Origin of the sequence: Kitasatospora sp. NPDC087315 (assembly GCF_044744345.1) — a bacterium.
Taxonomy (GTDB): Bacteria; Actinomycetota; Actinomycetes; order Streptomycetales; family Streptomycetaceae; genus Kitasatospora.
This window is the reverse complement of sequence record NZ_JBIUYD010000002.1, coordinates 31,662-88,755: the sequence shown is the minus strand read 5'-3', so window position 1 is coordinate 88,755 and position 57,094 is coordinate 31,662. Positions and strand designations below refer to the sequence as shown.

The window sequence follows — 57,094 nt, the reverse complement described above, 5'->3', positions numbered from 1 at the left end:
GCCGCAGTCGCTGCGGCTGACCCCGGCGGGCGAGCGGCTCGCCGAACACGCGCAGGCGATCGCCGATCTGATGGCCGTCGCCCAGGACGACCTGCGGGCGCATTCGGAGGGCACCGCGGGCGTGCTCAGGCTGGGCTTCTTCGCGTCCGCGGGGCTGGATCTGCTCCCGCGGGCGCTGGCGGCGTTCGCGGTCCGGCACCCACAGGTCGAGCTGGAGCTGATCATGGGGCAGCCGCACGAGCTGATTCCCGATCTGGAGGCGGGCCGGCTGGATGCGGCCGTCGTCTTCGAACACCCGCTGGACCCGTGGTGCCGGCAGGCGGCGGTGGACGTCCAGATGTACTTCGACGAGCCGCAGCTGGTGGTGGTGCCGCTGCGGCACCGGCTCGGGCGGCGCTCGCTGGTGCGGCTGGCCGAGCTGGAGGGCGAGAGCTGGATCGGCACGCACGGCGGCAGCACCGGTGAGCCGGTGCTCGAACGGGCCTGCGCCGCCGAGGGGTTCCGCCCCCGGGTGCGCTGCCGCAGCGACCACTACCAGGTGACGATCAACCTCGCGCGGGCCGGGATGGGCGTCGCGCTGATCCCGGCGCTGGGCGTGGCCGACAGTTCCGGGGTGCACGTCTGCCGGCTCGACCACCCGCGGCTGCACCGGCGGATCGGGGTGGCCACCCGGGCCACCAACCGCAACCCGGTGCTGCGGGCCTTCCTCGTCGAACTGCGCGCGGCCGCCGGGGAGGTCAGGTCACTGCTGGAGCTGCAGTGGTCCTGACCGCCCCGGCGGCCTCAGGCCCTATACCCGTCCGACGCCCAACCCGTCCGACACGCCTAGTTGACGTTCACCGCGCTCCAGGTGGCCGCCACCGCGTTGTACTCGGCGCCGCCCTGGCCGTACAGGTCCGCCGCCGCGCTCAGGGTGGCCGCGCGGGCGCCCGCGTAGTCGGTGGTGGAGGTGAAGTAGACGGTCAGCGCGCGGTACCAGATCTGCGCGGCCTTGTCCCGCCCGATGCCGGCCGGCGTCGAGCCGTCGGCCGTCGGGCTGTTGTAGCCGAAGCCGTTGACGGTCTTCGCGCCGCTGCCCTCGGACAGCAGGTAGAAGAAGTGGTTGGCCACGCCCGACGAGTAGTGCACATCCAGGTTGCCCACGTCCGCCGACCAGTAGTCGGCCGACTGGCCGTCCTTGGAGGGCTGGTCCATGTAGCGCAGCGGGGTGCCGTCGCCGTTGAGGTTGATCAGCTCGCCGATCCAGTAGTTCGGCGGGTTGGAGGGCAGGTCGGCGTACCACTCGACCATCGTGCCCATGATGTCGGAGGTGGCCTCGTTGAGGCCGCCGGACTCGCCCGCGTAGTTGAGGCCGGCGGTGGCGGCGGTGACGCCGTGGGTCATCTCGTGGCCGGCCACGTCGATCTCGGTCAGCGGGTGGCTGTCTCCCGAGCCGTCGCCGTAGGTCATGCAGAAGCAGTTGTCGTCCCAGAACGCGTTGGTGTAGTTGGTGTCGTAGTGCACGCGGCTCGCGGCGCCGACGCCGTCGTCGCGGATGCCGTTGCGGGTGAAGGCGCTCTTGTAGAAGTCCCAGGTGGTCGCCGCGCCGAACTGGGCGTCCACGGCGGCCGATTCGCGGTTGGAGACGGTTCCGTCGCCCCAGCTGTTGGTCGGGTTGGCGAACAGGGAGCCGTTGCCGGCGGTCCCGTTGTTCATGTCGCTGGTGGACTGGCCGCCACGGGTGTCGTCCTGGAGCCGGTACTGGCCGCCGCTCTGGACGGTGTTCAGCTGGACGCTGCCGACGAAGACGCCGTTGCCGGGACCGGAGACGGTCTGCACCTGCTCGTGGCTGGAGAGCACCTGGCCGGTGATCGCGTCGGTGACCAGCAGCTGTCGGCTCGGGGTGCGGTTCGCGCGCACGCCCTCCACGACGGTCCGGTACGCGAGCCGCGGTTTGCCGTCGCTCGCCCACACCACCAGCTCCGGCGTGCCGGTCCGGTGCACCTGGGTCAGCGGGGACTCGTCGGCGTCCCCGGTGATGCCGACGGTGGCCCGTATCGCGCCGGTGGCCTGCGCGGCGGCCTGGTCGACGGGGATCCGCGGGGTGAGGCTCGGCAGGCTGATCCGCGCGGAGACGGCCTTGTCGACCTTCTTCACCGAACCGTCGGCCTTCTGATGGACCACCAGATCGCCACCGAGCACCGGCAGGCCGGCGAAGGTGCGCTCGAAACGGAGGTGGCGGGTGCCGTCGGCGTCCACCACGGCGTCCTTCGCGACCAGCTTCTCCTGGCCGCCCAGCGCGAGGGCCTTGGCCAGCGGTCCGGCCTGGCCGTTCGCCAGCGCGATCATGGCGGCGTGCTGCCGGGCGGCCTGCGCCTGGAGGGCGGGGGCCGGGCCGGCCTGGGCAGTGGCGCTCACCTGGACGACACCGGTGAGCAGGGCGGTGGCGGAGAGCACGGCGACGGTCGCAAGCTTTCGCTTCACGTGCGAGTCCTTCCGGGAAACCGCGTCGGTACGCGGTCGCACCACGTCCCCGGGGCCGGGTCGGCACCTGTGGGGCGGAACGGGCGCTGACGTGCTGCGCCCCGTACGGTCGAGCGGCAGAGCACCGGGGGTGGGGGTGGTGGCTACCGAACGGGACTGGCGAGAAGCATGACAATCCGGCATTTGAAATGACAGGCCCGGCTCAGGCATTGGCCAGGTCTCGCCAGCCGGGGAAGGCCTCCGACGGGGTGACAAAACGGGTCAAACACACCCGCTTTGCCGTGGGTTTCCGTGCGAACCGCACCGCCCCGCCTGCGCTGATATCTGATCTATCGTCAGATATTCGACGATCATGATCGAGCTGGCGCCGTTTTACACGACTGTAGAACTTCCGATACGGAGTCTTGACGTCCGCTTGGCGAGGTCCCGCCACCGGCCGCCCTTGTCCACCGTCAGGACGTCTGCTACACGCGCGGTTCCGGAGCCGGACCGCGGTCGTGGGCGGTCGGCGAGCAACGGTCGTCGCCGGATGCGGCGGTGGTGTTCGGGCAGGGGAGGTCGGCATGGCCGAGATCGAGGTCCCGGGGCCTGAGCCGGAGTGGGAGACGGCTCCGTCGCACCAGGGCGGGAAGCGCAATCCTGCGTTCCGGCAGAGCATGTGGGAGTTCGCCGCCATTGCGGTGATCTTGCGAGGACGTCACCCGTTTGAGTGAGTTCGCAGTCATGCGGCTGTGGTCGATGAAGCCTTGCGAGGACGATCGACCTTGGACCGCCCGATTCTGCTGAATTCCCAACAGGGTTAGGTCAATGATCGACGTCGGCAGGACAGGACGGAGGCCCCGATTGACGACCTCAAAGACCACGCACCGGCGTTCCTTCGGTAGGATCGCGCGCTTGTGTCGCATGGTCGTTGCAGTGGCGATTGCGATGCTCTCGATCGGCGCAGGCAGCGTCGCGCGGTCTGCCCCACTGTCTCCGGCGCCGTCGCAACCGGGTGTTGCGGCGTCGCCTGGCTGCGAGACATTCTTCCCGTCGCCCTACGAGGTGTGCGGCGCGATCCTGGACAAGTACAAGGCGCTGGGTGGCCCACAGAGTTTCCTACTGCTGCCGAAGTCCAACGAAAGGCCGGCGCCGGACGGCGCCGGGGCGTTCTCTGAGTTCGTGGGCGGCAACATCTACTGGTCGCCCTCAACAAGCGCGCACCCTGTCGCTCATGACTTCCTCACCAAGTGGGGACAGTACGGGTACGAGGCCGGGTTCATGCGATACCCCACCACCGACGAGATCGTGCTTGGCGACGGCGTCAGCCGCCGTCAGGAGTTCGAGGGTGCGTCTATCTACTTCAGCTTCGTCACCGGTGCGCACGAGGTGCACGGTCTGATTCGGCAGGCATGGGTTGATCTCGGGGCAGAGACCAGCTTCCTGGGCTTCCCCACTTCCGATGAACAGGACACCCCACCCCAGCACAGCCCCTGGGGCGGCCGCGAGAGTCTGTTCCAGACCGGAGTGGTCACCGCGAACCTCACCAACAACTCCACCCACGTCGGCAACTGGTCGATTTATCCCACGCCGGCTCCGGCAGGGCTGACGCGAACCATGCCGACGGCGGACCGCCTGCCCGCCCTGCGTGCACAGGACCTACCCGAAGCCACGGTTCCGACCGGCCGTGCGGTCAAAGCGGGCGACGGGTGCCCGGAGGGAACGACCGATTACAGCAAGATCAACAAAACCGAATGGAACTGCGAGAGCGTCTCGGAGGACCTGAGCTACTACGAGGTGATGCTTCGCAAGGGTGAGGCGCGCGGAGCGCGTATCGATGACGACAGTGCTGAACCGGCCAAGACGGCGGGATTCGGACGGCTGCACGCGGGCGAGGACCACAACATCGGGCCCCACACGATCCAGCTCATTGCGCGAGACTCGCAGTACTGCTCGCCGCTGGGCTACCAGAATCGATGCTCGTACACGATGGCGTTCCATTTCGACAAGGACTTCATCGACAACATCACCGTAGTCGTCCAGCAGCACGCAGACACCGAAGGCAGGTCACCCGACAGCCATGACCTCGGAGTCGTCACCGCGTACTGCGGGATCGGTAATCCCGCCGACCACCGCAGGGGCTACTGTCGCGATGACATCCCCCCGCCGTTCAACGGCGGCAAGAAGCACTGACACACCCGCAGCCGTCGCCGGGACAAACGGGCTTCAGCACCCTGTGGAAATCTGTGGTGGTGCCCGGAACCGGGGCGTGTACGGCGTTCAAGGCCCGGAACCCTGGAACGCGATCCCTCGAAATATCCCGAAGCGGAGACGAGCTTGCGGGATTCCCTGCCAGCAGGGGTTTGGACCTTTCTCGCCGTATTTGATGCAGAGCGCGAAAACCGTGGTCAACCAACGCTGGAGTTCGACACGGAGGTGCTGACATGGGGGTCCCGGGGGGGTAGCCCGGGCCCCCATGCTATTGGCTCGCTGCCTTGCGGTCTGGGCAAGTCCCTGATTATCCATCAGATGGACCGCCTCGGAGCGCCGGTCACGGCGTCTGCAACAGCACAGCGGCCTATTGCTTGAGCCCGGTGAACCCATGCGGTCACAGCACTGGCCGAGCAACTCCGACGCCGGACCGTGGTCGTGGGCGGTCAGTGAACCGGTGACGAGCCGGCCGGTGGCGCGGTCGTGCCGGACCGCCCGGGTCGTCGCCGGGCGGTCTCCGGCCGACCAGGCGATGACGCCTCCGACGCTCCGGCCGCCGTGCCGTTCGAGGCCGAACCGGCCTTCGCGGGTGCCGTTGACGGACTCGATCAGCCGGCGGACGGACTTTCAGCAACCCCCGCCGGGACGTGGGGCGCCCCGACCCGGCTCACGCCCCGACCCGGCTCACGCCCCGACCCGGCTCACGCCCCGACGCGAGGCCGTACCGGCCGTAGCGCGCAGGCGGCCAGCGCCCGCCCCACCTCGCGGATGGCGTGCACCGCCGCCCGCTCGGTGCTGGGGCCGAGCGCCGTGTCCCAGTGCGCGATCACCGCGTAGGCGATCCGGCGCGCGCCCACGACGACACCCGCGTCCGCCCGTACCCCGGTGTCGGTGCCGGTCTTGTTGGCCACCAGCAGGCGGCCCGGCAGCGGCTCGGGGAAGCAGGGCGCGTACGGGTCGTGGTCGATCAGCGCGGGGACCAGACCGTGGTCGGTGTTGGACCGCATCCAGTCCAGCAGCCGGGCCGAGGCGGCCGGCGAGGCCATCTCGCCGCGCACGGCCAGCGCGACCAGCCGGGCGAGGTCCCCGGCGGTGCCGGTGGCGAACACCGGCGGCACGCCCGGCCCGCGTTCGTCGCGCACCCGGTCGTGCAGGGTGAGCCGGGCCAGCCCCAGCTCCCGGGCCAGCCGCCCGGTGGCGGGCAGGCCGACCAGCCGCAGCAGCGCGTTGGTCGCGGTGTTGTCGCTGACCGAGGCGGTGAGCCAGGCCAGGTCCTCGACCGTCCAGCCGGGGCGGCCGAGCCGCCGCAGCAGCCCGGTGCCGCCCGTCACATCGGTGTCGGTGATCTCCACCGGCCGGCCGGCGTGCAGTTCCCCGGTGTCCAGCCGCCGGGACACCTCGGCGAGCAGCAGCAGCTTGGACGCGCTGGCGACCGGCAGCACGACATCGGCGTCCACGCCGACCGTCCCGTCACCCCCGAAGCCGCCACCACCGTCGTCGAACCCGCCGCCGCAGCCGAACCCTTCGCCGACGGCGTCCACGTCCACGGCGGCGACGGCGAGGGTGAGCGGCAGGGCCGCCGCACTGCGGGCGGCGGCCGCCACCTGGGCGAGACTCATCGGACCCGCACCACCTCTCCGGCCCGCACCGAGGTGGGCCGGCCGTCGCGCACCGCGATCCGCCCGGCCACCACGACCGTGTCCACGCCCTCCGGTGCCAGCAGCGGCCGCTCGAAGGTGGCGGCGTCCCGGACCGCGTCCGGGTCCAGCACCACCAGGTCGGCCACCGCGCCGTCGCGGATCACCCCGCGGCCGGTCAGCCGGAACCGTTCGGCGGGCAGCCCGGTCATCTTGTGCACCGCGAGTTCCAGCGGCAGCAGCCCCTCGTCGCGGCCGTAGTGGCCGAGCACCCGGGCGAAGCTGCCCGCCCAACGGGGGTGCGGGCGGCCGGGTTTGGGCACCCCGTCCGAGCCGATCATGGACAGCGGGCTGGCCAGGACCCGGCGGACGTCGTCCTCGCGCATCGAGTGGCTGATGATGGTCACCTCTCCCTGCGAGTCCAGCAGCAGGTCGCAGACGTACTCCACCGGGTCGATCCCGCGGTCGGCCGCCAGGTCGGCGATCCGGTGGCCCTCGGCCGAGCGGCGCGCCGGGGCGGCGGCCACCGCGATGAGGTCCCAGCCGCCGTTGCCGACGGTGTTCTCCCAGCCCGCCACGCCCTGCGCGATGTCCGTCCGGATCCGCTCGCGCACCTCCGGCCGGCGCAGCCGCTCCAGCAGCGCGGCCACCCCGCCCTCGCTGGTCCACGGCGGCAGCATGGCGTGCAGCACGGTACTGCCCGCGGTGTACGGATAGACGTCGCAGAGCACGTCGATCCCGTCCGCGCGGGCCTGCTCCAGCCGGGGGAGGGTGCGCAGGGTCGCGCCCCAGGCGTGCCGGCCCGCGGTCTTGTGGTGCGACACCTGGAGCGGCGCGCCGGACCGCTCGGCGATCTCCAGCGCCTCCTCCAGGGCCTTCTCCACCTGCGACATCTCGTCCCGCAGATGGGTCACGTACGGCTTGCCGTGCCGCGCGGCGACCCTGGCCAGCGCGACGATCTCCTCGGTGTCGGCGTAGGTGCCCGGCGGGTAGATCAGCCCGGTGGAGAGCCCGGCCGCGCCCTGGGCCAGGGCCCGGTCGAGCAGTTCGCACATGGCGGCCAGCTCCTCGGGCCGGGGCGGGCGGGCGTCGAAGCCCATCACCCCGGCGCGCAGCGTGCCGTGACCGACCAGCGAGGCGATGTGGTTGCGCCGCAGCTCGGGCCGCTGGCCGGCGGCGAAGGCGTCGAAGTCCTCGGCCGGCCGGACCGGCCCGATGCCGAAGGTCACCCGCAGGTGTTCGGCCAGCTCGGGCAGCCGCTGCGGCAGCGCGGGGAAGAGACTGCTGCCGCAGTTGCCACTGATCTCGGTGGTGACGCCCTGGAGCAGCGGGGCCAGCCGCAGCTCCTCGACGGCGTCGTCGTCCGCGGCCGTGTGCGCGCCGACCGGTGCGGCCAGCGCGTCCGAGTGGGTGTGCACATCGATGAAGCCGGGGGTGACGATCCGTCCGGTGGCGTCCACCGTCCGGGCCGCGGCCACGGCGGTGCCCGGCGGCAGGACGGTGACCCGCCCGCCGGAGACCGCGAGGTCGGCCGGACGGGCGGCGGCGCCGGTGCCGTCCACCAGGGTGCCGCCGCGGACCAGCAGTTCCACGTCGGAGATGCCCACGATCGCCCCCATCACAGCACCGTCGAGAGAAAGGCCCGGGTGCGCTCGTGGCGCGGGGCGGTGAACACCTCGTCGGGCCGGCCGGCCTCGACGACCGCGCCCTGGTCCATGAAGAGCACCCGGTCGGCGACCTCGCGGGCGAACCCCATCTCATGGGTGACGACGATCATCGTCATCCCGCTGCGGGCCAGGTCGCGCATCACCCCGAGCACCTCGCCGACGAGTTCGGGGTCGAGGGCGGAGGTGGGCTCGTCGAAGAGCATCACCGTGGGCTCCATGGCCAGCGCGCGGGCGATCGCCACGCGTTGCTGCTGGCCGCCGGAGAGCTGGCCCGGGTAGTGGTCGGCGCGGTCGGCCAGCCCGACCCGGCGCAACAGCTCGCGGGCCTGCTGCTGGGCCTCGGCCCGGTTGCGGCCCTTGACGGCGACCGGGCCCTCCATCACGTTCTGCACGGCGGTACGGTGCGGGAACAGGTGGAACCGCTGGAACACCATGCCGATCCGCTCGCGCTGGCGGCGGATGTCCCGGGGCCGCCGCTCGCGCAGCCTGGCTCCGGCCGGGCTGCCGTGCGGCTCGTAGCCGACCAGCTCGCCGTTGACCGCGATCCGCCCGGCGTCGATCTTCTCCAGGTGGTTGAAGCAGCGCAGCAGGGTGGACTTGCCGGACCCGGAGGGCCCGATCACACAGAGCACCTCCCCGGCGCGGACCTCCAGGTCGATGCCGCACAGCACCTCGGTTTCGCCGAAACGTTTCCGCACGCCGCGTGCCGAGAGAATCAGGTCATCGTCCGTCGCGACCGTCACTGGTCCGCCCCCTTCGTCTTCTCCGCCGTGTTCGCCGCGGCGGGCTTCTTCGCCCTGAGGGCCTTCCCCGGCGCCCCCTGAGCCCTGGTCCGCCCCGGTACGAGGTTCCCCAGCACCCGCCGCCGCAGCGGCCGGGCGGACACCCCGGGGCTGAACCGCCGCTCCACCGCGTGCTGGGCGACGCTGGCGATGGTGGTCAGTACCAGGTACCAGATCGACGCCACCACCAGCAGCGCGATCACCTCGAAGTTGGCGAGGTAGAGGTGCTGGGAGACGGTCATCAGATCGGCGCCGGCGATGACCGAGACCAGCGAGGTGGTCTTCAGCATCGAGATGAACTGGTTGCCGAACGGCGGGATGATCACCCGCATCGCCTGCGGCAGCACCACCCGGAAGAGGATCTTCGGGTTGGACATGCCTAGCGCGGCGGCGGCCTCGCGCTGCCCCGGGTCCACGCTCTGGATGCCGGCCCGGACGATCTCCGACATATAGGCGCCCTCGTTGATCGACAGGCCCAGCAGCGCCGCCACGAACCCGGTGATCAGGGTGTTGGACTGCCAGCTGACCAGCTTGGGTCCGTCGAACGGGATGCCGATGCTGATCTCCGGGAAGAGCAGCGCCAGGTTGAACCAGAAGATCAGCTGCACCAGCAGCGGCGTCCCCCGGAAGAACCAGGTGTACGCGCCGGCCGTCATCCGCAGCACCGGGCTGTCGGACAGCTGCATCACCGCCGCCACCACACCGATCACGATGCCGACCAGCTGCGAGATCAGGGTGAGCTGGACGGTCACCCAGAGCCCCTCCAGGATCACGCTGTCGAACTGGTACTCGGCGATGATGTCCCAGTGCAGGTTGGGGTTGACGATGACCGTGTAGGCCAGCCAGACCGCGATGAACGCGGCGGCCAGCACCGCCAGCCAGCGCCCCGGCCGGGGGCGTCCGGTCACCTGGAGGGTCAGGTCGTCCTCAGCCGGCGCGGCGCCGGAGCCAGGGAGCGCGGCTTCTCTCATATCGGTGCTCATCGCCGTTCTCACTGCCCGGCGGTGTTGACGGTGGCGCGGGTCACGGCGCTGCCGCCGACCTCGTACTGGTCCAGGATCTTCCGGTAGTCACCGGACTCGATCAGCTCCTGGAGCGCGCCCTGCACGGCGTCCCGCAGCCCGCTCTCCTTCTTCGCCACCGCGATGCCCCACGGCGCCGTCCCGTACTGCTCCGGCAGCACCTGGTAGGAGCCGTTCTTCTGGACGAACATCTGCGCCACCGGGTAGTCCACGATGGTGGCCACCGCCCGTCCGCTGTCCAGCTGGAGCAGCCCGGTCGGGGCGTCCTCGCTCTGCGAGATGTTCATCTTGGTGGCGCACTTGGCGTTCTGCTGCTCGCCGATGTCCAGGTTGGAGCTGCCCTTGGCGAGGACCACGGCCTTGCCGCACAGGTCCTCCAGGGACTTGATCCCCTCCGGGTTGTCCTTCTTGGTCATCACGACGCCGCCGGTGCGGAAGTAGTCCACGAAGTCGACGGCCTGGCGGCGCTGCTCGCTGTCGGTCATCGAGGACATCACCAGGTCGAACCGGCCGGCCTGGAGGCCGGGGATCAGCCCGTCGAAGGACGCGTTGGTCATCTCCAGCTTGAGCCCCAGCCGCCCGGCGATCGCCGCGGCCAGGTCCGGGTCCACCCCGGTCAGCTCGGTGGTCCCGGGCTTGTACATCTCCATCGGCGGGTATCCGACGGCGGTGGCCACTCTCAGCACACCGGCCTGCTTGAATTTCGCGGGCAGCGCCTCGGCGCCGCTCTTTCCGGCGGCACCCTGGGCCCCGGCCGGAGCCGGAGCGGTGCCCTGGTCGGAGCGCCCGCAGGCGGTGGCCGCCAGGGCCACCAGAGCCAGCGCGGCCAGACAACGCAGAGGACGGGGGCGGTTCATGGCATCTCCCTCGGGCGGTGACGGTGCGCCGATGCTGGCAGCCCGGTCCCGGTGAACGGAAGATGATGAAGCTATTGCTCTCTGACCAACGAATTTCGTATTGCTCCCCCCCCCCCCGGGGTTCAGGCCTCCACCCCGCCTCCGGGAAAACGCGACGTGCCGGCCGAGAGGCTCGGCCGGCACGTCGCCGGGTACCGCGGTTCGGAGCGGCGGCTCAGGCGCGGGCGCCCTCCGTGGCGTCGGCGGCGTGCGGCGTGTCGCCCGTCCCGCCCTCGGCGGTGAGCTCATGCTTGACGGCGTCCAGCGAGGGGTTCTGCCAGGCGCTCCGCAGGCCCCAGCGGTAGAAGGCCAGCGCGAGCACGGCGACGATCAGCAGGTCCCAGCCCTCGGGCAGGTAGCCGTGTCCGCCGAAGTCCGCGCTGCCGGCCCAGGAGACCCCGGCCATCACGAACAGGTAGGCGATCATCCAGACGCCGGCCTTGAGGTGCGGCTTGAGCTCGGCCCACGGCTTGCGCAGCTCGTACCAGGCCCAGATCGGCAGCCCGGCGGCCATCAGCAGGATCACCTTGCCGGTCAGCGGCCAGCGCGCCCAGTACAGCACCAGCGAGCCGAAGACCATGGCGGTCGGGGCGATCACCGGCATCGCGCGGAGCCTGACCGGGCGGGGCAGCTCGGGGGCGAGCCGGCGCAGCGCCATCACGGCGACCGGGCCGGTGATGTACGAGATCACGGTCGCCACCGAGACGATCTCGGCCAGGGAGCCCCAGCCGCGGAAGACCGCGAGGAAGAGGAAGGCGATGAGGAGGTTGAGCAGCAGCGCCGGGCGCGGGATGCCGGTCTTGGGGTCCACCCGGCCGAAGACGGCCGGCAGGTGGCCGTTCTCCTGCACCCCGTGGATCATGCGCGAGGTGGTGGCGGCGTAGATCATGCCGGTGCCGCTGGGCGAGACGAAGGCGTCCGCGTACAGCAGCAGGGCGAGCCAGTTCAGGCCCCAGGCGATCGAGAGGTCGGCGAGCGGCGAGGTGTAGGCGAGGCCGCCCCAGCCCTGGGAGAGGTCCGCCGTGGGGACGGCACCCAGGAACGCGATCTGGAGCACGACGTAGATCACCAGGGCGATCAGGATGGAGCCGATCACCGCCATGGGCAGCGACTTGCCGGGGTTACGGGCCTCGCCGGCCAGGTTGAGCGGGGACTGGAAGCCGTTGAACGCCCAGACGATGCCGGAGACGGCGACGGCCGTGAACACCGCGCTCCAGCCGTTCGGGGCGAAGCCGCCGTGGTCCTGGAAGTGCGAGGTGTCGAAGTGCGCCAGCAGCAGGGCGCTCGCGGTCAGTGTGGGGACGACCACCTTGAACACGGTGATCGCGGTGTTGGTCTTGGCGAAGAGCGTGATCGCGAACCAGTTGAGCGCGAAGTACCCGACCAGCAGCACGCCGGCCACGGCCACCCCGCTGACGGTGAGCTCCTGTCCGTTGAAGAGCCCCTGGGCCCAGCCGAAGTGCCAGGAGCTCATGTACTGCACGGAGGCGGTGGCCTCGCCGGGGATCACCGAGACGATGGCGATCCAGTTGGCCCAGGCGGCCAGGTAGCCGGCCAGCGAGCCGTGCGAGTACTGGCCGTACCGCACCATGCCGCCGGCCTTGGGGAACATCGACCCCAGTTCGCTGTAGGTGAGCGCGATGGTCAGCGCCACCGCCGCCCCGATCACCCACGCGACGATCGAGGCCGGTCCGGCCAGGCGCGCGGCGCGCTCGGCGCCGAACAGCCAGCCCGAGCCGATGATCGACCCGAGGCCGACGGCCGTGAGGCTGATGGTGCCGAGCGAGCGGCGGTAATGCGTATGGGATGCCGTCCTCGGCGCGGGCGCGCTCAACGTATCGGTCCTCTGTCTCATCAGGTCCGGACAAACGGACACAGCTTATGGTGGGAAATCGGGCGAAATCCTCATATAAAGCTCAAATGGCGCAATTGTTGCCATCTTGTGTCCGCCACCCGGGTGCTTTCGTGGTACGGGCGGGCTGCCGCCGAACGGGCGTGCCACGCACTGCCCTTGGCCGTCGGCGACGGCGTCGGCAGCGGCGTCGACGGCGACGACCGGGCCGGCCGTGAAAACCGGGCCGACTGCCGCGACGACGGCTGTGACAACGGCTGTGACAACGGCCACGGCCACTGCCACGAGGCCGGGAAAACGAAAATTCCCCGCAGGTGCTCTTACGAGCTCCCACGGGGAATCACTCTGTGTCCGAGGGGGGACTTGAACCCCCACGCCCGATAAAGGGCACTAGCACCTCAAGCTAGCGCGTCTGCCATTCCGCCACCCGGACAGGGTGTGTGCTTCGGGGTCTTCCTGCTCGCCCCCTCGGCGACAGAGAGAACATTACCAGGGTTCTGGAGCGCTTCTCACCTGCGTTTCCTCGGTGCGGGCCGATGGGGACGGCAGGGCTGGCTGGGCTGGGAGGGATGGGTCGAGGGCCTGATCGAAAGCGGGGCGAAGCGGTGGTTCGGGTGAACCAAGCGGTCGGGTTGGGGGCGGACGGCGGTCGGTACCGGACGGGAACGGTCCGACCCGGGCAAGTTGTCGACGGAGCCGCGTCCCCGTGGACGGCTCTCCTAGCCTCTGTGAACCGAGGGCGCCATGAGCGGAACGCCTGATTCCCGGCGTCGCGGACGAAGGGCGGCTGGACGTGGAGCAGATCAACGGGGCGGCGAAGGCCGAGCCGAGACGCGGGGAGAACGGGCCCGTCGAGGGGGTGTGGCGGTTCCCGGTGCCGGCGGTGGAGGCGTCGGTGCCCCGGACCAGACACGCGGTGCGCGACCGGCTGCTGGCCCAGGGCATGGCGGGGGTGCGCTACCAGGAGCTGGTGGACGACCTGCTGCTGATCGTCTCGGAGCTGGTCGGCAACGCGGTCACGCACGCCGCGCGGCTCTCGCCGGAGGTCACCACCGAACTGTCGGTCCGGGAGGGCTGGGTGCGGGTCTCGGTCGAGGACGGTGACCCCTACCGGCCGAAGGCCCTGGAGAGCGACACCGGGCGGACCGGCGGGCGCGGGCTGCTGCTGGTGAAGAGCGTGACCCTACAGGCTGGCGGGGTCTGCGACGTGGAACGGACGGGGGAGGGCGGCAAGGTGGTCTGGGCCTCGCTGCCCATCCCCCGGGAGGAGACCGGGTAGCGGTCGGCTACCAGTCGCGGCCGGCGATTTCCCGGATGCCGGGCAGGGCCGCCTCGAAGACGGTCTCGAACCAGACCGAGAACGGGCGCTCGGCCCGCAGCTCGCGCAGTTCCTGCGCGGTCACGAAGGCGAAGTCGTCGACCTCGTCCGGGTCGGGCTCGACCGGGGCGGTGATCAGCCCGACGAACAGGTGGTTCCACTCCCGCTCGATCAGGCCGGAGGTCTCGTCCGGCAGGTCGTAGCGGACGGTGCCGGCCTCGCAGAGCAGCGCGGGTGCGGCGCCCAGCTCCTCCGCGGTGCGGCGGGCGGCGGCGACGAACGGCGGCTCGCCGGGGTACGGGTGGCCGCAGCAGGTGTTCGACCAGACGCCGGGGGAGTGGTACTTGCAGAGGGCCCGGCGCTGGAGCAGCATCCGGCCCTGGCGGTCGAAGAGGAACACCGAGAAGGCCCGGTGCAGCCGGCCGGGCTGCTGATGGGCCCAGAGCTTCTCGGCGGTGCCGGTCGTGACGCCCTCGTCGTCGACCAGCTCCAGCAGGATCTCGGTGCCCGATCCCGCCCCGGCCGAGGCCCGGGGGCCGGCCGTCACCACGGTCTCCACGTCGGTCTCCACGTCGAGACCGGTGTCGATCTCGGAGGTGAAGTGCGTCGGGTCGGTCGGCGGACTCTGGGGCATGAGGCCTCTTTCGGGAGCAACGGGAGCACCGGTGCCGGCGTCATGCTCCAGTCTGCCGTATGGGTGGCGGTCCGGACGGGTCCCACGCACAACGAGGTCGATCATGACCGTTCCCGACCGCTTCCGAGCACGCGGACAGGGCAGCTCCCCGTCCGCGCAGCCCCCCGGCCGCGTTCGGGCCGGTCGCCCCGGTCGCCTACCATCACATACGACACGGTGCCCGCATCTGCGGCGGCACCGGCGCGCCCGCCCACCCGGCCGGCCCAGCAGGCCGCCCGGCAGCAGGCGCAGCAGCGCACTGCACGACGGATCAGGAGACCCCGCATGATCGGCCTCGTTCTGGCAGCCGGCGCCGGCCGCCGGCTGCGCCCGTACACCGACACGCTGCCCAAGGCGCTGGTGCCGGTCGCCGGGGAGCGGACCGTCCTGGACCTCACTCTCCGCAACTTCGCCGAGGTCGGCCTCCGGGAGGCGGCGATCGTCGTCGGCTACCGCAAGGAGGCGGTCTACGACCGCAAGACGGCGCTGGAGGAGAAGTACGGCGTCCGGCTCACCCTGGTCGAGAACGACAAGGCCGAGGAGTGGAACAACGCCTACTCCCTCTGGTGCGCCCGCGACCTCTTCGCCGAGGGCCTGCTGCTGGCCAACGGTGACACCGTCCACCCGGCCTCCGTCCAGCGGACCATGCTGGAGGGCAACCAGCGCCTCACCGAGGCGGGCGCCGCGCCGGGCATCCTGCTCGCCCTCGACACGGTGAAGAAGCTCGCCGACGAGGAGATGAAGGTCGTCGTCGACCCGGCCGCCGGCATGCGCCGCATCACCAAGCTGATGGACCCGGTCGAGGCCAGCGGCGAGTACATCGGCCTCACCGTGATCAACCCGTCCGCCGCCGCCGACCTCACCGACGCGCTGCGCGCCACCTACGAGCGCGACCCGCAGCTGTACTACGAGGACGGCTACCAGGAGATGGTGAACCGCGGTCTGCGGATCGACGTGCAGCCGATCGGTGAGGTGTCCTGGGTCGAGGTCGACAACCACGACGACCTGGCGAAGGCGCGGGAGATCGCGTGCCAGTACTGACGAGGCTGGTCCCGTCGCCGGTCTTCGTCGAGATCCGTCCGGGCGCGCTGGACACACTCGGCGGCATCCTCGCCGACCAGCGGCTCTCCGCCTCGGGCCGGATCGCGGTGGCGATCAGCAACGGCTCGGGGGCGGTGCTGCGGACGCGGCTGGAGCCGGCCCTGCCGGGCGCCGACTGGTACAACGTCGACGACGGCAGCCTGGACAGCGCGGTGCGGCTGGCGGACGAGATCCGCGGCGGGCACTACGACGCGATCGTCGGACTCGGCGGTGGCAAGATCATCGACGCCGCCAAGTACGCCGCCGCCCGGGTCGGCCTGCCGCTGGTCGCGGTCGCCACCAACCTCGCCCACGACGGCATCTGCTCGCCCGTCTCCACGCTCGACAACGACGCCGGCCGGGGTTCGTACGGGGTGCCCAGCCCGATCGGGATCGTGGTCGACCTCGACGTGATCCGGCAGGCCCCGCCGCGCTTCGTGGCGGCCGGGATCGGCGACGTCATCTCCAACATCTCGGCCTGCGCGGACTGGGAGCTGTCTCAGGCCGTGACCGGCGAACCGGTGGACGGACTGGCCGTCGCGATGGCCCGCTCGGCCGGTGAGAACCTGCTGCGCCATCCCGGAAACCTCCAGGACCGGGACCTCCTTACGGCCCTCGCGGAAGCCCTGGTACTGTCCGGCATCGCGATGAACATCGCGGGCAGCACCCGGCCCTCGTCGGGCGCCTGCCACGAGATCTCGCATGCCCTGGACGTGCTGTATCCCAAGCGGTCCGCCCAGCACGGCGAACAGGTCGGCCTCGGGGCCGCCTTCGCCAGCTTCCTGCGGGGCGAGCACGAGCTGACCGGTCTGATCGTGGAGCGCCTGGCGTACCACGGACTGCCGGTGACCGCCGCTCAGATCGGCTTCACCGAGGCGGAGTTCACCGAGGCGGTGCACTACGCTCCGAACACCCGTCCGGGCCGCTTCACCATTCTTGAGCACCTCGACCTCTCCCCATCCGCAATCAGGGACGCGTACGCCGACTATGTCCAAGCCGTCAACAGCTGACCGCCCGACCGGACCCTCCGCCGGCGGCCCCGACCGGCCCCCGGTGGACCTGACCCGCCGCCCCTCGATCGAGGAACTGCGCGCGGTGATCCACCCGGAGGGCATGCTCCAGCGCCGCAGCGCCGAGCACTGGGCCGGCCGCCTGTACATGCGGAAGATCTCACTGCGGATCACCCGTGTGCTCTCCACCAAGACGGCGATCACGCCCAACGGCCTGACCTACCTGATGATGTTCACCGGCATCCTGGCCGGTGCCGCGCTGATCGTCCCGGGTATCACCGGCGCGATCCTCGGCGCCCTGCTCATCCAGGTCTACCTGCTGCTGGACTGCGTGGACGGCGAGGTGGCCCGCTGGCGCCGGCAGACCTCGCTCACCGGCGTCTACCTGGACCGGGTCGGCCACTACATGTCCGAGGCCGCCCTGCTCACCGGTCTCGGCCTGCGCGGCTGCGACCTCTTCCACCGGGCGGGCGGCGCGGCGCACTGGGAGTGGGCCTTCCTCGGCACGCTCGCCGCGCTCGGCGCCATCCTGATCAAGTCCGAGACCGACCTGGTGGACGTGGCCCGCGCCCGCAGCGGTCTGACGGCGGTCGAGGACAGCGCCTCGGTGCCGCGCTCGTCCGGGGTGGCCAAGGCCCGCCGGGCGGCCTCCTTCCTCAAGTTCCACCGGCTGGTGGGCGCCGTCGAGGCCTCGCTGTTCATCCTCGCGGCGGGTGTCGCCGACGCCGTCCACGGCGGGCTGTTCTTCACCAGGCTCGCGGTGGTCGTGCTGGCCGCCATCGCCATGCTGCAGACCGTGCTGCACCTGCTGAGCATCGTCCTCTCCAGCAGGCTGCGGTGACCGCGGTGAGCGGCCCGGCCGCGGACACCTTCCGGCTCGGCGCGGTGATCATCACCATGGGCAACCGCCCCGCCGAACTGAACGCCCTGATCGAGTCGGTCCGCGCCCAGGAGGGCCCGGAGGTCGAGCTGGCCGTGGTCGTCAACGGCGCCCCGATGCCGCCGCTCCCGGCGGGCGTGCGCGCCGTCGAACTGCCGGAGAACCTCGGCATCCCGGGCGGCCGCAACGTCGGCATCGAGCTGTTCGGCCGCGACGGCCGGGACGTGGACGCGGTCCTCTTCCTGGACGACGACGGCCGGCTGCCGGGCACCGACTCGGCCCGGTTGCTGCGCGAGGCCTTCACCGCCGATCCGGAGCTGGGCATCGTCAGCTTCCGGATCGCCGACCCCGACACCGGTGTCACCCAGCGCCGGCACGTGCCCCGGCTGCGCGTCGGCGACCCGCTGCGCTCGTCCCGGGTGACCACCTTCCTGGGCGGCGCCGCCGCCGTGCGCTGCACGGTGTTCGAGCAGGCCGGCCAGCTGCCCGCCGAGTTCTTCTACGCGCACGAGGAGACCGACCTCGCGTGGCGCGCGCTGGACGCCGGCTGGGCCGTCGACTACCGGGCCGACGTGGTGCTGCACCACCCGACCACGTCGCCCGCCCGGCACGCCTCGTACTTCCACAATGTGGCCCGCAACCGGGTTTGGCTCGCGAGGCGGAACCTTCCGGCCCTGTTGGTGCCTCTCTACCTGGGAACCTGGTTTCTGCTCACCCTGGCCCGACGCCCCTCCCCGGAGGCGCTGAAGGCCTGGTGGGGCGGGTTCCGGGCGGGCTGGCGCGAACCGTGCGGTGCGCGGCGGCCCATGCGATGGCGTACCGTTTGGCGACTGACCAGGCTGGGCCGGCCACCGGTCATCTGATCCGTCCGATGACCGTACCGCCGGTCGATCGGGCGGTCGTACTGCCGTACGGTCGGCCGATCGCTGCGGCCGGTGACCACACACCGGCCGGATTCCCCCCGTGATCCCAGTGGATCCCCCTCGGCGCACGGCCGGCGGACCCCCGCCGACCGGCCGCCCCGACCCGATCCCGCGCGAAGGACGAATGTGTCGACAGTGAGTGAACCCGTCAGCCTCTCAGCCCCGAGGGGGGCGGACGCGGGCCTGACCCCCAAGCAGCTTGCGGACAAGTACGGCTTGGCGGTGAGCGGCAGACGGCCCGGTCTGGTCGCCTACACCAAGCAGCTCTGGGCCCGGCGCCACTTCATCTGGGCCTTCGCCACCGCCCGCCTGGTGGCCCAGTACACCGACGCCAAGCTCGGCCAGCTCTGGCAGGTCGTGACGCCGCTGCTGAACTGCGCGGTGTTCTACCTGGTCTTCGGTGTGATCCTGAACAACAAGGACGGATTCCCGAAGTACGTCGCGTGGCTCTGCATCGGCGTGTTCGTCTTCCAGTTCACCCAGAGCGCGGTGCAGTCGGGCACCCGGGCGATCTCGGACAACCTGGGCCTGATCCGCGCGCTGCACTTCCCGCGCGCCTCGCTGCCGATCGCCTTCACCGTGATCCAGCTGCAGCAGCTGCTGATCTCGATGGTCGTGCTGGTCGTGGTCGTGCTGGTCACCGGCGTCAAGCCCAGTGTCACCTGGGTGCTGGTCCTGCCGGCGCTGCTCCTGCAGTCGATGTTCAACACCGGTGTCGCGCTGATCATGTCCCGGATCGGGGCCAAGACGAGTGACATCTCGCAGCTGATCCCGTTCGCGATGCGGGCGTGGATGTACCTGTCCGGCGTGATGTACAGCATCCAGGACAAGATCGACAGCTGGCCGCCGTTCTGGCAGACGCTGATGCAGATCAACCCGGCCTCGGTCTACATGGACCTCATCCGGCACGCCCTGGCACCGGAGATCTACAACAAGCACGTCTACGGCGCCAACGCCCAGGAACTGCCGGCCCACCTGTGGAAGTACGGCATCGGCTGGGGGCTCGGAATGCTGCTGATCGGATATGTCTTCTTCTGGAAGGCCGAGGAGGAGTACGGCCGTGGCTGACACCGACCTGAGCAAGAACCTCTCGATCAACGACGCGGACGTGGCCCGCGAGCCCACCGTGGTCGTCGACGACGTGCACATCGTCTACCGGGTGCACGGCGCGGGCTCCGGCAAGGGCAGCGCCACCTCCGCGATCAGCCGGATCATCAGCCGCAAGCGCGCCTCCGGCGTGCGCGAGGTGCACGCGGTGCGCGGGATCAGCTTCACCGCGTACAAGGGCGAGGCGATCGGTCTGATCGGCTCCAACGGCTCCGGCAAGTCGACCATGCTGGCGGCCATCGCCGGTCTGCTGCCGACCGAGAAGGGCGGCATCTACACCAACGGCCAGCCCTCCCTGCTGGGCGTCAACGCGGCCCTGATGAACGAGCTCACCGGCGAGCGCAACGTCGTGCTCGGCTGCCTGGCGATGGGGATGTCGCCGGCCGAGGTGCGGGCGCGCTACGACGACATCGTCGACTTCTCGGGCATCAACGAGAAGGGCGACTTCATCTCCCTGCCGATGCGCACCTACTCCTCCGGCATGGGCGCCCGTCTGCGGTTCTCCATCGCGGCGGCGAAGACCCACGACGTGCTGCTGATCGACGAGGCGCTGGCCACCGGCGACCAGGCGTTCCAGCAGCGCAGCAAGAACCGCATCACCGAACTGCGCAAGGCCGCCGGTACGGTCTTCCTGGTCAGCCACGACAACAGCTCGATCCGCGAGGTCTGCGAGCGGACGATCTGGATCGAGCACGGCGAGCTGATCATGGACGGGCCGACCGAGGAGGTCGTGGGCCGCTACGAGCGCGGCGAGCGCCCGTAACGCCCACCGGGCCCCGTACGGGAGGGCCGGTACCGGGAACCACCCCCGGCACCGGCCCTCCCGCCGTCTGCGCGCCTCCGGTACGCCCCCGGGCGGCCCTCGGCCGGCCGGGTGAGCGCCCCTGCGCCGGGCGGGGCGCCCTTCTCCCGCGCGGCGGGTGGTGTCAGGCTGTAGACGCGGGGGTTGTGTGCTGGACGTGACGCCATACTCGGACGCGTGTCCGAGTCGGACCGGTGATCCAGAGCGGTGTAGAACGGGGGAGTGACAGCAGTGTCGGCTTCGGCCCAGCCCAGTAGTGAACCAGCGGACCGTTCGACGGGGGTGACGCTGGACAAGGCGGCCGCGGAGAACTTCCCGGTCGCCCCGTTCTTCCTGCCCGCCGCCTGGCGCGACGACCTGATGGCCGTCTACGGCTTCGCCCGCCTGGTGGACGACGCCGGCGACGGCGACCTGGCCGACCCGGCCGGCGCGGCCCGGCTGCTCGGGGTGGCCGAACAGCCCCCCGCCGCCCCTTCGGCCCAGCCCGGCCCGGCCGAGACCGCCTTCCGGCTCGCCCTGCTCGACGGGCTGGAGCGGGACCTCGACCGGGTCTTTGAGGCCGCCCTGCACCCCGGGACCGCCGAGGCCCCCCGCCACCCCCTGCTGCGCGCCCTCGTCCCGCTGGTCGACCGGCACGGCCTGACCCCGGAGCCGTTCCGCCGCCTGATCGAGGCCAACCGGGTGGACCAGACCACCGCCCGCTACGCCACCTACCAGGACCTGATCGGCTACTGCACGCTCTCCGCCGACCCGGTGGGCCGCCTGGTGCTGGCCATCGCGGGCGTCTCCACCCCCGAGCGGATCCGGCTCTCCGACGAGATCTGCAGCGCCCTCCAGATCGTGGAGCACCTCCAGGACGTCGCCGAGGACCTCGCCCAGGGCCGGATCTACCTCCCGGAGGAGGACCTGACCCGGTTCGGCGTCACCGAGGAGGAGCTCGCCGCCCCCGCCGCGAACGGCGCGGTGCGCGAGCTGATCGCCTTCGAGGCGGACCGGGCACGCACCCTGCTCGACCACGGCGCGCCATTGGTAGGTACGGTTCGGGGGAGGCTTCGACTGCTCCTGGCGGGATTCACCGCAGGCGGCTACGCGGCCCTGGCGGCCATCGAGGCCGCCGGGTACGACGTACTCGCCCAGCAGGCGAAGCCTGACAAGCGCCGCCTCGCAGCGAAGGCGGCGGCCATCTTCGCGAAGGGAAGGTGAACGCCCGAGTGGCGGCATCACCACTGGCGTCGGCGCAGGTCATGGCGGCATACCGGTACTGCGAGGCAGTCACCGGGCTACAGGCGCGCAATTTCAGCTACGGCATCCGTCTGCTGCCGGAGCCCAAGCGGCTGGCCATGTCGGCCCTGTACGCCCTGGCCCGCCGGGTCGACGACATCGGCGACGGGGACCTGCCCGCCGACCGCAAGGCCGAGGCCCTGCTGCGCACCCGCGGGCTGCTGGGCGAGATCCGCGCCGGGGCGGTCGCCGAGGACGACACCGATCCGATCAAGGTCGCCCTGGCGGACGCCGCCCGGCGCTTCCCGATCCCGCTCGGCGGCTTCGACGAACTGATCGACGGCGTCGAGATGGACCTCAAGGGCGCCGAGTACCAGACCTACGAGGAGCTGAAGGTCTACTGCCGCTGCGTCGCGGGCGCGATCGGCCGGCTCTCGCTCGGCGTGTACGGCTGCGACGACCCGGAGCGCGGTGCCCGCTACGCGGACACCCTGGGCCTGGCGCTGCAGCTCACCAACATCCTGCGCGACCTGCGCGAGGACGCCCTGAACGGCCGTGTCTACCTGCCCGCCGAAGACCTGGCCAGGTTCGGCTGCGAGCAGGGCTTCGCGCTGCCCAGGCCGCCGATCGGCGCCGACTTCACCGGCCTGGTGGCCTTCGAGGCCGCCCGCGCCCAGGCCGCGTTCGAGGAGGGTCTGCGGCTGCTGCCGATGCTCGACCGCCGCAGCCGGGCCTGTACCGCCGCGATGGCCGGGATCTACCACCGGCTGCTCGGCCGGATCGCCGCCGACCCGGAGTCGGTCCTGCGCGGCCGGGTCTCGCTGCCGGGCTGGGAGAAGGCGTATGTGGCGCTTTCCGGGCTCGCCGGGGGGCGTTCTTGATTCTCGCCACAGTTCTGTCACGCTGTGTCAGCGGGGAATCACTTATGGGTAGAGCCGTGTTGACCACGACTGTGCTGGCCACAACGACCGCCACCGGGCGGTCCAGCGAATGCGAGGGGGAGGGCCGATGACCGGGCGAGCCGATGCCGCGCGCCCGGCCGCCGTCGTGGTCGGCGGCGGCCTGGCAGGGATCACCGCCGCACTGCGGCTGGCCGAGGCGGACCACCGGGTCACCCTGGTCGAGGGCCGCCCCCGGCTGGGCGGGCTGGCCTTCTCGTTCCAGCGCGGCGAGCTGACCGTCGACAACGGCCAGCACGTCTACCTGCGCTGCTGCACCGCCTACCGGGGCCTGATCGACCGGCTCGGGGCGAGCCGGCTGGTCCACCTCCAGGACCGGCTCGACGTCCCCGTCCTGGGCGTCTCCGGGCCCGACGGCGCCCCGGTGCGAACCCTGGGCCGACTGCGGCGGGCCGGGCTGCCCGTTCCGCTGCACCTGGCCGGCAGCCTCGCCCGGTACCCGCACCTGGGCCCGGCCGACCGGGCCCGGGTGGTCCGCGGCGCGCTCGCCCTGAAGGGCCTGGACCTCGCCGACCCGGCGCTGGACGGGCTCTCCTTCGGCGCGTGGCTGCGCCGCAACGGGCAGAACGAGCGCACCCTCGCCGCCCTGTGGGACCTGGTCGGCGTCGCCACGCTGAACGCCCGGGCCGACCAGGTGTCGCTGGCGCTGGCCGCGATGGTGTTCAAGACCGGGCTGCTCTCCGACCCGGGCGCCTCCGACATCGGCACGGCCGCCGTCCCGCTGGGCGCGATCCACCACGACGCGGCGCTCGCCGAGCTGGAGCGCGCCGGCGTGCGGGTGCTGCTGCGCGCCCGTGCCGCGGAGCTCAAGCCGGCCACGCCTCAGCACGCCGTCCGGCTGGAGAGCGGCGAGCTGCTCACCGCCGACACCGTCGTCCTGGCCGGCGCCCAGGACACCGCTGCCGCCCTGCTGCCGCCCGACGCCATCGACGGGCAGCGGCAGCTGGCCGACTTCGGCACCGCGCCGATCCTCAACGTCCACGTGGTCTACGACCGCACGGTGCTGCGCCGCCCGTTCTTCGCGGCGCTCGGCTCGCCGGTGCAGTGGGTGTTCGACCGCACCGCGCACTCCGGACTGGCCGGCACCGAGTCGGGCCGGGCGCACCCCGGAGCCCAGTACCTGGCGGTCTCCCAGTCCGCCGTCCAGGACGAGATCGATCTGCCGGTCGCCGAGCTGCGCCGCCGTTACCTGCCGGAGCTGGCCCGCCTGCTCCCGGCCGCCGGCGGCGCCGAGGTGCTGGACTTCTTCGTCACCCGTGAGCGCACCGCGACCTTCGACCCGGCCCCGGGCACCGCGGCGCTGCGCCCGCACGCCCGGACCAAGGTCCCCGGGCTGCTGCTGGCCGGTTCGTGGACGGCCACCGGCTGGCCCGCGACGATGGAGGGCGCGGTGCGCAGTGGCCACGCCGCGGCCGACGCGGCGCTCGCCGGCGGCGGCACCAGGATCCCGGTGGACCGCGGCGACGGGAGGTGGCCCAGGTGACCACGGGCCCCGCCACCGGCGACCCCGCGAGATCCGGCGGTCCCACCGCCGGCCTCACCGGCCTCATCGACATCGCAAGCGCCCGGCCGCCCTTCGCGGCCCGGCACCATCAGGGAGAGGGAACGCACGTGGAGTCAAGCACCGGCACTGCCGTCGGAGGCACGGCGCACGCCGAACCGGTCTCGGTGCCCGAGCTGCTCGCCCGTAGCCGTACGCTCTGCACCCCACCGCTGCGGGCCGCCGTCGCCCGTCTGGCCGCACCGATGGACACCGTCGCGGCCTACCACTTCGGCTGGATCGACCGGGACGGCACGCCGTCCGCGGGGGACGGCGGCAAGGCCGTCCGCCCCGCTCTGGCCCTGCTCTCCGCGCAGGCGACCGGCGCCCCGGCGGAGGTGGGGGTACCCGGCGGGGTCGCCGTTGAACTGGTGCACAACTTCTCGCTGCTCCATGATGATCTGATGGACGGTGACGAGACCAGACGCCACCGGGCCACCGCCTGGACGGTCTTCGGTCCGGCCCAGGCGATCCTGGCCGGTGACGCCCTGGCGACGCTCGGTACGGAGGTGCTGCTCGACGCCGCCGTCACCGGTGGAGCGAGCCCCACCGACGCCGCCCGCGCCGTCCGGCTGCTCACCACCGCGACCCGCGGGCTCATCGACGGCCAGGCGATGGACGTGGCCTTCGAACAGCGGGACAGCGTCACCGTCGCCGAATGCCTGGAGATGGAGGGCGGCAAGACCGCCGCGCTCCTCGCCGCCGCCTCGGCGATCGGCGCCGTCCTGGCCGGCGCCGACGACCGGGTCTCGGACGCCCTCCAGCGCTACGGCCACCACCTGGGGCTCGCCTTCCAGGCGGTGGACGACCTGCTCGGCATCTGGGGCGCCACCGAGGTCACCGGCAAGCCGCACTGGGGCGACCTGCGCCAGCGCAAGAAGTCGCTGCCGGTCGCCGCCGCGCTCGCCGAGGGCGGCGCCGCGTCGCGCCGGCTCGCCGAGGAGCTGGCCGACCCCACCGGGCGCGGCGAGGAGAGCGAGCCCCAGCTCGCCGCCCGCGCCGGCCTGATCGAGGAGGCCGGCGGCCGTGCCTGGACCCAGGAGGAGGCCCGCCGCCAGCACACGACTGCCCTCGCCGCCCTGGACGAGGTCCCCATGCCCGACACGGTGCGCGAGCACTTCGTCGCACTCGCCGAATTCGTGGTGGTACGAGAGAGGTGACGTTACGTTGACAGCAACCGCGGACGGCCGGCTCGACCCTGAGTACGATTCCGAGCCGGTCGCGGTGGGCGACCGCCCCCCGGCGCTCCTGAGCGCCGGGCGGTGGCAGCCCGAAGGGACCGACCCGCTCCGGCCGGCCGACCGTCCCGACGAACAGCACACCGGGCCGGCCTCCGCCGAGGAGACGCTGGCCCGCGCCACCACCCACCTGCTCTCGCTACAGAGCTCGGAGGGCTGGTGGAAGGGTGATCTGGAGACCAACGTCACCATGGACGCCGAGGACCTGCTGCTCCGGCAGTTCCTCGGAATCCGAACGGCTGAGCAGACCAAGGCCACCGCCGAGTGGATCCGCTCCCAGCAACGGGAGGACGGCACCTGGTCCACCTTCCACGGCGGACCGCCCGAACTCTCCACCACCGTCGAGGCGTACGTCGCCCTCAAGCTCGCCGGCGACGACCCCAACGCCCCGCACATGCTCGCCGCCGCCCGCTACGTGCGCTCCGCCGGCGGCATCGCGGCCGCCCGGGTGTTCACCCGGATCTGGCTCGCGCTCTTCGGCTGGTGGCCCTGGGCACGGCTGCCCGAGATGCCGCCCGAGATCATGTTCCTGCCCAAGTGGCTCCCGCTGAACATCTACGCCTTCGGCTGCTGGGCCCGGCAGACCATCGTGCCGCTGACCATCGTCTCGGCCCACCGCCCGGTCCGCCCGGCCCCCTTCCCGCTCACCGAACTGCACACCGACCCGGAGCACCCCTTCCCGGACCGGCCGCTCGCCCCCGCCACCACCTGGGACGGCGTCTTCGAGCGCCTCGACAAGGTGCTGCACGCCTACCACCGCCGGGCGCTGCGCCCGCTGCGCCGGCTCGCCATCTCCCAGGCCTGCCGGTGGATCGTCGAGCGGCAGGAGGCCGACGGCTGCTGGGGCGGCATCCAGCCGCCCGCCGTCTACTCCCTGATCGCCCTGCACCTGGAGGGCTACGAGCTGGAACACCCGGTGGTGCAGGCCGGCCTGTCGGCCTTCGACCGGTTCACCGTGCACACCGAGGACGGCCGGCGCTGGCTGGAGGCCTGCCAGTCCCCGGTCTGGGACACCTGCCTGGCCACCATCGCGCTGGTCGACGCCGGGGTGCCGGCCGACCACCCCGCACTGGTCTCCGCGGTGGACTGGATGCTCGCGGAGGAGATCACCCGGCGCGGCGACTGGTCCGTGCAGCGGCCCTCGCTCGCGCCCGGCGGCTGGGCGTTCGAGTTCGAGAACGACACCTACCCCGACATCGACGACACCGCCGAGGTGGTGCTCGCACTGCGCCGGGTCGCCCACCCGAGCCCCGCCAAGGTGGCCGGAGCGGTGGACCGCGGCGTCGACTGGAACCTCGGCATGCAGTCCAAGAACGGCGCCTGGGGCGCGTTCGACGTCGACAACACCAGCACCCTGCCGAACAAGCTGCCGTTCTGCGACTTCGGCGAGGTGGTCGACCCGCCGTCCGCCGATGTCACCGCCCATGTGGTGGAGATGCTCGCCGAGGTCGGCAAGGGCCGGGACCCGCGCACCCGCCGGGGTGTGGAGTGGCTGCTGCGCAACCAGGAGGCCGACGGCTCCTGGTTCGGCCGCTGGGGCACCAACTACATCTACGGCACCGGTTCCGTCCTGCCCGCCCTGGTCGCGGCCGGCGTCCCGGACGAGCACCCGGCGATCCGCCGCGCCGTCCGCTGGCTGGAGGACCGGCAGAACACCGACGGCGGCTGGGGCGAGGACATGCGCTCCTACGAGGACCCGGCCCGCTGGGCCGGGCGCGGCGACTCCACCGCCTCGCAGACCGCCTGGGCGCTGATGGCGCTGCTCGCGGCCGGCGAGGGCCCGGACGGCCGGGCCAACCCGGCGGTCGAGCGCGGGGTGGACTGGCTGGTCCGCACCCAGCTGCCCGAGGGGACCTGGGACGAACCGCAGTTCACCGGCACCGGATTCCCCTGGGACTTCTCCATCAACTACCACCTCTACCGGCTGGTCTTCCCGGTCACCGCACTCGGCCGGTACCTCCACGGCAGCCCGGCCACCGGCCGGGAGAACACCGGCACCCCGACGATCGGGGCGGCCCGGTGAGCCGAGCCCCGCTGCTGGTGCTCTGCGCGCTCGGCCCCGAGGTGTGGGCCCTGCGGGGCGGGGACTGGCGCGGCGCGGCCGCCGGTCCGCCGGTCCTCGTCCGCACCGGGGTGGGCCGGCGGCGGGCCTCACTCGCCGTCAGAAGGCTGCTCAGCGCCGCCCCCGGCGGCTACGGCGCGGTCGTGGTGGCCGGCTTCGGGGCCGCCGTCGCGCCGGGAATAAGCCCCGGCGACGTCATCGTTGCGAACGGGGTGCGCGATGCCGAAGGGAACCTCTTCGCGGTCGACTCGGGTCCGGACCTCACCCGGGTCCTGAAGGCACGCGGTCTGACGGTCCACACCGGGGTGCACCACACCGCCGACCATGTGGTGCGCGGCATCGAACGGCGCGCCCTGCACCTGCAGGGCGCGCTCGCGGTCGACATGGAGGCCGCCGCGGTCACCGCGGCCCTCCAGGAGCTCCGCCCGACGCTGCCCGCGGCCGTCCTGCGGGTGGTCGTCGACACCCCCGAGCACGAACTGCTGCGTCCGGGCACTCTCCCGGCCGGACTGCGCGCCTGGCGGGCCCTGCGCGCGACCGTGCCCGCCCTGGTCGACTGGCACGAACAGAACCGGCCGCCGCGGGGGCGCCTACCGGGCCCGCCGTCCGGAATCCTCCACCACCCCACATCCTCGACGCTCCCTCAGGAGGCGAGCTAGCCATGGCCATGCCGTTGCGCCAAACCGTGCGGGTCGGCACCTACCTCATGCAGCAGAAGCTCAAGCGGCGGGACAAATTCCCGCTGATCGTCGAACTGGAACCGCTGTTCGCCTGCAACCTGGCCTGTGAGGGATGCGGCAAGATCCAGCACCCGGCGGGTGTGCTGAAGCAGCGGATGCCGGTCGCCCAGGCGGTCGGCGCGGTGCTGGAGTCGGGTGCCCCGATGGTCTCGATCGCGGGCGGCGAGCCGCTGATGCACCCGCAGATCGACGAGATCGTGCGGCAACTGGTCGAGCGCCGCAAGTACGTCTTCCTCTGCACCAACGCGCTGCTGCTGCGCAAGAAACTGGACAAGTTCAAGCCCTCGCCGTACTTCACCTTCACCGTGCACATCGACGGCATGCGCGAGCGGCACGACGCCTCGGTGGCCAAGGAGGGCACCTTCGACGAGGCGGTGGAGGCGATCAAGGAGGCCCAGCGGCGGGGCTTCCGGGTCACCACCAACAGCACCTTCTTCAACACCGACACCCCGCAGACCATCATCGAGGTGCTGGACTACCTCAATGACGAGCTCAAGGTCGAGGAGATGATGATCTCCCCGGCGTTCGCCTATGAGAAGGCCCCCGACCAGGAGCACTTCCTCGGCGTCGAACAGACCAGGGAGCTGTTCCGCAAGACCTTCGCCGGCGGCAACCGGCGGCGCTGGCGGCTCAACCACAGCCCGCTGTTCCTGGACTTCCTGGAGGGCAAGGTCGACTTCTCCTGCACCGCCTGGGGCATCCCCAACTACTCGCTGTTCGGGTGGCAGCGCCCCTGCTACCTGATGTCCGACGGGTACGTCCCCACCTACCGCGAGCTGGTCGAGAAGACCGACTGGGAGAAGTACGGCCGCGGCAAGGACCCGCGCTGCGCCAACTGCATGGCGCACTGCGGCTACGAGCCGACCGCCGTCCTCGCCACCATGGGCTCGCTCAAGGAGTCGCTGCGCGCGATCACCGAGACCATCAGCGCCAACCGCGGCCACTGACCGGCCGTCTGTGACCTCACGGTCCGGCCCGGGCCACCCGCCCGGGCCGGACCGCCCCGTCAGGGGGCACCACCGCACCGCTCCGAGTCGTGAGGTGAACACATGTCACTGCTCTCCAGCGTCAAGTCCCCGGCCGACCTGCGGGAGATCCCGGCCGCCGACCTCCCGCTGCTCGCCGACGAGATCCGCGCGTTCCTGATCGACGCCGTCACCAGGACCGGCGGCCACCTCGGCCCGAACCTCGGTGTGGTGGAGCTGACCATCGCGCTGCACCGGGTCTTCGACTCCCCGCGCGACCGGATCGTCTGGGACACCGGCCACCAGAGCTACGTCCACAAGCTGCTCACCGGCCGCCAGGACTTCTCCCGGCTGCGGATGAAGGACGGCCTCTCCGGCTACCCCTCCCGCGCCGAGTCCGAGCACGACCTGGTCGAGAACTCGCACGCCTCCACCGCCCTCTCCTACGCCGACGGCCTCGCCAAGGCCGCCCGGCTCCTCGGCCAGCACGACCGGCAGACCGTCGCCGTGATCGGCGACGGCGCCCTCACCGGCGGCCTCGCCTGGGAGGCGCTCAACAACATCGCCGAGGCCCGGGACCGGCCGCTGGTGATCGTCGTCAACGACAACGAGCGCTCCTACGCCAGAACCGTCGGCGGCCTCGCCCACCACCTCGCCACGCTGCGCACCACCCAGGGGTACGAGCGCTTCCTCGCCCTCGGCAAGGAGGCGCTGCAGCGCACCCCGCTGGTCGGCCAGCCGATCTTCGACGCGCTGCACGGCGCCAAGAAGGGGTTCAAGGACGCCTTCGCCCCGCAGGGCATGTTCGAGGACCTCGGGCTCAAGTACCTCGGGCCGATCGACGGCCACGACCTCGGCGCCGTCGAGCAGGCGCTGCGCCAGGCGCGCGGGTTCGGCGGCCCGGTCATCGTGCACTGCCTGACCGTCAAGGGCCGCGGCTACCGGCCCGCCGAGCAGGACGAGGCGGACCGCTTCCACGCCGTCAACCCGATCGACCCGTACACCTGCCTGCCCGTCTCGCCCAGCGGCGGGGTCTCCTGGACGTCCGTGTTCGGCGAGGAGATGCTCGCACTCGGGGCGGAGCGGCCGGACGTGGTCGCGATCACCGCCGCGATGCTCCAGCCGGTCGGGCTCGCCAAGTTCGCCCAGGCGTACCCCGAGCGGATCTTCGACGTCGGCATCGCCGAGCAGCACGCCGTCACCAGCGCGGCCGGCCTGGCCACCGGTGGGCTCCACCCGGTGGTGGCGGTGTACGCGACCTTCCTCAACCGGGCGTTCGACCAGGTGCTGATGGACGTCGCCCTGCACCGGCTGGGCGTCACCTTCGTACTCGACCGCTCCGGGGTGACCGGTCCGGACGGGGCCTCGCACAACGGCATGTGGGACATGTCGATCCTGCAGGTCGTCCCCGGTCTGCGGCTGGCCGCCCCGCGCGACGCCGATCAGCTCCGCGCCCAGTTGCGGGAGGCGGTGGAGGTGGTGGACGCGCCGACCGTGGTCCGCTTCCCCAAGGCGACCATCGGGCCCGTCGTCCCGGCCCTCGAGCGGATCGGCGGCGTGGACGTACTGCTGCGGACCGGGCCGGAGCCCGAGATCCTGCTGGTCGCCGTCGGCACCACCGCGGCCGCCTGCCTGGACGCGGCGCGGCTGCTGCTCGCCGAGGGGTTCACCGCGACCGTGGTCGACCCGCGCTGGGTCAAGCCGGTCGACGAGGCGTTGCCGCTCCTGGCCGCGGCGCACCGGCTGGTCGTCACCGTCGAGGACAACGGCCGGACCGGCGGCGTCGGCGCCGCGATCGCGCAGACGCTGCGCGACGCCGACCTGGACGTTCCACTGCGGGTGCTGGGCCTGCCGCAGCAGTTCCTCGAACACGGCGCCCGCGGCGACATCCTGGAGGAGACCGGCCTGACCGGGACCGGGGTCGCCGCCCAGACCGCGGTCTTCGCCAAGAACCTGCTACCGACCCGAGGAGCGGACCAGCACCATGCCGGCTGACCCCGACAGCACCGAAGCACGCTTCGACCTCGCCGCCCTGCTCGCCGAACGCGGGGCCGAGCGTTACGAGTTGCACAGCCGCTACCTCAATCCGCAGCTGCCCCGGATGCTGCGCACCATCGGCTTCGACAAGTACTACGAGCGCGCCGAGGGCCCGTACTTCTACGACGCCGAGGGCCACGAGTACCTCGACATGCTGGCCGGCTTCGGCATCTTCGCGCTGGGCCGCCACCACCCGGTGGTGCGGTCCGCCGTCCAGCAGGTGATGGACCTCGACCTGCCCGACCTGGTCCGCTTCGACTGCTCGCCGCTGCCCGGGCTGCTGGCCGAGCGGCTGCTCTCCTTCGCGCCCGGGCTGGACCGGGTGTTCTTCGGCAACAGCGGCACCGAGGCCGTCGAGACGGCGCTCAAGTTCGCCCGGTACGCGACCGGGCGCAAGCGGGTGCTCTACGCCGACCACGCCTTCCACGGGCTGACCGCCGGGTCACTCTCCGTCAACGGTGAGAACGGATTCCGCAAGGGCTTCGACCCGCTGCTGCCGGACACCGCCGTTCCGCTCGGCGATCTCGTCACCCTGGCCAAGGAGTTGAGGAAAGGCGATGTCGCGGCGCTGATCGTCGAGCCGATCCAGGGCAAGGGCGTGCAGGCCCCCCCTCCCGGCTGGCTGCGCGCGGCCCAGGAACTGCTGCACGAGCACAAAGCGCTGCTGATCTGCGACGAGGTGCAGACCGGGATCGGCCGGACCGGTGAGTTCTTCGCCTACCAGCACGAGGAGGGGGTACTGCCGGACCTGGTCTGCGTCGCCAAGGCGCTCTCCGGCGGGTATGTGCCGGTCGGGGCGACGCTCGGCAAGAGCTGGATCTTCGAGAAGGTGTACTCCTCGATGGACCGGGTGCTGGTCCACTCGGCCAGCTTCGGCTCCAACGCCCAGGCGATGGCGGCCGGCCTGGCGACCCTGGAGGTGATGCGGGACGAGAAGGTGGTCGAGAACGCCCGCCGGGTCGGCGATCTGTTCCGGGAGCGGCTGACCGCGCTGACCGGGAAGTACGAGCTGCTGGCCGAGGTCCGGGGCCGGGGCCTGATGATCGGTATCGAGTTCGGCCGGCCGAAGTCGCTCAAGCTGCGCACCGGCTGGACGGCTCTCCAGGCCGCCCGCAAGGGCTTGTTCGCGCAGATGGTGGTCGTACCGCTGCTCCAGCGGCACCGGATTCTCACCCAGGTCTCCGGTGACCACCTGGAGGTGATCAAGCTGATCCCGCCGCTGATCATCACCGAGCGGGATGTGGACCGGTTCATCGACGCGTTCACCGATGTCATGGACGACGCGCACCGGGGCAGCGGCCTGATGTGGGACTTCGGCCGGACGCTGGTGAAGCAGGCGGTCGGCAACCGCTGAGCGCCGCGGTCGGCCCGGTCGGCGGCGGAGAGTACGGGCACGGGGTGGGAGGTCGGCGGGGCCGACTTCCCACCCCGTGGGAGATACCGCGTCAGAGCTCTGTCCGGCGGCGCCGGATGACGACGACGAGATCGACGACGGCGAACAGGGTGAGCAGCCCGCAGGCCACCGCGAAACCGGTGAGGGTGCCCCGGCTGGGGGCGCCGTACGCGGGGGAGTTGGCCGCCCAGATCGCGAAGGCCGCGGTGGCGAGGGCGAACAGCGGTGTGAAGGTGAGTGAGAGCAGATAACGCAGCTTGAGGTCGCTGCGGGCGGTGGCGGGCTCGGTGCCGCTGCGCCACCGGCGCGGGGTGGTGGTGCGCATGTCCGTTCACCTCCCGGATCCGGGTGCGGCCGGTGTGGGCGGTCTACGATTCCAGCGTACGTCCGGGGCGAGCAGGGGAGCGGCGATGGCGGACGCGGAGGGCTATGCGGGGCTGCGGGTGGAACGGGCCGAGGAGCTGGCCCGTCGGCACGGCTGGGCCTCGGTCCGGGTGCTGCCGCCCGGGGCGATGATGACCATGGACCACCGGGAGGGCCGGCTCAACCTCGCGGTGCGCGACGGGGTGGTGGAGCGCAGCTGGGAGGGGTAGGGCCGGCCGGCCTCCGGGAGCCGGTGAGCCGCCGCTCGGCGGCGGCGACCAGGGGTTCGAGCAGGGGCAGCGAGAGCAGCACCAGCAGGCCGGCGGCCCAGCCGGCCAGGACGTCGGTGACCCAGTGGGTGCCGAGGTAGAGGGTGGTGAGCCCGACCGAGCAGGCGGTGGCGGCGGCGAGCACCGCGCCGGTGCGCCGCCAGCGGGCCGCCAGGTAGGCCAGGACGCCCCAGGTGACCACGGCGTTGGCGGTGTGCCCGGACGGGAATATGGTGCCGCCGGAGAACAGCTCGGGCGAGCCGACGTACTGGGCGTAGTGCGGGCCGAGGCGGCCGGTGGCGATCTTCACCGCGCCGACGGTGGCGTTGAGCAGCAGCAGGGCCACAGCCATCACCAGCAGGGGGCGCAGCCGCCGTAGCCGGTGGGCGCGCCAGCCGAGCCAGGCGAAGGCCGCGACGGCGGACGGACCGCGCTGCCCGGCCACCACCCAGATGTCCAGCAGCGGCTCCAGGCTGGGCCAGCGTTCGTACGGGCGCATCAGCCGTACCGACCAGTCGAGGTCGACCAGCGCGGTGTTGAGCAGCACGCCGGCCACCACCACCAGATAGCCGAGGGCGGTGAGGGCCAGCGGTCCGGCCTGCCGCCGGGCCGTCGGCGGACCGGACGCCGCGGGGGTGGGGCGTGGGCGCTCGCGGCGGGAGGTCAGGTTCTCCGGCAGTTCACTCGGCGCTTGCACGGTGGTGACGGTACCCACCTGTCCGGCGGCAGTCCCCGGGGAGTGGAGATTTTCCGGGGAAATCGGGGACAAGGCTGAAATATAGCTGCTTGGAGGTGCTTTCCCGATATTCTTCCGTCGAATATCGGTGTGGCCTTCGAATGGTTATTCCAAAGGGTGTGCAAAGCGAACGGAGTGGGAGGCCGGTCGGCCGGCTTCCCACTCCGTGGTAACCCTGCGTAGGTTCGGTGCTCAGTCGAGGGGGCCGCCGGCCACGTAGATCACCTGTCCGGAGACGAAGCCCGCACCCTCGCCGGCGAGGAACGAGATGGTGTGCGCCACGTCCTCCGGGACGCCGACCCGCTGGACCGGGATCTGGCCGGCGGCGGCGCGCTTGAAGTCCTCGAAGTCCATGCCGACCCGGGCGGCGGTGGCGGCCGTCATGTCGGTGGCGATGAAGCCGGGGGCGACGGCGTTGGCGGTGATGCCGAACTTGCCCAGCTCGATGGCCAGGGTCTTGGTGAAGCCCTGCAGACCCGCCTTGGCGGCGGAGTAGTTGGCCTGGCCGCGGTTGCCCTGGGCGGAGGACGAGGACAGGTTGACGATCCGGCCGAAGCCGGCGTCCACCATGTGCTTCTGCACCGCCCGGGTCATCAGGAAGGCGCCGCGCAGATGAACGTTCATCACCGTGTCCCAGTCGGACTCGGACATCTTGAAGAGCAGGTTGTCGCGCAGCACGCCCGCGTTGTTCACGAGGACGACCGGGGCGCCGAGTTCGGCGGCGATGCGGTCGACCGCGGCCTGTACCTGCCCGGCGTCCGAGACGTCGGCGCCGACGGCGAGGGCGCGGCCGCCCGCCGCGGTGATCCGGTCGACGGTGTCCTTGCAGGCCGCCTCGTCCAGGTCGAGGACGGCGACGGCGTACCCGTCGGAGGCCAGGCGCAGCGCGGTGGCGGCGCCCAGGCCGCGCGCGGCGCCGGTGACGACGGCGACCCTGGGGGCGGTGCTCTGCTCGGTCATGCTCGCTCTCGTCTCTCTTGGTGGACCGCTGAGGTGGCCACACCTTACCCGCGAGTAGGGTGCCCGGCCAGGGTGGAGAGCCGCAGGTGACCGAGGGTAAGGACCGACCGGTCGGCTTTCTCCTGCGAACGGGTTACGGTCGGGGCGACGCGGCGAGTAAATATGCCAATGTTGCCGAACCTGCGTCTACTATCCGCCCCCGCCTGCCAGCGAGGGCCCGCCGTTTGTATAGTGTCCGCCAGCAGCCACCGGCTGCACGGCTGGAGCGCCCTCCCTCACAGCGGGACGCCCACTCGCCGTTACTGCCCCACCCGGGTGTCCCACACACACCGGGTGTGACATCGGGACGGATACATGGTGCTGGGGGAGATCCCGACGACCCGCGTGTCCGCGCGACTGCAGCAGTCGCCCGGACACCTCATCCGCGTTGCACAGCAGGTACACACCCGTCTGTGGTCCGAACATGTCGGAGCCGATCTCACGGCCCCGCAGTTCGCCGTACTGCTGGTCCTCGCCCTGGAACCGGGCGCTGACCAGCGGACGGTCGGCGAGAGAGCCTCGCTGGACAAGGCCACGATGGCCGAGATGGTCGCTCGGCTGGTCCGTCGTGGACTGGTGCTGCGAAGGCGCGATCCGGCCGACGGCCGGCGCAAGCTGCTCGCTCTCTCGCAGAGCGGCGCCCAGGCGGTGCGCGAGGCCACCGGCGGAGTGGTCCGCGTGCAGCGCACGCTCTTCGAGCCGCTCACGGCCGAGGAGCAGCTGGAAATCGTCCGCGTGATGGCCAAGATAGCCAGGCTGGAGCCCGCTGCGGTCGCCGTCCTCACGGACGCGCGGCCGATGCTGGACGCCCAGCGGGCGATCGGCTATCTGATCAGGGTGAGCCAGCAGGTTCACACCAAACTCTGGTCGGAGCACGTCGGTTCGGACCTGACGGCGCCGCAGTACGCGGTGCTGGACGCGCTCGAACTGGAGCCGGGCGCCGATCAGCGGACGGTCGGCGAGCTGGCCTCGCTGGACAAGGCCACGATGGCCGAGATGGTCAGCCGTCTCGTCCGGCGCGGTCTGGTGCAGCGTCGGCGCGACCCCTCGGACGGGCGGCGCAACCTGCTGTCGCTCTCGCCGGCGGGGCAGGACCTGCTGCACCGCTCGGCCGCGGGCGTGGCGGAGGTTCAGCGGTTGTTGCTGGCCGCGCTGGAAGAGGAGGAACACGCACCCGCCCTGGCGTTGATCGCCAAGGCGGCCAGGCTCTAGGCGCCCTTCCTCGCGCGCTAGCCAAAACGATTCGCCACCGTGCCGGAGGTCCTCCTGTCGAGGGCCGAAGGAGCGTGGTCGGACCGGTCGGTAGGGCTGCGCGCCGAGCGGCGGGACGGTTCCGGCCGACATCGCGGGCCCTTCACACCGAAGGCCGCCCACCCCGAACGGGGTGGGCGGCCTTCGGTGTTGACGCTCGGTCGGGGGCGGTGTCGTCGAACACCGGTCCGGCGTCGACGGCGCCGAGGCGGCGTCAGTTCCAGTCGAAGCTCTGCGGGTCCGGGCCGATCCGCTCGCCGGTGGCGATGCCGGCGATCGCGGTCAGGTCGGCCGCGTCCAGCTCGAAGCCGGTGACGTCCAGGTTCTCCTTGATCCGGGCCGGGGTGACCGACTTCGGGATCGCGATGATGCCGCTCTGCAGGTGCCAGCGGAGCACCACCTGGGCGACGGTGCGGCCGTGCTTCTCGGCGATCTTCACCAGCACCGGGTCGGCCAGCAGCTCCTTGCCCTGGCCCAGCGGGCTCCAGGCCTCGGTGGCGATGCCGTGCTGGGCGTGGAAGGCGCGCAGTTCGCCCTGCGGGAAGTACGGGTGCAGCTCGACCTGGTTCAGCACCGGGGCCACCGAGGCCTCGTCGAGCAGGCGGGTGAGCTGCTCGGCGCCGAAGTTGGAGACGCCGATGGACTTCACCCGGCCGCCGGCGAGCAGCTGCTCCAGGCCCTTCCAGACGTTCAGGAAGCTGCCGTGCATCGGGCGCGGCCAGTGGATCAGGTAGAGGTCCACGTAGTCCAGGCCGAGCTTGGCCAGCGAGGCGTCGAACTCGCGCAGTACCGCGTCGCGGCCCTGCTCGCCGGACCAGTCGCGGGTGCCGGAGTTCCACAGCTTGGTGGTGATGTAGAGGTCCTCGCGGGCCACGCCGCCCGCGAGCGCCTCGGTGATCGCCTGGCCGGTGCCGGCCTCGTTCTCGTAGATCGCCGCCGTGTCGATCGAGCGGTAGCCCGCCTGGATGGCGTTGCGGACGGCCGCCGTCGCCTCCGCGTCGGGAACCTGCCACACGCCGAAGCCGAGCTGCGGGATCTGCGAGCCGTTGTTGAGGGTGATGCTGGGGATCTTGCTCACGGGAAGGGGTGCCCTCCTGGTTGACCATCGTTTCCAGTGAAGGCCAACCGGTGGCGCCGCGGGATTGTTCCCGTCCGGCGAAAGAATTTTCCGACGCGTTGTACCGGCGTACGCAGGGGTTCTCGGCGCCGGGTCCGTCGGGCGGCCGCCGGGAAAACCTGTTGCGCAGGTCACATCTGGATTGGCAGGCTCGCTGCCATGACGTCCTGACCAGCCCCTCGCCGTGACCGTGCCGGCCGCCTTCGCCGCTGTTCCCCCACCCCTCCCGGTCGCCGTTCCGGCGCCCGGACCGCCGCCGTTCCGGTGCGCCGTGAGGTCCGAGATCCGGGCCGCGCCGCCGGCCGTCCGCGCCACCCGCCCGTACCACCCGCAACGGAGCGTCATGCCGCTCAAGACCTTGCCGCTGGCCGATCCCGGCAGCCCCGATCTCTCTTCACCGCTCGCCTTCCTGCGCTGGCTGCAGCGCAGCCAGCGGCGCGGGCAGGTGCTCTCCACCTGCTGGGCGCTGCTCGAGATGGGGTGCCAGGCGGCCCTGCCGATACCGCTCGGACTGGGCGTCCAGGCCGCCGTCGACGGCCACGGCGCCGGGATCTGGCGGGCTGGGGCCGCCGTCCTGGCCCTCGCCGCGGTCGCCTCGCTCGGCGCGGTGCTGCTGCACCGTCAGGCGGTGTGGAACTGGATCCACGCCGCCACCCATGTCCGTCAGCTGGTGGCCCGTCAGGCCTCCGGCCTCGGCGCCGGGTTGTCCCGCCGGATCGCCACGGGCGAGATCGTGGCCGTCGGCAGCGGGGACGTCGAGAAGATCGGCTGGTATGTCGAGCTGATCGCCCGGCTCCGCGCCGGGGTGGTCGTCTGGCTGGCGGTGGGCTGCGCCGTGCTGGTGGCCGAACCACTGCTCGGCCTCATCGTCCTGCTCGGTGTACCGGTTCTGGCCGCCGCGGTCTGGCCGCTGCTCGGCCCGTTCGAACGGCGCTACTCCGAACAGCGCGCGCTCGGCGGCAAGGCCACCGAGCTGGCCGCCGACACCGTCGCCGGGCTGCGGGTGCTGCGCGGCATCGGTGGTGAGGAGCTGTTCCTGGCCCGGTACCGGGCCGCCTCGCAGAAGGTCCGCGCCGCCGCCGTCCGCTCGGCCCGGGTCCGGTCCCTGATGCAGGCTCAGCAGGTCCTGCTGCCGGGCCTGTTCGTGGTCGGCGTCACCTGGTACGGCGCCCACCTGGCCGCCGACGGCCGGATCACCATCGGCACCCTGGTCGCCGTGTACGGCTCCACCGCCTTCCTGGCCGCGCCGCTGCGCATCCTGGGCGAGGCCGCGCACGCCTGGAGCGTCGCCAGGGTCTCGGCCGGCCGGGCCGTCCGGGTGCTCTCGCTCAGCCGCACCGACGGCACGGCCGGGGCCGCGTTGAGCCGGCCCGGACAGGCCGACCTGTACGACCCGGCGACCGGCCTGACCGCCCGCGCGGGCGAGCTGACCGCCGTGGTCTGCGGCGACCCGGACTTCGCCGGCGCACTCGCCGAGCGGCTCGGCGGACACGTCCCGCTCGCCGACGGCGAGCAGCCGCAGCCCTCCGTCCGGCTCGGTGGCACCGAGCTGGACACCGTCCCGCTGACCGAGGCCCGGGCGGCGGTGCTGGTCCACGACAAGGAGCCGGTGCTGCTCTCCGGCACTCTGGCCGGGCTGTTCGACATCCCCGCCTCGGGCCGGGTCGCGCCGGCCGACGCGCTCGCCGCCGCCCGTGCCGACGATGTCCTGGACGCCCTGGTGGACGGCTCGCCGGACTGCGCGGGGGACGCGATGCGGGCGCGGATCACCGAGCGCGGCCGCTCGCTCTCCGGCGGCCAGCGTCAGCGGCTGGCGCTCGCCCGCTCGCTGCTGGCCGACCCGCCGGTCCTCGTCCTGGACGAGCCCACCAGCGCGGTCGACGCCCACACGGAGTCGCGGATCGCCGCCGGGCTGCGCAGGCACCGGGAGGGCCGCACCACCGTGGTCTTCGCGACCAGTCCGCTGCTGCTCGACCAGGCCGACCGGGTGGTGCTGGTGCTGGACGGCCGGGCCGTCGCGGCCGGCCGCCATCGCGAGCTGATGCACACCGAGCCCGGCTACCGGGCCGTGGTCACCCGCGACGAGGAACCGGCCGCCGTCGGGGAGGGCGCATGACCGTCGCCCGCCCCCCGGCCCGTCCGGATTGCCCCACCCACCTGGCCCGCCCTGCCCGCGGCGAACGTCCGGCCCACCGCGACCGCCCGGCCGGAGAACAGAGGAGCACCGTATGAAGCCCCCCGCCCATCAGGAGCAGGGGCCGGCCACCACGCTGCCGGTCGGCTCCCCGGCCGCCGTGCGCTCCTACCTGCGGCTGCTCGCCCGGCGTCACCGGGCCGGCTTCTCGTCCGTGGTGGCGCTGCACTCGGTGGCCACCGTGGCCGGGCTGGTCGGGCCCTGGGTCCTCGGCACCCTGGTCGAGTCACTGGCCACCGATACCGCCGAGACCGCCGTCGCGGCCGCCGTCGGCTGGTACCTGCTGGCGCTGGTGGTGCAGTCCGCCTTCACCTGGTGGTCCCGGATGCGCGGCAGCATCCTCGGCGAGCGCGTCCTGGCCGACCTGCGCGAGGACTTCCTGGTCCGCTCGGTCGCGCTGCCCACCGGCGTGCTGGAGCGGGCCGGTACCGGGGACCTCGTTTCCCGGGGCACCACCGACATCGACCGGCTGGACAAATCGGTCCGCGAGGCGGCGCCCGAGCTGGCCGTCGCCGTGGTCTCGCTGCTGCTGGTGCTGGGCGCGCTGGTGATCACCTCGCCGCTGCTCGCGCTCACCTCGCTGATCGGCCTGCCGCTGCTGCTCGCCAGCTCCCGCTGGTACTTCCGGCGGGCCCCGCAGTCCTACCGGAACGAGTCGGCCGGCTACGCCGCGGTGAACACCGTGCTGGCCGAGACGGTGGACGCCGGGCGGACGGTCGAGGCGCTGCGCCTCGGCGACCAGCGGGTCCGGCTGACCGACCGCAAGCTCGGCGAGTGGCTCGCCTGGGAGCGGTACACCCTCTGGCTGCGGTCGGTCTGGTTCCCGACCATCGACGCGGTCTACGCCCTGGCCGTGCTCGGGACCCTGGTCCTCGGCGGGCTGTTCACCCTGCGGGGCTGGATCACCGTCGGCCAGCTGACCACCGGCGTGCTGTACGCCCAGGCGCTCGTCGCCCCGGTCGACCTGATCCTGCGCTGGTACGACGAGCTGCAGATCGGGCAGGCCTCGCTGGCCCGGCTGGTCGGGGTGCGCGAGGTACCCGAGCACGAGAGCGACGAGGACGCCCTTCCGGACGGCCGGCAGGTCCGGGCGACGGACGTCCGGTTCGGCTACCGCGAGGGCGCCGACGTGCTGCACGGCATCAGCCTGGACGTCGCCCCGGGAAGCCGGGTGGCGCTGGTCGGGCCGTCCGGCGCGGGCAAATCCACCCTGGGCCGGCTGCTGGCCGGGATCTACGCGCCCGGCCGGGGCAGTGTCACGCTCGGCGGGGCGGCGCTGGCGAGGATGCCGGCCGAGCGGGTCCGGGCACAGGTCGCGCTGGTCAACCAGGAGCACCACGTCTTCGTCGGCACCCTGCGGGACAACCTGCGGCTGGCCGTGCCGGAGGCCGACGACACCGAGCTGCGCGCCGCGCTGGACGCGGTGGAGGCCGGTGACTGGGTGGACGCGCTGCCGGAGGGCCTGGACACCGAGGTCGGTTCGGGCGCCACCGCGCTGACCCCGCCGCAGGCGCAGCAGCTGGCCCTGGCCCGGCTGGTGCTGGCCGATCCGCACACCCTGGTGCTGGACGAGGCCACCTCGCTGCTGGACCCGCGGGCCGCCCGGCACCTGGAGCGTTCGCTCTCCCGGGTGCTGGAGGGCCGGACGGTGATCGCCATCGCCCACCGGCTGCACACCGCGCACGACGCGGACGTGATCGCCGTGGTCGAGGGCGGGCGGATCAGTGAGTACGGCAGCCACCCGGAGCTGGTGGCGGCCGGTGGTCCGTACGCGGCGCTCTGGCGCTCCTGGCGCGACGAGCGATGACGCGAACGGTCATGATCGACTACAGCTGGTGAGCGAAGGTAAACCCGCACGGGGTGAGATTGCCCCGTGTGGGTTACTCCTGGGCGCGTAACCGGACAAATCGGGTTCGCGGCCAGCAGACTGCGTGGGTGACCAAGATTTCAGACGGCTCGTCCGGTTCCAAGCGCAGCGAAATCGCGGGAATCCCCACCCGGTACATCGGGATCGGCGTCATCGTCGTCCTGGCGGTGTGGTTCCTGTTCGCCAACCTCGACAAGGTGAAGATCCAGTTCTGGGTGCTCACCGTCACCGCGCCGCTCTGGATCGCCCTGCTGGCCACCCTGCTCGCCGGCGGCGCACTGGGCTGGCTGCTGAAGGGCCGGCGCGGCAAGTGACCACCGCCCCCGGGGCCTCCGGCTTCACGCCGCTGATCGAGCTGCGCGGCGTCAACAAGCACTTCGGGGACCTGCACGTCCTGCAGGACATCGAACTGACGGTCGGGCGCGGGGAGGTCGTGGTGGTGATCGGCCCGTCCGGCTCCGGCAAGTCCACACTCTGCCGGGCGATCAACCGGCTGGAGCCGATCGAGGCCGGCACCATCGTGATCGACGGGCAGGCGCTGCCCGAGGAGGGCAAGGGGCTGGCCCGGCTGCGCGCCGAGGTGGGGATGGTGTTCCAGTCCTTCAACCTGTTCGCGCACAAGACCGTGCTGCAGAACGTCTCGCTGGCCCAGATCAAGGTCCGGGGCCGCTCCCGGACGGAGGCCGACGCCAAGTCCCGGGCGCTGCTGGAGCGGGTCGGTCTGGCCTCGCAGGCGGACAAGTACCCGGCGCAGCTCTCCGGCGGCCAGCAGCAGCGGGTCGCCATCGCCCGGGCCCTCGCCATGGAGCCCAAGGCGCTGCTCTTCGACGAGCCCACCTCGGCCCTCGACCCCGAGATGATCAACGAGGTGCTGGACGTGATGCGCCGGCTCGCGAACGAGGGCATGACCATGGTGGTGGTCACCCACGAGATGGGATTCGCCCGCGCCTCCGCCAACCGGGTGGTCTTCATGGCCGACGGGCGGATCGTCGAGGACCGCGCCCCCGAGGCCTTCTTCAGCGCTCCCGAGAGCGCGCGCGCCCGGGACTTCCTGTCCAAGATCCTGAAGCACTGAGGCGGCGCCATGAGGGAGATGACCGCCGCACGGCTGCTCGCCGTCGCCGCGCTGGCCCTGCTGCTCACCGGCTGCGGCAAGCCGGGCACCCCGCCGCCCAAGGGCCCGCAGGCCGGTGCCCTGCCCAGCTACCAGGTGCGGAACGCCGCTGACATCACCGGCTCGCCCACCCTGGACGCCGCGCGCAGCCGCGGCCACCTGGTGGTCGGCGCCAAGGAGGACCAGCCCTACCTCGGCGAGAAGAACCCGGCCACCGGGGAGTACTCCGGCTTCGACATCGAGATCGCCAAGATGGTCGGTGCCTACCTCGGGTTCGCCCCGGACCGGATCGAGTTCAAGACCATCGCCTCGGCCAACCGCGAGACCGCGCTGCAGAACGGTCAGGTGGACTTCTACGTCGGCACCTACACCATCAACGACAACCGCAAGAAGCTGGTCGGCTTCGCCGGGCCGTACTTCATGGCCGGACAGTCGCTGCTGGTGCGCAAGAAGGACAACAGCATCCACGGTCCGGAGGACCTGAACGGCAAGAAGGTCTGTTCGGCGGCGGGATCCACCCCGTACCAGCGGATCCAGCAGCAGTACCCGAAGGCCAAGCTGATCGGCTACGACACCTACTCGGCCTGTGTGGACAACCTGATCACCGGCCAGGTGGACGCCGTCACCACGGACAACAGCATCCTGCTGGGCTACGCGGCCAAGGTGCCGGACGAGCTCAAGGTGGTCGGCCCGCTGTTCTCCCAGGAGCCGTACGGGATCGGGACCCCGAAGAACGACACCGTGCTGCGCGACGCGCTGAACGACGCCCTCGTCCAGCACGAGGAGAACGGCGACTGGAAACGGGCCTTCGAGGCCACCCTCGGCCTCTCCGGCGCGCCCGCGCCCACCCCGCCGCCGATCGACCGGTACTGAGAGGGCCCGCGCTGTGAAGACGCTGACCGACAACTGGTCGATCTACTGGAACGGCTTCCTCGGCACCCTTTCGCTGTTCGCGGTGAGCGCCGTGCTGTCGCTGGTGCTCGGCGTGCTGATCGCGAGCTTCCGGGTCTCGCCGGTGAAGCCGCTGCGGATCTTCGGCACCGGCTGGGTGACCCTGCTGCGCAACACGCCCCTGACGCTGCTGTTCTTCATCGTGGTGCTGGGCCTGCCGCGGTTCGACATCACCCTGCCGTTCTTCACCTTCGCGGTGCTCGCGCTCGGTTGCTACACCTCGGCGTTCGTCTGCGAGGCGATGCGCTCGGGCGTCAACACCGTGCCCTCCGGGCAGGGCGAGGCGGCGCGCAGCCTGGGGATGACCTTCGGCCAGACGATGGGGCTGGTGGTGCTGCCCCAGGCGTACCGGTCGGTGGTCGCGCCGATCGGCAGCGTCATGATCGCGCTGGCCAAGAACACCGCGATCGCCGGCTCGTTCAGCGTGACCGAGCTGCTCGGCACCTATCGGACCATCAACGAGCTGGGCTACAGCATCGTCTGGACCTTCGTCTGGATCGCTGTCGGCTATCTGATCATCACCCTGGCTATCAGCGCCGTCTTCAATCTGCTGGAACGACGAGTGGCGGTGTCGCGATGACCGTTCAATCCTCGGCGCTGTACGACATTCCGGGCCCACGGGCGATCGCCCGGCACCGGCTGTACGGCGTGATCGCGCTGCTGGTCATCCTGGCGCTGATCGGGTGGATCGTCTACATGCTGTTCCACACCCACCAGTTCACCTACCAGAAGTGGATGGCCTTCGAGTACCAGGGCGTCCAGGAGCTGCTGCTGCGCGGGCTCGGGAACACGCTGAAGGCCTTCGGCTGGACGGTGCTGTTCGCGCTGCCGTTCGGCGCGCTGTTCGCGGCCGGGCGGCTCTCCGACCACCGGGTGGTGCGCCGGCTCTCCACGCTGGTGGTCGAGTTCTTCCGGGCCATGCCGCTGCTGGTGATGATCTTCTTCATCTTCGTCGCGCTCAAGGTGCAGCCACTCTGGGCGCTGGTGGCCGGGCTGGTGCTCTACAACGGTTCGGTGCTCGCCGAGGTGTTCCGGGCCGGTGTGCTGGCGGTGCCCAAGGGGCAGCGGGAGGCGGCGTTCGCGCTCGGGATGCGCAAGACCCAGGTGATGACGTACGTGCTGGTGCCACAGGCCAACCGGGCGATGCTGCCGGCCATCATCAGCCAGCTGGTGGTCGCGCTCAAGGACACCTCGCTGGGGTTCCTGATCACCTACGAGGAGTTCCTGCACGCGGGCAAGCTGATCGCCACCAACCTGGACTACGATCTGCCCTTCATCCCGGTGGTGATGGTGATCGCGCCGATCTACATCGGGATGTGTCTGCTGCTCTCCTGGCTGGCGCACCTGGTCGAGCGCCGCGGCCGACGCCGCCCCAGCATGCGCGGCGGCCCGCCGGTGGCCAGGGCGGAGGTGGCGATGGGGCTGCCGCCGTCGGTGCAGCAGTAGCCGGGAGCGGTGGGGGAGACGGTTCGCTCCTGGACCATAGGTGCGGATGGGGTTATGCCAATGACCTCCAAAGTCTGCTTATGATTACCCGCGCGGGGAGCAGCGGACGGGCGGTCGGAGGGCGGTGGAGCCGGTGTTCGACTCACGCCACATCAGGACCTTCCACGAGGTCGTCCGGGCCGGTTCCTACTCGGCGGCCGCCCGCGAACTCGGCTACACCCAGCCGGCCATCACCCAGCAGATGAAGGCCCTCGAACGCACCGTCGGCGTACCGCTGTTCACCCGGGCCGGGCGGGGGCTGCGGCTCACCGAGGCGGGCGAGGCGCTCTCCCGGCACGCCGAGGTGATCCTCGGCAGCCTCTCCGCCGCCCAGCAGCAGCTCGCCGCGCTCGCCCGGCTGCGCGCCGGGCGCGTCCGGGTCTGCGCCTTCCCCAGCGCCAACGCCACCCTGATACCCGAGGCGATGGCCAGGCTGCTCGCCGAGCACCCCGGGGTCCGGGTCGAACTGCTGGAGGCCGAGCCGCCGGACTCCGTCCAGCGGCTGCTGCGCGGCGAGTGCGACATCGCGCTGGCCTTCCGCTACCCGGGCGTGGCCGCCGAACTGCCGGACGGCCTGGACGAGATACCGCTGATGGAGGACCTGCTCACGGTCCTGCTGCCGGTCGGCCACCCGCTCGGCCGCCGGCACGCCGTCCGGCTGGCGGACCTCGACGGCGAGCGCTGGATCGCCGGCTGCCCGCGGTGCCGGGCCAACCTGCTGCACGTCTGCGCGGAGGAGGGCTTCGCCCCGGACATCGTCTTCTCCACCGATGACAACCTCGCCGTGCAGAGCCTGGTCGCCGCCGGGGTCGGCATCGCGCTGATGCCCGCGCTGGTGCTCTCCTTCATGTGCCACCGCAAGGTCACCGGCCGGGCCGTCGAACCGCACCTGCGCCGCCAGGTCAGCGCGTACGTGCTGCGCGACCACCGCCGGATCCCCGCCACCGCGCTGGTGCTGGACCAGTTGCGGTCGGCCGCCGCGGCCAGGGTCGGCTGCTGAACCCATAAGCCCGCGTTGGGTAACCCTGAAGAAACCCTCGTTGGACGTGATAGGTCGGCCGGGTCGAACCTGCTGGCATGACACCCTCAGCCACGGTCGGCAGTGACCGGCTCACCGAGCGTATGACCGCCCTGATCGGCGAGATCCGCGCCGTCGTGGACCGCGGCCTGCCTCCGGAACTCACCGCCTACCTGGTCGGCGAACGACTCGCCCCGCACCTGCTCGCCGGCCCTGACGGCGCCGACGCGCTGCTCACCGCTGGCCAGCGCGAGGGCGACCCGGACCGCTACCGTCAGCACGTCCTGCACGCCGAGCCCGACGGCGGCTTCTCCGTCGTGGCCCTGGTCTGGCTGCCCGGCCAGGAAACCCCGATCCACGACCACGTCTCCTGGTGCGTGGCCGGCGTCCACCAGGGCCAGGAGAGCGAGACCCGGTACCGGCTGGTCTCCGACGGGCGCACCGCCCACCTCGTGGAGACCGAGCACGTGGTCGGCCCGGTCGGCAGCGTCGCCGCCTTCGCCCCGCCCGGTGACATCCATCTGGTCCGCAACGCCTGCGGTTCCACCGCCATCTCGATCCATGTGTACGGCGCCGACATATCCCGGCTCGGCACCAGCATCCGGCGGGTCTACCGGCTGCCCGCCGACGGGCGACGGTGAGCGCGCGGTGGCACTGACCGTCCGGGAGCGGCACACCCGCACCCGTCTGCTGCCCCCGCTCGGCGGGGACGCCCCCGGCCTGCTGCTCGCGGCGCTCGGGGTGGCCGCCGCGATCGCCGTCCACCAGGCCGTCCCCGCCGTGCCCAAGCTGACCGCCGCCGTCGTACTCGGGATCGCGGCGGCCCACCTGCCCGGGCTGCGGCCGGTGGTCCGGGGGGTGGCCAGGCCCGGACTGTCCACCGCCGGGCGGCGGCTGATGCGGATCGGCATCGTGCTGCTCGGCCTCAAGCTCGGCCTGGACGACGTGCTCGGCCTCGGCTGGGCCACCGTCGGCATGGTGCTCGCCGTGGTCTCCGTGACCTTCGCCGGCACCTGCTGGCTCGGGCGCCGGCTCGGCCTGCCCGGCGACCAGCCGCTGCTGGTCGCCACCGGGTACTCGATCTGCGGGGCGTCGGCGATCGGCGCGGTCAGCCAGGCCGCCGGCAGCGAGGAGGAGGACGTCGCCGCGTCGGTCGCCCTGGTCACCCTCTGCGGGACCCTCGCCATCGCCGTCCTTCCGCTGCTCCAGCACCCGCTCGGGCTCGGTGAGGCCGACTTCGGGCGGTGGGTCGGCGCCAGCGTGCACGACGTCGGCCAGGTGGTCGCCACCGCGCAGACCGGTGGGGCGGGTGCGCTGCGCGAGGCCGTACTGGTCAAGCTGATGCGGGTGGTGCTGCTGGCGCCGCTGGTCGCCGGAGTCGCCGTCGCGGTGCGGCGCGCGCACCGGGCCCGCGCTGCCGGGTCGGACGGGTCGGACGGGTCGGACGGGGGAGCGGCGGGCGGGCGGGCCGGGCGCCCGCCGATCGTGCCGCTGTTCGTGGCAGGCTTCCTCGGGATGATCGCGCTGCGCAGCACCGGTGTCCTGCCCGAGCGCGCGCTCACGCTGGCCGGCGACGCCCAGGAACTGCTGCTGGCCGCCGCCCTGTTCGGCCTCGGCAGTGCCGTGCACCTGCCCAGCCTGGTGCGTACCGGCGGGCGGATCGTTCTGCTGGGCCTCGCCTCGTGGGTGATGATCGCGGGGATCTCCTACGCGGGGGTGCTGGTCACGACGTGAGCGAGGGACGCGGGGGCTCCGCTATTGTCGGGCGGGTACTCGCTCGGCGAGAGAGCCCGAGCCCGGAACCGAGCTTCGAGGAACGCCGCATGTCCACCGCACTGCCCGAACGGGACGGTTACGACGCCGTCGTCACGCTCGACCGGCGGGAGGGCCCGTTCGGCGAGGTGGTACTGCGGCAGCGCGGTCGGCACTTCGAGATCATCGCCAACGGCTGCTTCCTGATGGACACCGCCGACGGGCGTTCGGAGCGGCTGCTGATCCAGGCGGCGCTGGACGAGCTCGACCGCACCGGTGCCGCGGTGGAGCGGCCGTCGGTGCTCATCGGCGGGCTCGGGGTGGGCTTCTCGCTGGCGTACGCGGCGGCCGAGCCGCGCTGGGGCCGGATCGCCATCGTCGAGCGGGAGGACGCGATCATCGACTGGCACCGCACCGGGCCGCTGGCGGCCTTCTCGGCCGGCGCGCTGGACGACGAGCGGGTCGCGGTGCTCCACACCGATCTGCTGGAGTACCTGGCCGCGGCGGACGGCGAGCGGTACCACGCGCTCTGCCTGGACATCGACAACGGCCCGGACTGGACGGTGACCGACTCCAACGCCGGGCTGTACGGCGCGGACGGGCTGGCCGTGCTCCGGCACCGGCTGCGGCCGGGCGGGGTGCTGGCGGTCTGGAGCGCGCAGCCCTCCCCGGCCTTCGAGGAGGCGCTGCGCGCGGCCGGCTTCGCGGACGTGGTCACGCACGAGATCCCGGTCGCCCGGGGCGTGCCGGACGTGGTGCACCTGGCCCGCCGCGCCGGCTGAGCGGGCGGCGGGCAGGTGCGGCGACAGCCGGGTTACTTCAGGCCGTTGTCCACGGCGGCCATCAGCTCGCCGCCGGCGGTGTCACCGTCGAAGGACCAGACCATCGCGCCGGCCAGCCCCTGGGACTTGATCCAGGCGGTCTTGCGGGCGATCTCGGTCGGGTCGTCGTAGGTGTAGAACACCGTCCCGTTGTAGAGGTACGAGAAACCGGCCACCGGATCCCGGTAGAGGGTGTAACCGCCGCTCGTGGCCAGGTCCTTGAGCTTGTGGTAGTCCTCGAACCCGGCCTCGTAGCTGCCCGGCGCGGGGCCGGTCGCGCTCTGGAAGAGGCCGTTGGTGGTGCCGCGCGGCACGCCCGTCCAGCCGCGTCCGTAGAACGGGATGCCCAGGGTCAGCTTGCTCTTCGGGGCGCCGCCGTTGACGTAGGCGTTGATCGCGATCTCGGAGCTGAACTGGCGGTCCGGGGTACTCGGGTCGCCGGCCGCGAGCTTGATCGCGGACTGCTGGTTGGTGCTCATCTCCCAGCCGCCGTGGTAGTCGTAGCCCTGGATGGTGGCGAAGTCGAAGGCGCCGAACAGGCCCGGGACGTCGATGCCCGCAGTGATCTTCGCCGGGTCGGCCGGGAGGAAGGCGCTCAGCGTGTAGTGCTTGCCGGTGGTGGTGCCGAGCGCGTCCAGCTGACGGCGGAACTCCTGGGCCAGCAGGGTGTAGTTGGCCTTGTCGGCGGGCTTGTAGATGTTGCCGAGGTGCCCGTCGGAGTTCGGCCACTCCCAGTCGAGGTCGATGCCGTCGAAGATGTTGGCCGCGCTGCCCGCGCCGCCGCGGCCGTCGATGACCGGCAGGTTCCCCTTGATGTACATGTCGATGCAGGAGCTGACCAGCGCCTTGCGGGAGGCGTCGGTGGCCGCCGCGTCGGAGAACCACTTGCTGTACGACCAGCCGCCGATCGAGATCTGGATCTTGAGGTTGGGGTACTTGGCCTTGAGCTGCTTCAGCTGGTTGAAGTTGCCGGCCAGCGGCTGGTCCCAGGTGTCCGTGGTGCCCGCCACCGAGCTGCCGGCGTCCCAGCCCTTGCCGAAGTCGGCCCAGGCGTCACCGGCGCCGTCGCCCGCGTTGGGGTCGGAGTCGTTGCCGGCCGCCTTGTTGGTGATGAAGCACTGCTTGGTGGTCGGGTGGATGTTGGCGAAGGCGTAGTTGAGCGTGGTGAGGCGGCCGGCCGAGCCCGAGGTGTCCAGCTTCTTCACGCTGTAGCCGCGGGCGTAGATGGACCACTGGGTGAAGTAGCCGATCTTCAGCGCGCCCGGGTTGGTGCCGCCCGGCTTGGTCTTGCCGGTCACCGGGCCGGAGGCGGTGGAGACGTTTCCGGCCGCGTCGCGGGCCTTCACCGTGAAGGTGTACGAGGTGTCCGGGGCCAGGTTGCCGACGGTGGCGGCGGGGTCGGTGACGGTCGCGGCGAGCGCGGTGCCGTTGTAGACGTCGTAGGCGGTGACGGCGACGTTGTCGGTGCTGGGGGCCCACGCCAGGGAGATGCTGTTGGCGTCCGAGCCGGTGACGGTCGGGGTGCCGGGGGTGGTCGGCGCCTGCCTGTCCGGGTCGGTGGGCGGCTTGGTCGTGACGCTCAGCGGACCGGCGGCGGCCGAGCGGTTGCCCGCCGCGTCGAAGGCCTGCACGGTGAACTGGTAGGTGGTGCCGGCGGTCAGGCCCTTGACCGTGACGGCGGTGGTGCTGCCGTCGGTGGTCGCCACCTTGGCGCCGTTCTGGAACACGTCGTAACCGGTGACGGCGACGTTGTCGGTGCTCGCCGTCCAGGACAGATCGGCCGTGGTCTGGGTGGAACCGGTGGACTGGAGGCCGCCGGGAACGCTCGGCGCGGTCTGGTCCCCGCCCGTGCCGTCACACGGCTGGCCGTTCAGCTTGCAGTTCAGCAGCGGCGCGTAGGTGCCCGAGTAGGAGACGTTGAAGCCGAGGTTGTACGAGCCGCCGGGCGGCAGGCTGCCGGCCCAGCTGGGGTTCTTGACCGTGACGTGGGAGCCGGAGGTGGTGTAGGTGGCGTTCCACAGCGAGGCCAGCGTGTTGGCGGTCGGCAGGTCGAACTCCAGGGTCCAGCCGTTGACCGGCGCGCTGGAACCGTTGGCGATGGTGTAGCTGCCCTCGTAGCCGGCGCCCCAGTCGCTGCCCTTGGTGAACGTCGCCGTGGCGGAGCCCGCGGCGGTGGCGGGGCCCGCGGCGGCGGTGGTGGCGGGCAGTGAGACGGCGAGTAGTGGGACGAGCAAAGTCCCGGCCGCGAGCAGCGGCAGTTTGATCCGACGTCGTTGCATGAAGATGGCTCCTGTCCTGGGGCCTCCGGGCATGCCGGGTCGCCCCGTTACCTGTGGGGAGGTGTCAGGTGCGTGGAGCAGCGTGCGGGAGCTCCGGCCGTGGGGTGGCGCGGAACGGGAGACCTCGGGCCGTCGGGGTGCCACGGAGGGTCCTGTGCTTACCGAGGGTAAAGAGCCCTTCGTCAACTGGCAATAGGTCTGTACCAGTTGGCGGCCGTGTGCATGGCAGAGCCTTGCGGCGGGCCTTGGTTGACCTGGGGCTTTGTCAACAGCCTTGGGCCGGTTGGCTGTTCGGTGTGGCTTCGGTGCGGAGGGAATGGGGGTGGGGGCTTCTGGCAACGGCGCGGTGGCCGTCCCGTCTGGGGACGGGACGGCCACCGGGGCGCGGTTGGGCCTGGCGTTCGGCCTCGGCCTCGGTTTCGGCCTGGGCCTCAGCCGAAGGGGCTGGTCTCCGGTGCGGCGGCCGGGGCGGTCTCGGCCGGGGCGGGGGAGGGGAGGTCCTGCGGGGCGAAGGGGTTGAAGTCCGGCGGCGGGATCATCACCGGCGTGCCCTTCGGCTTGCGCTCCGGGTCGTCCGGGGTGTCAGCGCCCTGGGCGGAGACGGTCGGCGGGGCCGAGGGCGGCGGCGGGACGGGCGCGGGCTGCCGCGGGATGGTGGTGCCGAACGGGTCGGCCGGCTGGTCGGCCGTCACCGTGCCGAACGGGTCGGCGGTGTGGACGGCGGCCGGGACGGTCTCGGCCGGGGCGGGGGGCGGGAGGTCCTGCGGGGCGAAGGGGTTGAAGTCCGGCGGCGGGATCATGACGGGGGTGCCCTTGGGCGGCTCGTCCTGCGGTCGTTCGGCGGGCGCGGGGTCGGCGGTCGTGTCCCGCAGGTGCGCCGGCAGCGGGGCGGAGGCGTCGGGTGTGGTGCCGTCGGGTGTGGTGTCGTCCGGCGAGAGGGCGCCGGACGCGCTGTCGGGTGCGGCCTCGTCGGGGGCGTCGGGGGCGGAGGCGTAGGTCAACGGTGCGGGCTCGACGGCGGGTGGCGCGGCCTCGACGGGCACGGCGGGCGCGGTGGTGACGGCGGGGGCGGGCAGCGTGCCGGGCACGCCGTCCCAGCCGAACTGCACGCTCTTCAGCAGCTCGGCGAAGACCTCGGTGTACAGCTCCCAGTCCTGCGGCTGGGCGGTGGACAGCTGGACGCAGAGCACCGAGACGCCGTCCGGCAGCGGGACGAACGCCTCCACGACCGAGGTGACCACCCAGCGCCGCAGTCCGTCGGCGGCCAGCGGGCCGGGCACCGGGATGCTGCGGGCCTCGACCAGGACGGCGGCCGGGCCGGCGGGCAGCAGCACCGTCCAGACCTCGGCGTGCCGACGGACGGTGGCCAGTTCGGTGGCGAGGCCGGTGATCGGCAGCGGGTGGCGGGCCAGCGAGACCACCAGAGTGGCGTCGGTCGCCCGGCCGTTCGCCTCCAGCGCGGACACGCCCGCGTAGACCGCGCCCGAGGAGGTGACCAGGTCCGCCAGGGTGGCGGCGATCACCGCGAAGTCCCGGCGCGGTGCCGGGCCGGTACCGCTGAACAGCTCCTCGGCGGTCTCGGCCAGATGTGCCGTCAGCTCCTCGGCTGCCGCGGCGGCGGCCGGATCCGTACCGTTCCCCGCTGCCGGGCCGGTCGGCACCGTCCGGGCGGAGACGCCCGCCGGGCCGCCCGGGGCGGTCAGCGGGTGGAAGCCGGGCGGGAGCACCAGCCGGACCTCGGCGCCCGCGCCGGTGGGCAGTTCGACCGCTTGCCGGGTCTGCTGCCCGGATGCCAGCGCGGCCAGCGCGGCGGCGAACGGCGGGCGCAGCTTCAGGTCGGCGATCTCGCCGGTCACCGGCAGCTCGAACAGCGCCGCCGAGGTGGTGCCCCGGTCGGCCACCGCGCCGCGGACCGCTCCGCCGCCGTAGCGGGCGAGCAGCCCGGCGGTGACCCGCTCGGCCACCGGGGTACCGCTGCCGGGACGGGCCGTGCCGGCGGTGAGTACGGTGCCGAGCCGGTCGACGGCCGCGTGCACCGGGCCGTTGGGCGCGAGCGGCAGGTTGAACAGCGCCTCGGCCTCGGGGTGTGTGCCCGCGCGCAGGGCGGTCAGCGAGGCCGCGGGGTGGCGCGAGGTGAGCTCGTCGAGGAGCGCGTCGGTGAGTGTGCCGAGGGTCGCGGAGACCTGCTCCGCCGCTGCGAAGGGGCTGGTCTCCGCACTGAACTGGCCGTGCTGGGTCAACTGGTGAGCCCCCGCTCTGCTGCGTGTACGTGTGGTGGTGCCGGCAGATCCGTGCACATTCCTATCAGAGGCCGCCGCCGGGGCAGAACCGGCCGCCGGGGGGCCGGGCGGCCGGGCCCGTCAGAGGGCGGCCGGAGGGACGGATCCGGAGGCCAGCGCGGCGACGGTGTCCGCGATCCCGGGGGCGGCGAACAGGGCGGCGAGGTCGCGCACCAGGCGCCCGGTCGGGCCGTCGGGGCGCTCCCCGGCGAAGAACCCGGCGAGTTCGGCGGCCAGCGCGGGCTCCCGGGCGGCGGTCAGCGTCAGGGCGGCCACGAACTCCTGCACCAGGTGGAGTTGGAGCTCCTCCAGCGGCACCGAGCGGTCGGCCAGCCACTCCAGTGAGGTGATCTCGGCGTTGGCGATCCAGGAGCGGACGGCCAGCCGCAGACCGGGGCTCGGCGACGGGACCGCCAGATGGGCCAGGATCTGGTCGTGCGCGGCCCGCCGGACCTCGTCGATCACCGCCGAGGTGCCCGGGCTGGCCGCCACCGAGCCGCCGCGCAACAGGGCCGCGAAGCCGGGGCCGTGGCTCTGGACGAAGTCCAGGTAGCGGCCCATCACCCGGTACAGCCGCTCCGACAGCGGGCCATCGGCCGGCTCCTCGAAACGGCCCGCCAGCTCGTGTCCGGCCCGGCGCAGCGACTCCTCGTACAGCGCCTGTTTGCCGGGGAAGTAGTGGTAGACCAGCGGCCGGGAGGCGCCGGCCGCCGCCGCGATGTCGTCGATCGACACCTCCTCCGGCGGGCGGCGGCTGAACAGCTCCAGCGCGACGGCGATCAGCTGCTCGCGCCGCTCGTCCACGCTGAGCCGCCGACGCGGCCGTTCGGCGCCTCGGTCGCCGCTCCGGCCGCGGCCGTGGACGTCACCGCTTCGGTCGGGGCGTGCGGACGTGGGCGACGCCGACGGCGTTCGGGAAGCCATGCGCGCCACCCTATCCGGCCCGTGCCGCGCGCCCTAGCCGGGCGCATCGGACCGTCCAACAGGGCGGTCCGATACGCCCGGACCGGGGGAGTGGCCCCGTCAGGGGGATCCGGCCCGCCCTCCGCTTCCGCCCCCCCCGGAGCACCGGCGCGGGCGGTCCTGGTGCCGCGTCAGCACTCCCACTTGTGGGAGCGCAGGTAGGTGCCGGCCCCGGAGAGGTTCAGCTTGGCGTCCTTCGCCAGACAGAACACCTTGGTGCCGCCCCAGTCGGTGGCCGTGTAGGCGGACACGGGCGCACCCGACTCGCCGTGGTTGTAGACGGACCGAACCCGGGTGCCGGCGGCCCAGCCGCACACGATCTGGCCGTTGGACCAGTCCGCGTCGTCGACCCGCCACTCGCACCTGGATCCGGTCCCGTTGTCGCCGGTCCAGGCGCAGAACAGTCCGGACGCGCAGTCCGGGTAGCCGGTGGCCGTCGCCTCGGCGGAGGCCGGGAACAGCCCGCTCAGCGTGGCCGCCAGGGCCATCCCCGACACCACTCGCACCACCCTGCTGATTCGCACCATCAGATCCCCTCGTCCCAGGTCGCTCGGGCATTGCCGTGGTCACGGCAGTGCGGACACGAACCTAGAACCCCCAACCGCCGGGCGGCAGGGCGCGACCAGGAGCGCGGAGGATCGTGCACGGGAGTGCGGCTCACCGGATCACGCCCCTGCTGGAGGAAGCGTCGCGCGGAACTCCAGGTAGCGGCGGTACGCCTCGATGCCGTCCGGGACGAACTCGTCGCGGGCCAGCCGGGCGTCCAGCTCCCGCGGGGTCAGCCAGGCGTGCCAGGCGACCTCCGACTCCTGCGGCGCGACCGGGCCGTTCCACCGGGCCTCGTACACGTCGCACCACCAGGAGAGGCCGTCCCGCCGGAACAGGAACTTGAACAGCGGGCGCGGCTCGATCCCGCTGACCCCCAGTTCCTCCTCGGCCTCCCGGACGGCCGCGCCCGGGTAGCTCTCGCCCGCGCCGACCACCCCGCCGACGAACATGTCGTACGCGCCGGGGGCGAACATCTTGGTGTCGGTGCGCCGGTGGACGAAGAGCCGTCCGGCCGGGTCGCGGACCAGGACGAAGACGCACCGGTGGGTCAGCCCCCGCCGGTACACCTCCCCGCGCGTGGCGGTACCGGTCACCCGGTCGTGCTCGTCGACGACGTCCAGCAGCTCTTCGGCAGGGTTGGTCATGACGGACAGGTTAGGGTTCTCCGGGCCCGGATCGAACGCGGGCACGAGTACGGAACGACGGGTTGAGGCGGCACGCGGTGGTGGAGATCCGGGGCGGGACGGCCGAGGGCTTCGAGCCGGTCAGGGCGGCCTTCGCGGGCGGCTTCCGTGAGCACGGCGAGCTCGGCGCGGCGTTCGCGCTGTACGTGCGCGGCCGCAAGGTGGTCGACCTGTGGGGCGGCGACGCCAGGCCCGAGGTCGGCGGGCGGCCCGCGTCGGCCGTGCCGTGGACGGCCGGCACCGCGCAGGTGCTGCGCTCGGTCACCAAGGGCCTGACCGCCACCACGGCGCTGCTGCTGGCCCAGCGTGGGCAGCTCGACCTGGACGCGCCGGTCGCCGAGTACTGGCCGGAGTTCAAGGCGGCCGGCAAGGAGCGGGTGCCGGTGCGCTGGCTGCTCTCGCACCAGGCCGGGGTGCCCGCGCTGGACGTGCCGCTGGGCCTGGCCGACGTGCTCGGCTGGGAGCGGGCGGCGGCCGCCGTCGCCGCCCAGGCGCCCGCCTGGGAGCCTGGCACCGCGCACGGCTACCACCCGTACACCTTCGGCTGGCTGGTCGGCGAGGTGGTGCGGCGGGCGAGCGGGCGGACCGTCGGCCGGTACTTCGCCGAGGAGATCGCCCGCCCGCTCGGCCTCGACCTGTGGATCGGACTGCCGGCCGACGCCGCGCACCGGGTCGGGCGGCTGGTGGACCTGCCCGCGCCGCAGGCCGCCAGGACCGGCCCGAGCGGGCTGCGGCTGCGCCCCAAGCAGGCGGTGCGGGACGCCTACCGGGACCCGGCCTCGCTGACCGCCCGGGCGTTCGCCTCGGTGCGGCCCGAGGTGGACCTCAACGACCCCGTGGTGCAGGCCGCCGAGATACCCGGCGCGGGCGGCATCGGCACCGCCCGCTCGCTGGCCCGGTTCTACGCCGCGCTGATCGGTGTCGCCGACCGGCAGGGGGGTGGCACGGCGCCGCCGCCGCTGCTCGGGCCGGAGCTGCTGGCCCGGGCGGCCGGTCCTGCGGTCAGCGGGCCGGACCGGGTGCTGATCGTGAACTCCGCCTTCGGCCTGGGCTTCTTCCGGCACGGCCCGACGTCCCCGATGGCCTCGCCGGCGAGTTTCGGCCACCCGGGCCGGGGCGGTTCGCTGGGCTTCGCCGACCCGGACCTGGGCATCGGCTTCGGGTACGTCACCAACGGCATGCAGCCCGGCGTCACGGGGGACATCCGTTCCCGGGGCCTGATCCGGGCGGTGCGGGCGTGCCTGGACGGGGGCGCCGCGGACCACCTGCGGTAGGGCCGGGCGGCGCCACGTGCGTGTGCTTCGCGCGCCGGCCTGTGCGGTGGACCGGGCCGGTCAGGCCTGGCCGGTCTCGAAGCGGCCGATCCGGTCGCCGACGACGGTGAACCGCCAGACGGTGCGCATCTCGCCCCAGGTCTCGTTGCTGTAGTTGGCGATCAGCGACCGCCCGCTGTCCGATTCCGACTGGACGTCCATGTGGCCGCGGCTGGAGAAGATCTCACGGTCGATCCAGTCCCGCAGGTCGCGGTCGGAGCCGTCGTCGGACATCGTCGCGTCCGCGGTGAGCAGGTTCAGGAAGGCGTCCTGGTCGCCCGCGTTGATCGCGGTGACGGCGGCGCGGACGGTCGGGTCGGAGAGTTTGGCGGTGGCGATGGTCATGCGGGGTCTCCCAGGAGTGAAGGGTCGGGACTCCTGTTTATGGCGTCACCCGGTCGTGTTCGGGCATGTCGGCGGCGCGTCGGAGATTTCGGACATCCATGTGCTTGGATCCCGATATCGGTGAGGTGCTCAGCGAGGGAGACGCGGCCGGGAGCTCGTACGGGCGCCGGGCCGCGGGCCACGGGGAGTGGTTGCGGGGTGGGGGGGCCGGGCCGCCCCCCCCCCCCCCAAATAGCGGAACCCCGGGGGGGGGGGGGCGGGGCCCCCCCGGGGGGCCGGGGGATTAAAA

Annotated in this window: 51 protein-coding genes and 1 tRNA gene (1 of these 52 running past the window's edge); 33 read left to right on the top strand and 19 right to left on the bottom strand. The window is 72.2% G+C overall.

Going from position 1 to position 57,094, the window contains the following annotated elements; genetic code table 11:
• A protein-coding gene (locus ACIO5D_RS03275) for a LysR family transcriptional regulator (RefSeq protein WP_400793757.1) crosses the window boundary here: on the top strand, positions 1–769 show its 3' portion. The gene continues 155 nt to the left of window position 1, outside the view; only the last 769 of its 924 coding nucleotides appear in the window; its start codon lies off the left edge, out of view; it ends in the stop codon at positions 767–769.
• Between the two features lie 56 nt (positions 770–825).
• Here ACIO5D_RS03275 and ACIO5D_RS03270 read toward each other — a convergent pair whose 3' ends face one another.
• The gene (locus tag ACIO5D_RS03270; protein ID WP_400793756.1) at positions 826–2,463 is read right to left on the bottom strand and encodes a M4 family metallopeptidase; all 1,638 of its coding nucleotides are present in this window, start codon (positions 2,461–2,463) and stop codon (positions 826–828) included.
• Between the two features lie 563 nt (positions 2,464–3,026).
• On the opposite strand from ACIO5D_RS03270, the gene ACIO5D_RS03265 reads away from it, so the two are divergent.
• On the top strand, positions 3,027–3,176 hold the full coding sequence (locus tag ACIO5D_RS03265) for a hypothetical protein (RefSeq protein WP_400649269.1): 150 nt from the start codon (positions 3,027–3,029) through the stop codon (positions 3,174–3,176).
• Between the two features lie 202 nt (positions 3,177–3,378).
• Positions 3,379–4,635: an LGFP repeat-containing protein gene (locus ACIO5D_RS03260; RefSeq protein WP_400649267.1), complete on the top strand. Its 1,257-nt coding sequence runs from the start codon at positions 3,379–3,381 to the stop codon at positions 4,633–4,635.
• A 719-nt stretch (positions 4,636–5,354) separates the two neighbouring features.
• On the opposite strand, the gene ACIO5D_RS03255 is transcribed toward ACIO5D_RS03260, so the two are convergent.
• From ACIO5D_RS03255 to ACIO5D_RS03225, 7 genes are all read right to left on the bottom strand, one after another.
• Entirely contained in the window at positions 5,355–6,272 is a 918-nt protein-coding gene (locus ACIO5D_RS03255) for a serine hydrolase (protein ID WP_363611704.1), read from the bottom strand.
• Positions 6,269–7,909 (bottom strand): amidohydrolase family protein, encoded by a 1,641-nt coding sequence (locus ACIO5D_RS03250; RefSeq protein WP_400793755.1) that lies wholly within the window; start codon positions 7,907–7,909, stop codon positions 6,269–6,271. Before ACIO5D_RS03250 ends, ACIO5D_RS03255 begins: the two co-directional genes overlap by 4 nt.
• On the bottom strand, positions 7,909–8,673 hold the full coding sequence (locus tag ACIO5D_RS03245; RefSeq protein ID WP_363611780.1) for an amino acid ABC transporter ATP-binding protein: 765 nt from the start codon (positions 8,671–8,673) through the stop codon (positions 7,909–7,911). The genes ACIO5D_RS03250 and ACIO5D_RS03245 overlap by 1 nt, the downstream gene beginning before the upstream one ends.
• Before the next feature lie 23 nt (positions 8,674–8,696).
• Entirely contained in the window at positions 8,697–9,722 is a 1,026-nt protein-coding gene (locus tag ACIO5D_RS03240) for an amino acid ABC transporter permease (RefSeq protein WP_400649261.1), read from the bottom strand.
• A gap of 8 nt (positions 9,723–9,730) precedes the next feature.
• A complete protein-coding gene (locus ACIO5D_RS03235) occupies positions 9,731–10,618 on the bottom strand; it encodes an ABC transporter substrate-binding protein (protein ID WP_363611710.1) in 888 nt (295 codons plus the stop codon).
• Positions 10,619–10,832: 214 nt separating this feature from the next.
• On the bottom strand, positions 10,833–12,491 hold the full coding sequence (locus ACIO5D_RS03230) for an APC family permease (RefSeq protein ID WP_363611712.1): 1,659 nt from the start codon (positions 12,489–12,491) through the stop codon (positions 10,833–10,835).
• 366 nt (positions 12,492–12,857) lie between these two features.
• Positions 12,858–12,942 (bottom strand) — tRNA-Leu (locus ACIO5D_RS03225).
• A 360-nt stretch (positions 12,943–13,302) separates the two neighbouring features.
• Between ACIO5D_RS03225 and ACIO5D_RS03220 the strand changes: the two genes are divergently transcribed.
• Entirely contained in the window at positions 13,303–13,788 is a 486-nt protein-coding gene (locus tag ACIO5D_RS03220; RefSeq protein WP_400793754.1) for an ATP-binding protein, read from the top strand.
• A gap of 7 nt (positions 13,789–13,795) precedes the next feature.
• Here ACIO5D_RS03220 and idi read toward each other — a convergent pair whose 3' ends face one another.
• A complete protein-coding gene (gene idi / locus ACIO5D_RS03215; RefSeq protein ID WP_400793753.1) occupies positions 13,796–14,461 on the bottom strand; it encodes an isopentenyl-diphosphate Delta-isomerase in 666 nt (221 codons plus the stop codon).
• Positions 14,462–14,785: 324 nt separating this feature from the next.
• Here idi and ACIO5D_RS03210 point away from each other — a divergent pair, with 324 nt between their 5' ends.
• From ACIO5D_RS03210 to ACIO5D_RS03140, 15 genes are all read left to right on the top strand, one after another.
• Positions 14,786–15,541 carry a phosphocholine cytidylyltransferase family protein gene (locus tag ACIO5D_RS03210; RefSeq protein WP_363611716.1) on the top strand — a complete coding sequence of 252 codons (756 nt, stop codon included), beginning with the start codon at positions 14,786–14,788 and terminating at the stop codon, positions 15,539–15,541.
• On the top strand, positions 15,529–16,590 hold the full coding sequence (locus ACIO5D_RS03205) for an iron-containing alcohol dehydrogenase family protein (protein WP_363611718.1): 1,062 nt from the start codon (positions 15,529–15,531) through the stop codon (positions 16,588–16,590). Before ACIO5D_RS03210 ends, ACIO5D_RS03205 begins: the two co-directional genes overlap by 13 nt.
• Before the next feature lie 103 nt (positions 16,591–16,693).
• Positions 16,694–17,431, top strand: coding sequence for a CDP-alcohol phosphatidyltransferase family protein (locus tag ACIO5D_RS03200; protein ID WP_400793960.1), 738 nt, complete (start codon positions 16,694–16,696; stop codon positions 17,429–17,431).
• A 56-nt stretch (positions 17,432–17,487) separates the two neighbouring features.
• Positions 17,488–18,333 (top strand): glycosyltransferase, encoded by an 846-nt coding sequence (locus ACIO5D_RS03195; protein WP_363611787.1) that lies wholly within the window; start codon positions 17,488–17,490, stop codon positions 18,331–18,333.
• 186 nt (positions 18,334–18,519) lie between these two features.
• The gene (locus tag ACIO5D_RS03190) at positions 18,520–19,461 is read left to right on the top strand and encodes an ABC transporter permease (protein ID WP_363611720.1); all 942 of its coding nucleotides are present in this window, start codon (positions 18,520–18,522) and stop codon (positions 19,459–19,461) included.
• Positions 19,454–20,263: an ABC transporter ATP-binding protein gene (locus ACIO5D_RS03185; RefSeq protein WP_363611722.1), complete on the top strand. Its 810-nt coding sequence runs from the start codon at positions 19,454–19,456 to the stop codon at positions 20,261–20,263. Before ACIO5D_RS03190 ends, ACIO5D_RS03185 begins: the two co-directional genes overlap by 8 nt.
• A 321-nt stretch (positions 20,264–20,584) precedes the next feature.
• Positions 20,585–21,505, top strand: coding sequence for a squalene synthase HpnC (gene hpnC / locus ACIO5D_RS03180; protein ID WP_363611724.1), 921 nt, complete (start codon positions 20,585–20,587; stop codon positions 21,503–21,505).
• A gap of 41 nt (positions 21,506–21,546) precedes the next feature.
• The gene (gene hpnD / locus ACIO5D_RS03175) at positions 21,547–22,404 is read left to right on the top strand and encodes a presqualene diphosphate synthase HpnD (RefSeq protein ID WP_363611789.1); all 858 of its coding nucleotides are present in this window, start codon (positions 21,547–21,549) and stop codon (positions 22,402–22,404) included.
• A gap of 127 nt (positions 22,405–22,531) precedes the next feature.
• Complete coding sequence (gene hpnE / locus ACIO5D_RS03170; protein WP_363611726.1) at positions 22,532–23,965, top strand: hydroxysqualene dehydroxylase HpnE; 1,434 nt, start codon at positions 22,532–22,534, stop codon at positions 23,963–23,965.
• 128 nt (positions 23,966–24,093) lie between these two features.
• Complete coding sequence (locus ACIO5D_RS03165; RefSeq protein WP_400756556.1) at positions 24,094–25,182, top strand: polyprenyl synthetase family protein; 1,089 nt, start codon at positions 24,094–24,096, stop codon at positions 25,180–25,182.
• A gap of 7 nt (positions 25,183–25,189) precedes the next feature.
• The gene (gene shc, locus ACIO5D_RS03160) at positions 25,190–27,283 is read left to right on the top strand and encodes a squalene--hopene cyclase (protein ID WP_363611728.1); all 2,094 of its coding nucleotides are present in this window, start codon (positions 25,190–25,192) and stop codon (positions 27,281–27,283) included.
• A complete protein-coding gene (locus ACIO5D_RS03155) occupies positions 27,280–27,981 on the top strand; it encodes a 1-hydroxy-2-methyl-2-butenyl 4-diphosphate reductase (RefSeq protein WP_363611730.1) in 702 nt (233 codons plus the stop codon). The genes shc and ACIO5D_RS03155 overlap by 4 nt, the downstream gene beginning before the upstream one ends.
• 2 nt (positions 27,982–27,983) lie before the next feature.
• Positions 27,984–29,009 (top strand): adenosyl-hopene transferase HpnH, encoded by a 1,026-nt coding sequence (gene hpnH / locus ACIO5D_RS03150; protein ID WP_363611732.1) that lies wholly within the window; start codon positions 27,984–27,986, stop codon positions 29,007–29,009.
• 102 nt (positions 29,010–29,111) lie between these two features.
• Positions 29,112–31,022 (top strand): 1-deoxy-D-xylulose-5-phosphate synthase, encoded by a 1,911-nt coding sequence (gene dxs, locus ACIO5D_RS03145; protein WP_363611734.1) that lies wholly within the window; start codon positions 29,112–29,114, stop codon positions 31,020–31,022.
• On the top strand, positions 31,012–32,418 hold the full coding sequence (locus tag ACIO5D_RS03140; RefSeq protein WP_400649241.1) for an aspartate aminotransferase family protein: 1,407 nt from the start codon (positions 31,012–31,014) through the stop codon (positions 32,416–32,418). The genes dxs and ACIO5D_RS03140 overlap by 11 nt, the downstream gene beginning before the upstream one ends.
• Before the next feature lie 91 nt (positions 32,419–32,509).
• Here the strand turns inward: ACIO5D_RS03140 and ACIO5D_RS03135 are convergent, their stop codons facing one another.
• Positions 32,510–32,782 (bottom strand): DUF6343 family protein, encoded by a 273-nt coding sequence (locus ACIO5D_RS03135; RefSeq protein WP_363611738.1) that lies wholly within the window; start codon positions 32,780–32,782, stop codon positions 32,510–32,512.
• Positions 32,783–32,867: 85 nt separating this feature from the next.
• Here ACIO5D_RS03135 and ACIO5D_RS03130 point away from each other — a divergent pair, with 85 nt between their 5' ends.
• Complete coding sequence (locus ACIO5D_RS03130) at positions 32,868–33,050, top strand: I78 family peptidase inhibitor (RefSeq protein ID WP_363611740.1); 183 nt, start codon at positions 32,868–32,870, stop codon at positions 33,048–33,050.
• Here ACIO5D_RS03130 and ACIO5D_RS03125 read toward each other — a convergent pair.
• Together ACIO5D_RS03125 and fabG are read right to left on the bottom strand one after the other, a co-directional pair.
• Positions 33,001–33,786 carry a phosphatase PAP2 family protein gene (locus ACIO5D_RS03125; RefSeq protein WP_400793751.1) on the bottom strand — a complete coding sequence of 262 codons (786 nt, stop codon included), beginning with the start codon at positions 33,784–33,786 and terminating at the stop codon, positions 33,001–33,003. The genes ACIO5D_RS03130 and ACIO5D_RS03125 overlap by 50 nt on opposite strands.
• Before the next feature lie 231 nt (positions 33,787–34,017).
• Complete coding sequence (gene fabG / locus ACIO5D_RS03120; RefSeq protein ID WP_400649239.1) at positions 34,018–34,785, bottom strand: 3-oxoacyl-ACP reductase FabG; 768 nt, start codon at positions 34,783–34,785, stop codon at positions 34,018–34,020.
• A gap of 384 nt (positions 34,786–35,169) precedes the next feature.
• Between fabG and ACIO5D_RS03115 the strand changes: the two genes are divergently transcribed.
• Positions 35,170–36,036 (top strand): MarR family transcriptional regulator, encoded by an 867-nt coding sequence (locus tag ACIO5D_RS03115; protein ID WP_363611746.1) that lies wholly within the window; start codon positions 35,170–35,172, stop codon positions 36,034–36,036.
• A gap of 253 nt (positions 36,037–36,289) precedes the next feature.
• Here the strand turns inward: ACIO5D_RS03115 and ACIO5D_RS03110 are convergent, their stop codons facing one another.
• Entirely contained in the window at positions 36,290–37,153 is an 864-nt protein-coding gene (locus ACIO5D_RS03110; protein ID WP_363611748.1) for an aldo/keto reductase, read from the bottom strand.
• A gap of 382 nt (positions 37,154–37,535) precedes the next feature.
• Between ACIO5D_RS03110 and ACIO5D_RS03105 the strand changes: the two genes are divergently transcribed.
• From ACIO5D_RS03105 to ACIO5D_RS03055, 11 genes are all read left to right on the top strand, one after another.
• The gene (locus ACIO5D_RS03105) at positions 37,536–39,308 is read left to right on the top strand and encodes an ABC transporter transmembrane domain-containing protein (RefSeq protein ID WP_400793959.1); all 1,773 of its coding nucleotides are present in this window, start codon (positions 37,536–37,538) and stop codon (positions 39,306–39,308) included.
• Between the two features lie 112 nt (positions 39,309–39,420).
• The gene (locus ACIO5D_RS03100; protein WP_363611750.1) at positions 39,421–41,193 is read left to right on the top strand and encodes an ABC transporter ATP-binding protein; all 1,773 of its coding nucleotides are present in this window, start codon (positions 39,421–39,423) and stop codon (positions 41,191–41,193) included.
• Between the two features lie 128 nt (positions 41,194–41,321).
• Positions 41,322–41,567, top strand: coding sequence for a LapA family protein (locus tag ACIO5D_RS03095; protein WP_363611752.1), 246 nt, complete (start codon positions 41,322–41,324; stop codon positions 41,565–41,567).
• 32 nt (positions 41,568–41,599) lie between these two features.
• The gene (locus tag ACIO5D_RS03090; RefSeq protein ID WP_363611796.1) at positions 41,600–42,328 is read left to right on the top strand and encodes an amino acid ABC transporter ATP-binding protein; all 729 of its coding nucleotides are present in this window, start codon (positions 41,600–41,602) and stop codon (positions 42,326–42,328) included.
• A 9-nt stretch (positions 42,329–42,337) separates the two neighbouring features.
• A complete protein-coding gene (locus ACIO5D_RS03085; protein WP_363611754.1) occupies positions 42,338–43,240 on the top strand; it encodes a glutamate ABC transporter substrate-binding protein in 903 nt (300 codons plus the stop codon).
• 13 nt (positions 43,241–43,253) lie between these two features.
• The gene (locus tag ACIO5D_RS03080) at positions 43,254–43,898 is read left to right on the top strand and encodes an amino acid ABC transporter permease (RefSeq protein WP_363611756.1); all 645 of its coding nucleotides are present in this window, start codon (positions 43,254–43,256) and stop codon (positions 43,896–43,898) included.
• Positions 43,895–44,764 (top strand): amino acid ABC transporter permease, encoded by an 870-nt coding sequence (locus ACIO5D_RS03075; protein ID WP_400793750.1) that lies wholly within the window; start codon positions 43,895–43,897, stop codon positions 44,762–44,764. Before ACIO5D_RS03080 ends, ACIO5D_RS03075 begins: the two co-directional genes overlap by 4 nt.
• Positions 44,765–44,897: 133 nt before the next feature.
• The gene (locus tag ACIO5D_RS03070) at positions 44,898–45,803 is read left to right on the top strand and encodes a LysR family transcriptional regulator (RefSeq protein WP_363611760.1); all 906 of its coding nucleotides are present in this window, start codon (positions 44,898–44,900) and stop codon (positions 45,801–45,803) included.
• A gap of 77 nt (positions 45,804–45,880) precedes the next feature.
• On the top strand, positions 45,881–46,462 hold the full coding sequence (locus ACIO5D_RS03065; RefSeq protein WP_400793749.1) for a cysteine dioxygenase: 582 nt from the start codon (positions 45,881–45,883) through the stop codon (positions 46,460–46,462).
• 7 nt (positions 46,463–46,469) lie between these two features.
• Positions 46,470–47,555 carry a YeiH family protein gene (locus tag ACIO5D_RS03060; protein WP_400756562.1) on the top strand — a complete coding sequence of 362 codons (1,086 nt, stop codon included), beginning with the start codon at positions 46,470–46,472 and terminating at the stop codon, positions 47,553–47,555.
• Positions 47,556–47,644: 89 nt separating this feature from the next.
• Positions 47,645–48,355 carry a spermidine synthase gene (locus tag ACIO5D_RS03055; protein ID WP_400649225.1) on the top strand — a complete coding sequence of 237 codons (711 nt, stop codon included), beginning with the start codon at positions 47,645–47,647 and terminating at the stop codon, positions 48,353–48,355.
• A gap of 32 nt (positions 48,356–48,387) precedes the next feature.
• Here the strand turns inward: ACIO5D_RS03055 and ACIO5D_RS03050 are convergent, their stop codons facing one another.
• The 5 genes from ACIO5D_RS03050 to ACIO5D_RS03030 all read right to left on the bottom strand — a co-directional run bounded on the left by ACIO5D_RS03050 (position 48,388) and on the right by ACIO5D_RS03030 (position 55,108).
• Complete coding sequence (locus ACIO5D_RS03050; RefSeq protein WP_400756565.1) at positions 48,388–50,673, bottom strand: glycosyl hydrolase family 18 protein; 2,286 nt, start codon at positions 50,671–50,673, stop codon at positions 48,388–48,390.
• Between the two features lie 431 nt (positions 50,674–51,104).
• Positions 51,105–52,913, bottom strand: a complete 1,809-nt coding sequence (locus tag ACIO5D_RS03045; protein WP_400793748.1) for a hypothetical protein — start codon at positions 52,911–52,913, stop codon at positions 51,105–51,107.
• Between the two features lie 120 nt (positions 52,914–53,033).
• Positions 53,034–53,876 (bottom strand): TetR/AcrR family transcriptional regulator, encoded by an 843-nt coding sequence (locus ACIO5D_RS03040; RefSeq protein WP_400793747.1) that lies wholly within the window; start codon positions 53,874–53,876, stop codon positions 53,034–53,036.
• A 170-nt stretch (positions 53,877–54,046) separates the two neighbouring features.
• Entirely contained in the window at positions 54,047–54,442 is a 396-nt protein-coding gene (locus ACIO5D_RS03035) for a peptidase inhibitor family I36 protein (RefSeq protein WP_400756571.1), read from the bottom strand.
• Positions 54,443–54,580: 138 nt separating this feature from the next.
• A complete protein-coding gene (locus ACIO5D_RS03030) occupies positions 54,581–55,108 on the bottom strand; it encodes an NUDIX domain-containing protein (RefSeq protein WP_363611774.1) in 528 nt (175 codons plus the stop codon).
• A gap of 77 nt (positions 55,109–55,185) precedes the next feature.
• Between ACIO5D_RS03030 and ACIO5D_RS03025 the strand changes: the two genes are divergently transcribed.
• Positions 55,186–56,421, top strand: coding sequence for a serine hydrolase domain-containing protein (locus tag ACIO5D_RS03025; RefSeq protein ID WP_400793958.1), 1,236 nt, complete (start codon positions 55,186–55,188; stop codon positions 56,419–56,421).
• A gap of 60 nt (positions 56,422–56,481) precedes the next feature.
• On the opposite strand, the gene ACIO5D_RS03020 is transcribed toward ACIO5D_RS03025, so the two are convergent.
• The gene (locus ACIO5D_RS03020) at positions 56,482–56,805 is read right to left on the bottom strand and encodes a nuclear transport factor 2 family protein (protein WP_363611776.1); all 324 of its coding nucleotides are present in this window, start codon (positions 56,803–56,805) and stop codon (positions 56,482–56,484) included.
• Between the last annotated feature and the right edge of the window lie 289 nt (positions 56,806–57,094).

Bases quoted from the DNA above. Each gene is read 5' to 3' on its own strand.
- ACIO5D_RS03020 (WP_363611776.1), bottom strand. From the start codon at position 56,805: ATGACCATCGCCACCGCCAAACTCTCCGACCCGACCGTCCGCGCCGCC.
- ACIO5D_RS03130 (WP_363611740.1), top strand. From the start codon at position 32,868: ATGGCGGACGCGGAGGGCTATGCGGGGCTGCGGGTGGAACGGGCCGAG.
- fabG (WP_400649239.1), bottom strand. From the start codon at position 34,785: ATGACCGAGCAGAGCACCGCCCCCAGGGTCGCCGTCGTCACCGGCGCC.
- ACIO5D_RS03265 (WP_400649269.1), top strand. From the start codon at position 3,027: ATGGCCGAGATCGAGGTCCCGGGGCCTGAGCCGGAGTGGGAGACGGCT.
- hpnH (WP_363611732.1), top strand. From the start codon at position 27,984: ATGGCCATGCCGTTGCGCCAAACCGTGCGGGTCGGCACCTACCTCATG.
- ACIO5D_RS03195 (WP_363611787.1), top strand. From the start codon at position 17,488: ATGGGCAACCGCCCCGCCGAACTGAACGCCCTGATCGAGTCGGTCCGC.
- ACIO5D_RS03030 (WP_363611774.1), bottom strand. From the start codon at position 55,108: ATGACCAACCCTGCCGAAGAGCTGCTGGACGTCGTCGACGAGCACGAC.
- ACIO5D_RS03055 (WP_400649225.1), top strand. From the start codon at position 47,645: ATGTCCACCGCACTGCCCGAACGGGACGGTTACGACGCCGTCGTCACG.
- ACIO5D_RS03075 (WP_400793750.1), top strand. From the start codon at position 43,895: ATGACCGTTCAATCCTCGGCGCTGTACGACATTCCGGGCCCACGGGCG.
- ACIO5D_RS03210 (WP_363611716.1), top strand. From the start codon at position 14,786: ATGATCGGCCTCGTTCTGGCAGCCGGCGCCGGCCGCCGGCTGCGCCCG.
- ACIO5D_RS03065 (WP_400793749.1), top strand. From the start codon at position 45,881: ATGACACCCTCAGCCACGGTCGGCAGTGACCGGCTCACCGAGCGTATG.
- ACIO5D_RS03040 (WP_400793747.1), bottom strand. From the start codon at position 53,876: ATGGCTTCCCGAACGCCGTCGGCGTCGCCCACGTCCGCACGCCCCGAC.
- ACIO5D_RS03235 (WP_363611710.1), bottom strand. From the start codon at position 10,618: ATGAACCGCCCCCGTCCTCTGCGTTGTCTGGCCGCGCTGGCTCTGGTG.
- dxs (WP_363611734.1), top strand. From the start codon at position 29,112: ATGTCACTGCTCTCCAGCGTCAAGTCCCCGGCCGACCTGCGGGAGATC.
- ACIO5D_RS03140 (WP_400649241.1), top strand. From the start codon at position 31,012: ATGCCGGCTGACCCCGACAGCACCGAAGCACGCTTCGACCTCGCCGCC.
- hpnD (WP_363611789.1), top strand. From the start codon at position 21,547: ATGGCGGCATACCGGTACTGCGAGGCAGTCACCGGGCTACAGGCGCGC.
- idi (WP_400793753.1), bottom strand. From the start codon at position 14,461: ATGCCCCAGAGTCCGCCGACCGACCCGACGCACTTCACCTCCGAGATC.
- ACIO5D_RS03255 (WP_363611704.1), bottom strand. From the start codon at position 6,272: ATGAGTCTCGCCCAGGTGGCGGCCGCCGCCCGCAGTGCGGCGGCCCTG.
- ACIO5D_RS03035 (WP_400756571.1), bottom strand. From the start codon at position 54,442: ATGGTGCGAATCAGCAGGGTGGTGCGAGTGGTGTCGGGGATGGCCCTG.
- ACIO5D_RS03240 (WP_400649261.1), bottom strand. From the start codon at position 9,722: ATGAGCACCGATATGAGAGAAGCCGCGCTCCCTGGCTCCGGCGCCGCG.
- ACIO5D_RS03105 (WP_400793959.1), top strand. From the start codon at position 37,536: ATGCCGCTCAAGACCTTGCCGCTGGCCGATCCCGGCAGCCCCGATCTC.
- ACIO5D_RS03200 (WP_400793960.1), top strand. From the start codon at position 16,694: ATGCTCCAGCGCCGCAGCGCCGAGCACTGGGCCGGCCGCCTGTACATG.
- ACIO5D_RS03100 (WP_363611750.1), top strand. From the start codon at position 39,421: ATGAAGCCCCCCGCCCATCAGGAGCAGGGGCCGGCCACCACGCTGCCG.
- ACIO5D_RS03250 (WP_400793755.1), bottom strand. From the start codon at position 7,909: ATGGGGGCGATCGTGGGCATCTCCGACGTGGAACTGCTGGTCCGCGGC.
- ACIO5D_RS03085 (WP_363611754.1), top strand. From the start codon at position 42,338: ATGAGGGAGATGACCGCCGCACGGCTGCTCGCCGTCGCCGCGCTGGCC.
- ACIO5D_RS03135 (WP_363611738.1), bottom strand. From the start codon at position 32,782: ATGCGCACCACCACCCCGCGCCGGTGGCGCAGCGGCACCGAGCCCGCC.
- ACIO5D_RS03050 (WP_400756565.1), bottom strand. From the start codon at position 50,673: ATGCAACGACGTCGGATCAAACTGCCGCTGCTCGCGGCCGGGACTTTG.
- hpnE (WP_363611726.1), top strand. From the start codon at position 22,532: ATGACCGGGCGAGCCGATGCCGCGCGCCCGGCCGCCGTCGTGGTCGGC.